Below are 52172 nucleotides of genomic sequence, written 5' to 3' on the forward strand. Positions count from 1 at the left end.
TAGATATTTATTTTCGACAGAAATATTACTATATTTAGCAGGTGCTATTACCTTCGCCTTAAAGGCTTACAGTGGGAAAGTAAAAAATGCGCCTAAGATGATATTGTCATTTTTGATATTACATTTAAGCTATGGAATAGGATTTTTAGAGGGATTAATAGTGTTTTACGTTTTGAAATCTAATAAATCTGTTGAGAAGAACACAAAATCATCAAGATGATTTTTATCAATTGAAATGAGGTGGAGAAGTGGATTTATCTAAAAAGGTTTTATTTTTAACAACCTGTGCTTACATTATGTTATTACCATTAATTCCACAAGACATTGTACTTGCAGGAATACCTTTTACTGATTTACTTTTAGCGTTGTTAATCTTTGCATATATTGTAAATTTAGTAATGTCTAAGAAAAGTAGAGAAAATTTTATTAATGCAGTAATAGATTTCTTCACAGATAAATTGAGTATATTTATGGCCATATTACTTGCCATAATGTTTGCATCTACAATTTACGCTGTAGACAAAACACTAGCATTAACTGAAAGTGCAAGATTTATATCTTATGTCTTTATGTATTTTGTTATAAAGTATGAGTTCAATAATAAGAAACAAATTAAAATTCTAATAAGATGCTATATATTTATCTCCACTGTACTTTGCAGCATAGGTATTGTGCAATATTTTACAAGGATTGGATTAGATGAAAAATATATAAAAGCATTTTTATTTGAAGGACATATAAAGATATCTTCTACACTTTCTCATCCCAACGCCTATGCTGGTTATTTGATTTTGATAATTTTCCCAATTGTTATGCTAAGTATTTATGAGAAAAATAAAAACAAAAAAATCTTTTATCTACTACTTTCTATATTAGTCTTTACAAATATACTTATGACTTATTCTAGAAATGCATTATTAGGTTTTGCATTAGGGTTAGTAGTACTTGCACTACTTTATAGCATTAAAATAATTTTTGCCCTTGGAGGTTTTGGGGTCTTAATTCTTTTAATTCCTTCTGTTTTTCAGAGGGTTCAAGATATTCATAATTCATCCCAAAATGAGGCAAGGATAAAGCTTTGGAAAACAGCACTAATGATGATAAAGGAACACCCAATACTAGGAGTTGGAAACGGAAACTATGTAACTCAATATGACACTTATATTCAAAAGTATAGATTGGATTATAACTCATATACCCATTATCCAGCTCACAATTCATATTTGAAAGTACAAAGTGAACTTGGTATAGTTGGAATAGTTTCTTTCTTAGGGATAATAGTAACGGCATTATCTAGAGTTAGAAAATTATATAACACAGCTAGTGATAAGTTTAATAGAGCGTTTTATATGGGTGTAATGGCAAGTATGGTTGCTTTTCTATTTATGAATTTTTCAGATAATTTATTTTTTGTACCTAAAACGACAACTTTTTTTTGGTTTTTGTTAGCTACTGCAGAGGCACTATTGCATAGCGAAAGTTCTAACATAAATTCATAAAAAAATACTAATATATTATTAAAGGCAAAAGGTAGGAGTAAATATGCAAAACAATACTATTGAAATTGATATACAAAAACATATACATGATAAAAAGCTTCATTTTATTATGAAACGCCTAATGGATATAATTCTATCCACAATAGGGATCATAATTTTATCACCATTATATTTAGCATTAATAATTGCAATAAAATTAGATTCAAAAGGACCTGCACTATTTAAACAAATTAGAGTTGGTAAGGATGGCAAAGATTTTACTATTTATAAATTTAGAACTATGATAGTTCAAGCTGAAAGTAAAAGAGAACTTAATATAGACCCAAATGATTTAGAAAATTTCGTATTTCAAAGTAAGTCAGACAATAGAATAACAAAACTCGGAAAATTTTTAAGGCGTAGCAGCTTAGATGAAATTCCACAACTTTTTAATGTTTTGTTTGGACAAATGAGTCTTGTAGGGCCTAGACCTGAAATACCTGAGGTAGTTAATTATTATCCAGAAAACTATCGTCAAAGATTTCTAGTTCTGCCTGGTATTACTGGACTTGCGCAAATTAGTGGAAGAGGAGAGATTGAACTAGGAAAAACTATTTCTTATGATCTGAAATATATTGTGGATTTCACTCTTGCATTAGACATAAAAATCCTCTTTTTAACAGTGGTATCTGTATTTAAAAAAGAGGGTGCTTATTAATCATTCACTAAAATTACCGGTGATTTAATCACTTATTATATATGATGCATTTTTGTGGAAAATCTACAAAATGTAGATTATTGGAGGAGTTTTATGATAACAAAAATTTTTCAATATGAAATTTTTAATGACAACATGGAATCATTGCTGAGAAGTATAAATAATTTTGAAAAAGTACACATTATTTCAGGAAATCCAGAAGTGCTAAGCAATGGACTACAAAATAATATATTGTTTGATAATTTCACTAGTAAAAATGCTATCATCATTCCAGACGGGATTAGCACTGTAATATGTTCAAAAATTGTAGGGCAACCGGTGAGCGAAAAAATTGCTGGTATAGAACTTATGGATTCTTTAGTAAAAAAATGTGAAAGTGAAAACCAGGGAATATATTTGCTAGGCGCTACAAAGGAAACAGTAGATATGTGCAATATTAATTTGCGTACTAAATATAGAAAGTTAAATATTCTAGGCAGTCATGATGGATATTTTGAAATAGACAATTGTGAAGAAATATTGCAGGAAATAGAAAAGGTGAGTCCTAAGATTTTATTTGTTGCAATGGGATGTCCAAGGCAAGAGTTATTCATAGCAAAATATATGGACAGACTTCCTTGTAGTGTATTTATGGGTGTTGGAGGAAGTTTTGACATTATAGCTGGTAATCTTAAACGTGCACCTAAATGGATGATTAGTATAGGACTGGAATGGTTATATAGGGTTGCTAAAGAGCCCTTTAGAATTAAAAGATTGTCTTCTATACCTAAATTTATTTTAATGGTTATAAAGGATAAGTATAAACGCAAATAATTTGAAGCTATAAAGAGGAGTACAAGGAGGGGATCCACATTAAAGTTTTACATATCATATCTGGTAATGATAATGGTGGGGGTGGAAACCACGTATTAAACATATGCAATAAATGTAATGAAAATTTTGAAAACGTAATTGGTTGTGTGGGAGAAGGTCCACTTTACTCAAAAGCTAAAACTATAGGTGTTAGCTTTAAACTTTTTACAAATAAGCTTAACAATATGGAACTAGTCCATTATATAAACCAGAACTCTATAAATATAGTGAATTTCCATGGTGCGAAACCATTTTTAATGCATCTAATTTTAAAAAGAAAATTAAATGTGCCTACAGTAGCTGTAATTCACAGTGATTTTAGATATGATTTTCTCAATAATAAAGTAAAATATTTTATTTTTACTCCTCTTAGTATTAGGGGATTGAAAAGCTTTAATAATTATATTTGTGTATCAAATAACTTAAAGAAATTATTAGAAGAAAAAAAGTTTGCGGGAAGCAAAGCAGTTGTAAACAATGGTATAGATATAAAAAAAATTACTGTTGTGACCTCAGCCCAAGATATGCGAAATGATTTAAAATTAAACCAAAAGGATTTTGTATATGTTATGGTTGCAAGATTGCATCCTATAAAAAACCATAGGGAAGTACTACTGGCATTTAGCAAATTAATGCTTGAATTCCAAGATGTAAAATTGCTTTTAGTTGGTGATGGGGAGCTTAGACTGGAATTAGAGAAGTTAATAGTGGAATTAAAACTAGAAAGTAAAGTTATTATGACTGGAAATGTAATAAATCCCATAGACTATATAAATTGCTCTAATGTTAGTGTTTTGGCTTCTTTAAGTGAGGGTGGAGCACCACCATTAACTGTTTTAGAATCAGGAATTGTAGGAAAGACTTTGATTTATACTGAGGTAGGAGACTTAGAGTCCATATTAGATGAAAATAGCGGATATAAAATAGAAAACCAAAGCAATGAAAATATTTACGAAGCTATGAAAATAGCGTATTTAGATGTGAATAATTTAAATGCAAAAGGTGATAATTTATATAGCATTGTTGTAAAAGAATTTACTATAGAAAAGTTTTGGGAAAATTATTTTAGAATTTATAAGAGCATACTAAAAAATAAATAGTGTGCTTTTTAATATAATTTTTTTTATTAAAATTAATAATAAAGAGTTGTGGAATGATAATCTACAAATTTATAAAAAATGGAGTGTAGGATGAAAGAGAACAAAGTTTTAAAAAGTTCAATGATTGTAATGCTGTTTGTAATAATTGGAAAGATACTAGCTATAGTACGCGATAGCTTAATGTTTTCTAAATTTGGAACTACTTATGCAACAGATATATATGTATGGTGCTTTGGTGTGGTGTTTCTATTTACTAGTTTAGGATATGGACTTAGTACCACTCTAATACCAATTCTTACGGAATATATTGAGACAAAAGATTTAAAGGAGAGAAATAGCTTTGTAAATAATGTGACTAATGTTTCCATGATATTAACTGTAATTATTACGGGGATTGGTATATTATGTTCTTATTATATAGTGTATTTTTTTGCGAATAATTTATCAAAGGACCCAATTATATTTAAGCAAACCGTAAAAATACTGAGAATAATGTTCTTATCAGTGCTATTTTTAACGCTTCAAGGCATTGTGGCAGGTGCACTTCAAGCTCACAAAGAATTTTCTATTCCTGCTGCAATGGCGGGGTCTGCAAGCTTAATATATATAATTTATTTGAGCTTATTTGTAGATAGATTTGGTCTTACAGGCTTTGCAATTACAACAGTACTTGCCTTCTTTGTACAATTCGTAATTAATGTTCCAAAGTTTAAAAAGCTAGGATATAGGTATAAAATAGAAGTGGATCTAAAAAATAAAGACCTCCAAAAGCTTTTTTTATTAATGATACCGATTATAATAAGTACTGCAACTATGCAATTTAATTTATTTATAAATAGATCTTTTGCCATGAGCTTATATGAAGGAGCTACTTCAATTCTTGAAGCTGCAAATAAAGTAACATTACTCACCTATGAAGTTTTTGCTGTAGCAGTTTCTATGATAGTCTATCCAATACTCTCTACTTTTATAGTTCAAAATAATTATGATGAGTATAAAAAATCCTTAGTTAAATCAATTAATATAATAAATTTAGTTATGATACCTGCAGCACTTGCAATAGTAATATTAAGAGAACCACTAATTAGTGTATTATTCTTAAGAGGTAAATTTACCATAAGTGATGTTAAATTAGTTTCTACGGCATTAATATTCTATTCGCCAACTATGATAGCTTATGGGGTTCGAGATATTTTAAATAGAGCCTTTTACTCTGCAAAGGACACTAAAACACCAATGATTTATAGTGTGGTTGGTGTTGTAATAAATATTATTCTTAGTGCTATTTTGTACAGGTATATGTCAGTACCAGGACTTACATTATCATCATCAATTTCATCTGTAGTTATTACTTTGATGTTACTAATTCAAATGAATAAGAAATTTAAAGGTATTGATTTTAATTCAATGATTAAAACGGTATGGAAAATATCTATAGCATCTATTATTATGGGCGTTGTAGTATATTTTATTAAAAAAATATTTATAATGCACTTGGCACCAACTTTTATAGTTAATGCAATGATTTTACTTCTATGCTCAATCCTAGGGATGATATTCTATTTTTATTTAACAAACCTTTTAAAAATCAAAGAGTCTATGTATTTATTGGATGTTTTCAAGCAAAAAATTGCAAAAAAATAGCTACATTAATTATGCAATAATTACACATACTAAAATTAAAGGAGTGTGAGTATATGCAATTTTATGATGTAGTCAAATCAAGAGAAAGTATTAAAAAATTTAAGAATACCCCCATAAATGCAGAAAAATTAGCTAGAATGATTAATGCTGCCATGATGTCACCTTCATGGAAAAATAAGACTTCTTACAAATTCATTCTAGTTGATGAAAAAAGTGAACTAGAACAAATTTCTAAAGCTATAATGAATAAGGATAGTTCAGCGGCACAGTCAATACTAGAGGCTCCAATGACAGCTGTTGTAGTTGCAAATCCAGATAATTCTGGTGAAGTAGAAAATAAAGAGTATTATTTAGTGGACAGTGCAATAGCTATGGAACATTTTGTTTTAGCCGCTACAAATGAGGGCTATGGAACTTGTTGGATTGCTGCAATTAATGAAGAGCTTATTAAAAACACATTATCAATTCCAAAAAATTATAAAGTAGTTGCCATAACTCCTATTGGAGAAATTGTTGAAAGTAAAGAGCATAATGATAAAAAAAATATGAAGGATTTTGTATTTATGAATTCTTGGGATAATCCTTATTCTGAGAAAACTGCACGTGAGTAAATCAAAATAAACGTATTTAAAGTAATAGTTAAAGACCCTATAGCTGCAAATGCAGAGCTAGGGTCTTTAATTTATTTAAGACTAACTTAGCGCTATTATTTATACATAAATGATGAAAAACTTACATAAAGGTGATACAATTTAGAAGCTATTAAATTGCTATTTATATAATTTGAACGTAAGGGAGATTACTATGAAAAAAACAAAAGGAATTTTATTTATTATTTTATCTGCTATTTCCTTTGGATTTATGCCAATCCTTGCAAAGTTATCATATAGGGGAGGTGCAAATGCATATACCACATTATTCCTTAGGTTCTTTTTCGCAGCAATTATGCTTTTGTATTATTTGAAATCTAAAAGGATATCTTTAAAAATAACTAGAAAGCAATTATTTTTAGTAATAATAATAGGGGTTTTCGGCTTTGCATTTACGTCTACAAGTCTATTTATGTCTTATAATTATATAAGTATTGGAATGGCAACTATGATTTTCTATACATACCCTGCTATAGTTACTTTATTTTCCTATGTGTTTTATAAGGAAAAAATGTATCCTAGAAAAATCATATCCTTAATTATTTCTACAATAGGTATCTATATTTTAATTGATAGAGGAAGTGCTAGCTTTAATTTAATAGGGATAATACTGGCAGGTATAGCTGCAGTAATGTATTCATTGTATGTGTTAGGTGCATCTCATAAGGAATTTAGGGTTATAAACAGTTATGTCTTAACCTTTTATATCTCCTGTGCATCTGCTGCCTTCATGTTTATGGCAGCAATCACTACTGGAAATTTTGATATGCATATTTCTTTTTATGCGCTTGTGGCAATTTTATTATTATCATTAATATCCACAGCGGTAGCACTAATGGCATTTTTAGAAGGTGTTAGAATAATAGGTCCTTCCAAGGCTTCAATTTTTAGTACTATTGAACCTATTGTTGCATTAACTCTAGGAATAATAGTGTTAGGGGAATCTATATCAGCTAGGATTATCATTGGAAGTATAATGATTGTATCATCTGTAGTGATATTAACAAGAGAATAATTAGAGTTTTAAACCCTTTGCGTTTCTATTTTGATAGATTTATATCTTAATGTGTAACAGTTTACTCTAGTAATACATTAACGAATTAACAATATTCGTAATATTCAATATGAATTTTAAAGAGGGTTATTGGAGGTACATAAAGAATATTAATACTACTAACTAAATTATAAAAGCTGGAGGGAAAATATATGACAGTGATACAAATTAATGGAAATGATCTTACTTTAGAGCAAATAGTGAAGGTTGCAAGAAAAGGATACAGGGTGGAATTAACTAAAGAGGCAGAAGAAAGGGTTATTAAATCTAGAAATATTGTAGATGAAATAGTAGATAACAATAAAGTTATTTATGGTATTACCACAGGGTTTGGTAAATTTAGTGATGTAACAATATCTGGAGAAGATTGCAAGAAATTACAAAAGAATCTAATAATTTCTCATGCTTGTGGAACTGGAAAAAGTTTTTCAAATGAAATTGTAAAAACTATAATGTTACTCAGAGCAAACGCTCTTGCAAAAGGGTATTCTGGAATAAGACTAAGTACACTAAAAACATTAATAGAAATGATTAATAAAGGAATAAATCCAGTAATTCCTGAAAAGGGATCACTTGGAGCCTCAGGAGATTTAGCACCACTGTCTCATATGGTTTTGCCAATGCTTGGAGAAGGCTCTGCAGAATTTAATGGCGAAATTTTACCTGGAAAAATAGCAATGGAAAAGGCAGGCTTAGAAATAGTAGAGCTTACAGCTAAAGAAGGTTTGGCACTTATAAATGGAACACAAGTTATGACTGCAGTGGGAGCACTAGCTGTATATGATAGTATTAATTTATTGAAAATAAGTGACATTGCAGCGGCATTAAGTTTAGAAGCACTTAGAGGTATAAGAGATGCTTTTGATCCGAGGATACATATTTTAAGACCTCACAGAGGTCAAATGCAAACTGCTAAAAACATTTTAAACCTAACAGAGGGAAGTACATTTATAACTTCTCAAGGAGAGATAAGAGTACAAGATGCTTACTCACTAAGATGTGTACCTCAGGTTCATGGTGCAAGCAAAGATGCATTAGAGTATATTAAAAGTAAGGTGGAAATTGAAATTAACTCTGTTACGGATAATCCAATAGTTACAGAAGAAGGGGATGTTATCTCTGGAGGTAATTTTCATGGACAACCTATGGCAATAAGTTTTGACTTTTTAGGAATAGCAATGGCTGAAATGGCTAGTATTTCAGAAAGAAGACTAGAGAGACTTATTAATTACCAACTAAATGATTTACCAGCTTTTTTAGTAAAAGAGGGCGGTTTAAATTCAGGATTTATGATAACTCAATATGCAGCGGCAGCCTTAGTGTCTGAAAATAAGATTTTAGCACATCCAGCATCTGTTGACTCTATTCCTTCATCAGCAAATCAAGAAGATCATGTAAGTATGGGAACTATAGCAGCTAGAAAAGGCAGAGATATTATTGAAAATGTTCAACGAGTTTTAGCAACTGAGATTTTGGCATCCTGCCAGGCTATAGACTTTAGAGAAGGCTATACTTTAGGGGTAGGTACAAAGGAAGCTTATAAAGTGGTTAGAGAAAAAGTACAGTTTATTGAAAGAGATGTGGTTATGTATATTGAACTCGACAAAGTTACTAATTTAATTGCAGATGGATCAATAGTGGAAAGCGTAGAACAAAAGGTAAAGGTAATAGTTTAAATTACAATAGCTAAATTATAATAAAAAATAAACTTTAGGGGGAAAATAAAATGGCAAGAATAGTTGAATGTATACCTAATTTTAGTGAAGGAAGAAATAAAGTAGTAATTGAAAAAATAGTTGATGCAGTTAGAAACGCGGAAGGAATAAAGCTACTGGATTATTCATCAGATAGTGATCATAATAGAACTGTTGTTACTTTCTTTGGAACACCAGAAAGAGTAGAACAAGTTATTTTAGACATGGCAGCAAAAGTTTATGAAAATATTGATATGACCCTTCAACAAGGTGCACATCCTAGAATGGGAGCACTAGACGTAGTTCCTTTTGTACCAATTAGTGAGGTAACTATGGACGAATGTGTTGCACTAGCTAAGAGAGTGGGTAATGAAATAGCTAGTAAATTTGATGTGCCAGTATATCTATATGAAAAGGCAGCATCAGCACCTCATAGAGAAAATTTAGCTGTAGTTAGAAAAGGACAATATGAAGGATTTTTCGAAAAAATCAAAGAAGATAAATGGGCACCTGATTACGGAAAAGCTGAAGTCAATGTAAAGGGTGGTTGCGTTGCAATTGGAGCAAGAGTACCACTAGTAGCTTTTAATGTAAATTTAGGTACTGATAACATTGAAATTGCTGATAAAATTGCTAAAACTGTTAGAAACCTTGGTGGAGGTTTAAGATTTGTAAAAGCTATGGGCGTAAAACTTGAGGATAGAAACGTAGCTCAAGTATCTATGAATTTAGTTAATTATGAAAAAACAGCAGTTTATAGAGCTTTTGAAATGGTTAAGATGGAAGCAAAACGTTATGGTGTTCCTGTAATCGGAAGTGAAGTTATTGGACTAGTACCAATGGAAGCACTAATTCAATGCGCAGAATACTATTTACAAATAGAAAATTTTTCAATGGATCAAATTTTAGAAAAGAGAATTTGGGAATAAAATTTGAAATTTACTACATATAAACTGTAATAGCATGGTTATTACAGTTTATATAAAATGGAGGAAAGTATATTGGATATTATAATAAAAAATATTGGATGCCTAGTTACTTGCGAAGGAAGCTATAGAAAAAAACGTGAAGAATTTAAAGATGCTAAAATTAAAAAAAATGGCTATTTAGTCATTGAAAATGACAAAATAAAAGCTGTAGGAGAAGGAGATGGATACAAAGAATATCTAACTAGTGAGTGCACAGTTATTGATGGAGAAGGGAAAACTGTTACACCTGGGCTTATAGATCCACATACCCATGTTGTATATGCTGGTTCAAGGGAAAATGAATTGCCATTAAAGCTAAATAAAGTTGGATATATTGAAATATTGAATAGTGGTGGGGGAATACTAAGTACCGTTGAAAACACTAGAAATATTAAAATAGATCAACTTGTAGAAGAAAGTAGAAAAAGGCTTGATATAATGCTTAAGCATGGTACTACTACTGTTGAAAGCAAATCAGGATATGGTCTTGATTTACAAACAGAGGTTAAAATTTTAGAGGTAAACAAAATTTTAAATGAAACTCATCCTATAGATGTAGTATCTACATTTATGGCAGCACATGCGTTGCCAAAGGAATACAAAAGCGATAGAGAAGCCTATATTGGAGAAATAATTAATAATATGATTCCATATGTAAGCGAAAATAAACTTGCAGAGTTTATTGATTGTTTTTGTGAGAAAGGCGTATTTTCAGTAGAAGAATGCAGACGGATTTTAACAGCTGGGAAAAAATTTGGGTTAAACATAAAAATCCATGCAGATGAAGTTGAAACAGTAAAAGCTGCAGAACTTGCAGGGGAACTAAAAGCTACATCAGCAGAGCATTTAGTTGCAGCTTCAGACGAAGGCATAAAAGCGTTAGCAGAAAATGATGTGGTGGCTGTACTATTACCATCGACTTCCTTCTATTTAATGTTAAATCATTTTGCTAGAGCTAGAAAAATGATAGAAGAAGGGGTGGCTGTATCCCTAGCTACAGATTGTAATCCTGGCACCTCGCCTACAGAATCATTACAGACAGTGATGACTTTTGCTTGCTTTGGAATGAAACTGTTCCCAGAAGAGATTATCAATGCAATGACAATAAATGCGGCTTGTGCCATTAATCGCGAAAGTGAAATTGGAAGCATTGAAGTAGGTAAAAAAGCTGATATCGCTATATTTAATAGTAAAAACTTAAATTATCTAATATATCATTTTGGTGCCAATGCTATCGATACAGTAATAAAAAACGGGAAAATTGTTGTAAAAAATTAAATAATATTAATCATGCATTGACAATGGGTAACTAATGATTAATAATGTAATAGGCATTATTAACACCTTGAAAAAATATCCAATTCCTATAATATACACTTTATATATTTGTGTTTTGAGAAAGGAGAATATAAAATGTTAGATGAAAAAACTGTAAGAGAATTTATTAATGAGTTAGGTTCAAATTCACCTGCGCCAGGAGGTGGAAGTGTTGCAGCCCTTGGAGCATCGCTGGCCAGTGCTTTAGGTGCTATGGTGTTTAATTTAACTGTAGGTAAGAAGGCATACAATGAATATAGCGATGAAGATAAAATGCTTGTTGACAAATACCTCGAGGAATGCCTTAAACATAAGGACAAATTTTTAGATCTAATGAACAAAGATACAGAGGTTTTTTTAATTCTCATGTCAGCTTTTAAACTTCCAAAGGAAAGTGCGGACGAAAAGAAAATAAGAAGCGCTAAAATCCAAGAAGGATATCAAAAAGCATTAGAAATCCCACTAAGTGTTGCAGAAGAATCATACAAAATATATGAGTATGTTAAAATAGCAGCCAGGTTAGGTAACAAAAATGCAATTTCAGATGCTGGCGTGTCAGCTTTAATGCTTCAAGCATCCATTGAAAGTGCAATTTTAAATGTTAAAATAAATCTTTCTAGTATAAAAGATGAAACTTATAAACAAGAGATTACTGAAAGATGCAATGAATTAGTAAAACAAGGAAGAACAAAACGTGACGAAATACTATCTGTTGTAGATGAAAGCATGTAATATTTTTAAAAAATACTATTTTTGGGAGTTTTGAATGAAATATAAGACCAAGACAAAAAAAGCAATTGGACTAGAAGGATTTTTATGTTTATTTTTATTTATATTATTTTTTATGTTAATAGGTAAAAAAATGGGAACTGCAAATATGTTTAGTACTTTAATGAATACAGCTTACGATTTACTCATTAAAGTAGTATTTTACATAATGGCAATTGCTGTTGTAGCAGGAGCTATTGCCTCAATGCTTTCAGAGTTTGGGGTAATAGCAATTATTAATAAGGTATTATCCCCATTGATGAAGCCTCTTTATGATTTGCCAGGAGCCGCAGCCCTTGGTATTATTACAACTTATTTATCTGATAATCCAGCAATTATAACTTTAGCTCAGGATAAAGGGTTTAGAAGGTATTTTAAAAAGTATCAACTTCCAGCACTAACAAATTTAGGTACATCATTTGGGATGGGCCTTATTGTTACTACATTTATGATAGGTCAAAAATCCACCATAGGTGAAAGTTTTATTGCACCTGCTATAATTGGAAATATTGCTGCGGTTATAGGAAGTATAGTTAGTGTAAGATTTATGATTGGGCATACTAAAAAGGTTTATGGGAAAGAAGAAATGTGCACGTTGGAGGGCACAGTAGATTTTGATATGTTAACTCACAGAGAGGTTAGAGAAGGTAGTGTAACCGCAAGACTTCTTGAGGCTTTACTAGAAGGTGGAAAATCAGGAGTTGAAATGGGACTAGCTATAATACCGGGCGTTTTAATAATTTGTACAACCGTTCTTATGTTAACAAATGGAACCTCTGATACAGGTTTATATACTGGAGCAGCGAATGAAGGTGTTAAAGTATTACCTTGGATAGGTGAAAAGGTCTCTTTTATACTTAAACCACTGTTTGGATTTGAACATGCAGAAGCTATTGCTTTCCCAATTACATCACTAGGTGCTGTAGGAGCTGCTATCAGCTTAGTGCCAGATTTATTAAAGCAAAAGCTTATAGGCGGAAATGAAATTGCTGTATTTACAGCTATGGGAATGTGTTGGAGTGGTTACCTAAGCACACATGTAGCAATGATGGATAGCTTAAAGTGTAGAAAGCTTACCGGGAAGGCAATCTTAAGTCATACTATAGGTGGACTTGTGGCGGGAATTTCTGCCCATTTAATGTATGTGATATTTTTATAAAATAAGAAGCATAGATAATTAATGGTAAATATAATGAACTGTGAATTCTCAGCGTAAAAAAACTGTGAGTTCACAGTTTTTTTATGACATTTCAGAAGGAAGATATTATTTACTGTTAAGCATATGAAAATAAATTAAGGGATATACAGTTCACCATAGTGTGCATTTATGATATACTTTAAAAGAATTTTAATATACTTTCAAGGCAGATAGATGGGGGATAATAAATGCTAGATTTGTTTCAACAGAAAATATGTGAACTATATAATATTATTTTAAGTCCAATAGATGATATGTTTAAAATAACTGCGTTAGAAAACTATAAAAGGGAAATAGAATTTTCACATCAGAAAAGCTTTGGCAGTGCTTATTATGAGTTTATTAAAAACAATAAAGAAAAAGGCACAGTGTACACTCCAGAACCCATATCTTCTTATATGATAGAAAACACCATAAAAGCGGGGCAGATAGTAGAGAACCCCTATATAAAGATTGTGGACCCTTCTTGTGGCACAGGAAATATATTAATTTGTTGTTTTAAACTTCTTAGAAATTTATATGTGGATAATTTAAATATAATTAATGAAAAAAACGGATTGGATTTAAAGTTAGAAAGTCTTGATGAGCATATAATAACACATAATTTATATGGGTTTGATATTGATGATATAGCTACAAAAATTCTTATTATAGATTTATATGATTTAAGTAAGGGTAGCATATGCAATCATATTTTTAATATGGATTTTTTATTATATGAAAGTGAACATAAATATGACATTTTCATAGGCAATCCACCTTATGTGGGTAAAAAATCTATAGATAAGGTATACGCAGACCATTTGAAAGTTAGATACAGTGAAGTGTATAGTGATAAAGGGGATCTATCCTATTGTTTTTTCAAAAAAGCATTAGAAGACCTTGAAAATGGAGGAAAGCTCACTTTTATTACTTCTAGGTACTTTTTAGAATCACCTAGTGGAGAGGATTTAAGGAAGGTATTAAAAGAATTATGCACAATAGACAAAATTATTGATTTTTATGGCATAAGGCCATTTAAAAATATAGGAATAGACCCTGTGATTTTATTTATAACAAATTATCAAAATGAGGATAATGAAATTCAAATCATCAAACCAATATCCGTAAAAAGTAAAAATAAAAATGAATTTTACAATAGTATATTTCTGAAAAATGGAAATAATAAATATAATAGTTTTATCCTTAATAAAAACAAATTAAATAACAAGGGCTGGATTTTAATAGATGAGACGCAGAGAAATATAATAAATAAAATAGAACAAAAGTGTTTTACACATCTAAGTAATATATGTAATAGTTATCAAGGTGTAATAACGGGTTGTGACAAAGCTTTTGTGGTAAGTAATGATACTTACCTAAATGAGAATATTGAAGTAAATTTAATAAAACCTTGGATTAAGAGCAGTTACATAGAAAAAAATTCCGTTTTAAGAAGAGATAGTTACATAATATATTCAGATTTAATTAATAATCCAGATGAGTATCCAAGGGCCATAGCTCATATTGAAAAAAATGTGGAAAAACTATTAAAAAGAAGAGAATGCGAAAGAGGTATTAGGAAATGGTACGAACTTCAATGGGGTAGAGATCAAAATATATTTGAATCAGAAAAGATAATTTTCCCTTTTAAAGCAAGTAGTAATAGATTTGCCCTTGACAAGGGAAGTTATTTTAGTGCGGATGTATATGCATTGATATTAAAAGAAAATGTACCTTTTGCTTATGATTTTTTATTATATTTATTAAATAGTAAAATCTATGAATTTTACTTTAAGACCTTTGCAAAAAAACTCGGTGATGATGCTTACGAGTACTATCCAAATAATTTAATGAAATTATGTATACCAGTTACCATAGATTTTGTAGGTAAAGACGAGAATTATTTATATGATTATTTTGGCTTTAGTGAAGAAGAGAAAAAGATTATACAACGTGGAGTATAATCTTTTTCTCTTTTATTTTATTCAATAATCATCTGCGATGCTACAACATTATTATCATATAATGTATTAAATGAATGCAAATGGGTATAATATAAAAAAAGTTTAAAAATTATAAAAAAAAGAAGGAAAATTATGTAATTGGTAGAATATATAAGAAAGGTATGATATTTATACAAAACTAAAAAAATATTCTAATTTAGAATGATTCAAGGGGGAAGAATATGCATTTAAATTTTGAAAATAATGGAGATAAATTAATTGTTTACATGTCGGGAGAATTAGACCATCATAGTGCTGAAGAAGTAAGGAATATGATAGACGATCGCTTAGACCGAAATAGCTATAACAAATTAATTATGGATTTTGAGGGAGTGTCCTTTATGGATAGTTCCGGTATCGGAGTGGTTATTGGAAGATACAAAAAGTTACATATGAGAAGTGGGAAAGTATGTGTAACAAACATTAAATCTTCAGTAAAAAGAGTGTTTGAGTTGTCCGGAATGTTTAAAATCATCATGCTATATGATGATGTTGAACAAGCTGTAAACAATATTTAGTGGGGGGATTAATATGGGTCACAATAGAATTAAAATCGAATTTTTAAGTAAATCCCAGAATGAAGGTTTTGCAAGAGTAGCAGTAGCAGCATTTGCGGCGCAATTAGATCCAACAATTGAAGAAATTAGCGATGTCAAAACTGCTGTATCTGAAGCAGTTACCAATGCTATTATCCATGGATATGATAGCGAAGAAGAAATGATTACAATAGAAGCTATTATTAATGAAAATGAATTAACAGTGATAATCAGCGACCTGGGAAAAGGAATTGACGATCTAAAGATTGCTATGCAACCATTATATACTTCCCGTCCAGACTTAGAGAGGTCAGGTATGGGTTTTACTGTAATGGAAACTTTTATGGACAGCTTAGAAGTAAAGTCTGATAAAGGTAGGGGAACAAGTATAATAATGAAAAAAATATTTAATCCTTTATGTTAGGTGGAATATTATGGATCAAAAAATAGTTAAAAAAAATAATTATAATTATGAAGACAATATGCAACTCATTCAATTAGCTAGAAGTGGAGAACCAGGTGCATTAGATAAACTAGTAGAGATGAATTTACCATTGGTTTCATCAATTAGTAAAAAATTTCTTAATAGAGGATACGAGTATGATGATATATTCCAAATTGGATGCATTGGTCTAGTAAAAGCAATTAACAATTTTGACACTAAGTATAATGTGAAATTTTCTACCTATGCAGTACCAATGATAATGGGAGAAATCAAAAGATTTCTTAGGGACGATGGAATTATAAAAGTAAGCAGAAGTGTTAAAAATACTGCAAGGAAATTACATTATGATAAAGAGACACTAACAAAAGAATTAGGTAGAGATCCTACTATTGAAGAATTGTCAGTTTTTTCTGACATAGAAAAAGAAGATATAGTATATGCACTAGAGTCTGCGAGTAACATGCAGTATTTATTTGATACAATACACCAAGATGATGGAGCGCCAGTACTGCTGATAGATAAATTAAGTGAAAAATATGAAGAAGATAATGAGGTTTTAGATAAAATTGCACTTAAAGAAGCACTTAGAAAACTGGACGCAAAATCAAGGCAAATAATTATGCTTAGGTATTTTAAAGATAATACTCAAATTCAGGTAGCTAAAATGATGGGCATCAGCCAAGTACAAGTATCAAGAATAGAAAAGAAAGTATTGAAAATAATGAAGGAAAAATTGAGTGGTTAAGATGAAATATAGATAAACAATTTCAATGTTTTATTTTGAAATTGTTTATCTATAAATGATTCTTATTTTTTTTGACTAAAAATCATATAATTGCAAATAATAACTTAGTGATAAACGATATTCTAAAAACATAATTCAGTATAATTAATAATGTCCATTTTAGAGAAGGACAAGGAGGATATTTCATGAAAGTGGAAGAAAAAACTATAAGGAAAAAATTTGAACATCTTAATTCTAATAAAATTCCTAAGCCTAATTTACTTATGCATTGCTTTAATGCTTTTTGGGTTGGAGGATTTATATGTGTAATTGGACAATTTGTTAGTGACTTTTTTTCTAGAATGGGTGTTCCCAGTGATGAACTAGGGACTTACGTTTCCATAGTTATGGTCTTTCTAGGAGCTATACTTACGGGCATAGGAATATATGATAAGCTAGGTGATTTTGCAGGAGCAGGTTCTGTTGTACCAATTACTGGGTTTGCAAATTCCATTGTTTCACCAGCAATGGAATTTAAAAAAGAGGGTTTTGTTTTTGGTGTAGCGGCTAAAATGTTTACAATTGCAGGACCTGTTTTAGTATATGGTATTGGTTCCTCTGTAATTGTGGGGATTTTATATTATTTTTTAAGGTGGTGATTAAAAATGGGTAGAAGAATTGGAGTTCAAACAGTAGAAATTCAAAGCAAACCTAGAATTATTGGTACATATAATGTAGTGGGACCTAAGGAAGGTAAAGGGCCATTAAAAGAGTATTTTGATAGAATTCTGCAAGATGATCTTAATGGAACTGAGAGTTTTGAAAAAGCTGAAACTAGTTTATTGTATACAGCTATTACAGAAAGTATAAAAAAAGCAAAACTAAAAGAAGTTGACATAAATTATCTGCTAGCAGGAGATTTACTAAATCAGTTAATCTCTTCAAGTTTTGCAGCTAGAGATTTGAATATACCTTTTCTAGGACTTTATGGGGCCTGTTCAACTATGGCAGAGTCTTTAAGTATAGGTTCAATGATAATGGAAGGAGGCATGGCTAATTATGTTGTAGCGGCTACTTCTTCACATTTCTCATCAGCTGAAAGACAATATAGATTTCCATTAGAAATGGGAAGTCAGAGAGCTCCAACGGCACAATGGACGGTTACAGGTGCTGGAGCAATGGTTTTGGGTAAAAAAGGTGATTTTCCTTATGTCACACATGTTACAACTGGAAAAGTTAAAGACTATGGGATAACAGATGTAAATAATATGGGAGTTGCCATGGCACCAGCAGCTGTGGATACTATTAAACAACACTTTTTGGACACGGGCAGAAAACCCTCGGATTATGATATTATTGCTACTGGAGACCTAGGTATGGTAGGAAGAAAGTTTACAGAGGAATTACTCTTGGAATATAAGTATAATATGAAAGGACATTATATTGACTGTGGTGAGGAAATTTTCAATGCTGAAAAACAGGGAACCAATGCAGGTGGTAGTGGTTGTGGCTGTTCGGCAGTGGTTGCGACAGGATATTTATACAAAAACATGCTAAAGGGGAAATTTAGAAGAATGCTTCTAGTGTCTACAGGCGCACTCTTAAGTCCTACTTCATCTTTGCAGGGAGAAACAATACCTGGAATAGCACATGCCGTTTGTATAGAGTTTGGAGGTGAATAAATGAATGAATAATTACATTATGACTTTTATAGTGGGTGGTGCAATTTGTGTAATAGGTCAGATACTTATGGATACTACTAAATTAACTCCAGCTAGAATATTAGTTGTATTTGTAACTGGTGGAGTAATACTAGGCGCATTAAATATATATGATGTAGTTATAAAATATGGCAAAGCAGGTGGAAGTATACCACTGCCAGGCTTTGGCTGTAGTTTAGCTAAAAGTGTAATGAAGGAAGTAGATAAGGTTGGTCTTATAGGAGCATTTACTGGAGGAATAAAAGGTACTGCGGGAGGTATTACTGCTGCAATTTTCTTTGGATATATCATGGCATTATTATTTAATCCTAAAACTAAGGGATAAAAAAACTACTATCAAATATTAAAATTTGATAGTAGTTTTTTATTTCTGTTTTAAGGTGCATTAACAGGGGGATTAACACCCGTTGGATCTGTAACGGGTGGATTTATAACTGGTGGATTCGTAACTGGTGGATCCGTAACTGGTGGATTCGTAACAGGGGGCTTTGTAACAGGCGGACTCGTAACAGGAGGTATAAATTGATTTGAAAAGGAATCAACTGATGTTGGTAATACATAAGCTGAGTCTAATAGCGTAGCATTATGATAACTCCTCTTTATAAAAATTCTTGTTTCAATATTTCCAGGTGAAGTAGACTCTGAGGCAAGAACATAGTTGCCATTAGGCCCTCTGGTAACTCTAGCCAGAACATGTATGCTATCCAGTGTTGTAGGTTGAGTTCCGTCAATAAATAGTTCAGAGTAGACTCTATTTCCTCTTGGGTCCGAATAAGTTAAATCTGTTGGTATATCACCAGAATCCTTTGATACAGAAAAGTCGGATATACCAGAAGGCCGCTCTACTTCCTTAACTGGAAGATTAGTATGGGCTTCTTTCATAACATTTCCCCACAGCAAGGCGGCAGTATTACTACCCATTCCTTCAATTTTAGCTCCATCATCTGTTCCAATCCAAATAGCTGCAGAATAATAAGGAGTTAATCCAACAAACCATAAGTTTTTTGAATCAGAAGAAGTACCAGTTTTACCTCTAACAGGCATGTTACCGAAATTAGCGTTTGGACCAGTACCATCTGCACTTACAGGTCCTTGTAGTAAATCATACATTATATAAGCACTTTGAGGTGATAAAACAGTTTTTGGGTCATATTTTGTTTGAAGTATTATTTTACCACTTCTATCAACTACTTTAGTGTATAATCTTGGAGTAGATCTCATTCCATTGTTACCAAAAACACCATATGCAGTGGCCATAGTGAGAGGATTAGTTCCCTTATAACTACCACCATCTAATTGACCTAGTGCCATAGCAGACATACTTCTCTTATCAGTTTCATCTAATTGCAATCCGAATTTTTCGCCATAAGAAATACCAGTCTTAAGACCAATCATATCCTCAATTTTCACGGCAGCCACGTTAACGGAATGCTTTAAACAATCTCTTAGAGTTAAATATCCATAATATATATCAGGAGAATTTCTAGGATTATAAGGAGGGTCACCTGGAGCACCATATTTTTTTCCTATTTCTTCAGGTACAGGTGAATCTTCAATAATTGTAGAAGCTGTAGCAATTTTTGAATCAATAGCTGGACTATATACAGTTAGTGGCTTAATGCTTGAGCCAGGAGCCTTTAAGAAGTCACTAGAAGCAGCTCTATTATAAGACATAGGACCCTCAACGCCACGGCCGCCTATAATAGTTTTAACTTCACCTGTACGATAATCCATGATAACGCAAGAAGCTTGGATATTTGCTTGTTTAAGGTTAAGGTTACCATCTCTAGGAAATATATAATCATAGCTGTTTTTTTTATTTGACGCAACAGGGTCATCAATTATAGCCTGTGACTTAATTTGCATAGATCTATCCATAGTTGTAGTGATTTTTAAACCGTCGTACATAAGCATGGAATAAGCCTCTTCTTTGTTAATATTTAATGTCTTCATTAGATCCTCAGCAACCTGAAGGATTACAGGCCTAGAAAAGGACTCAAAGTCCATCTTATTTGCGTCTTTTATTGAAAAATTAAATACTAGATTTTCAGCCATAGCTGAATCAAATTGATTTTTGCTGATTTTATTATATTTTAGCATGTTTTCAAGAACAGCTTTTGTTCTATTTGAAACAAAAGCTTCTTTAGATTTAGATGCTTTATATGATAAATTATAAGAAAGACTAGGATTTTGTGCAGCGCTAGCAATAAAAGCACATTGTTTTAAAGACAAAGCCTCAATAGATTTGCCGAAATATTGCTGGGAGGCGGCTTCTACACCGTGAGCTTTTCCGCCTAAAAAAATAGTATTAATATAAGCCTCTAAAATTTGATCTTTGGTCAAAACCTTCTCTAGTTTTAGCGAAAGAGAAATTTCTTGGACTTTTCTTTTTATAGAAGTTCTGTTTTCTATAGAATCTGCTAAAAACATTCTATATTTAACCAATTGTTGAGTTATAGTTGAAGCGCCTTGGAGACTCGCGCCACTACCATGTATTTTTATTTTTATATCATTTAATACAGCTCCACCCAATCTTTTTATGTCAATACCAGGGTGGGTATCAAATCTAGAATCCTCAATACTTATAAATGCATCCTTAAGGACTACTGGAACTTTATTAATAGATATATTAGTTCTTCTTTCTGAGGTAATATATTCATCCATATACTTTTGAGAATTGTCATATAGTGTTGAGGGTTCATCTAATTTTAAAAATTCATTAATATCTAATTCGGGAGCTGTCTTAACCATAGCTACAACTACTCCTCCAATAGCTACCATGGCTATTAATGCTATAGATAGAATTGTTAAAAAAATGCTTTTGAAAACTTTCTTACCAGTTGATTTTTTCTTCTTTGGAGTAGTTTTTTTATCTTTCATTCAATATCCTCCTCGTATTTATCTGGAGCGGATTATAATTATTAATTTCCAGGTCTTATTGTAAAACTTATACTATCTAAGTAGAATTAACTTTTAATATTATACCATATAAATATACTAATATAAAATATCCATTTTGATACACTATTTAATTCTGTAGCTTAAAAGAGTTACATATAATAACATATAACCTTAAATGGAGGTAATAAATATTAGAAATAAGTTTAACAATAAGATTAAAACTAGAGTATTATTAATTATAACCATAATTATTATAAATTTTACAATGTTCATATATATTTTTGATAAAATCATAATGCCAACTGTAATGGCTGTGGCAGATGCAGAAATGAGAGCAAAAGCTACAGAAATTGTTAATAAAGCAATTATAAACGAATATTCCAAACAGTTTAATTACGATGAAATTATAAGGGTTGATAAAGATGCGCAGGGGAATATTGTAATGCTAAAAGCAGATACTTTAAAAATGAATAAAATAGCCTGTGATGTTGCTCTAGAATCACAAAAGGAACTCTTGAAATTGGGGGATATAGGCATCAAAGTCCCTATAGGTTATATCACAAGAAATAATATTTTATCTTATTATGGTCCATGCATAAATATAAAAATGCAGCCCGTAGGCCTTGTAGAAACTAAATATTCTTCGGAGTTTGAAAGTGCAGGTATAAATCAAACGAGACATAAAATCTATGTTAAAGTAAAAACCACAGTTAGAGTGATTATTCCATTGAAAAGCAATGATATTGAAGTAGCTAATGAAATACCAATTGCTGAAACTATTATAGTGGGAAAAATACCCAATACTGCAATTGGGTTAGATTTAAATGGTACGGGTTTTAAATTGGGCAATAGTGGTGAGAAATAAGATAAATATAAAAAAGCACGTTATTAAACGTACTTTTTTTTATTTCTAATTATATTTTGTTAATAATTCGCAAGGAAGATGCTAAAAAAGCTTAAGCTTCCCAATTAAATACGTAAGGTATATTTCTATAATAGTCTCCGTAATTTAATCCATAACCCACAACAAAAAGATCTGGAATTTCAAAACAACAATAATCTGGTATTATATCAATTTTTCTTCTTTCATGTTTATCTAAAAGAACACAAGATTTAACAGAAGCAGCTCCAAGGGATCTAACCCTAGTCATAATGGAATTCATAGTTATGCCTGTATCAACAATATCATCCACTATTAGTACATCGAAGCCAGAAATATTATCTGGGATGTCATTTATAATATTAACTGTTCCACTTGACTCTTCGTCTGCACCATAACTTGAAGTTGTCATAAAGCCTATTTTTGTAGGCACAGTGATTTGACGTACAAGATCCGCAGTAAATATAAAACTACCTCGGAGTAATGAAAGAATATATAATTTTTTTCCATCATAATCTTTGGATATTTCTGCGCCAAGTTGTCCAACTCTTTCATCAATTTGTTCTTTAGATATAAGAATATTTATTTTTTTATCATCCAATGTTAATCCCGCCCTCGTTATATATTTACAATATTGCTTCAATAGTATAAAATTATAGGATAGTTGTCAAGTATAAGAATAAGAAAACTTGTTAAAATATTATTAGAATGGAGTGATTTATGATGATATATGGAAATATTGATGGGGTTAAGAATTCAATTTTAAATAAATTAGAAACTGCTTGTGATATAAGAGTTTCTAAAGATTGCATTTTATCTGAAGAATTAGTAGATATATTAGTCGAGGTAACACAAGATTTAAAAAGAGAAGTCAGTGCCGCAATTGATAGAAAAGGTAAAATAATTAGTATGGCAATTGGTGACAGTAGCACAGTGGAACTGCCTATAATTGATATAAGAGAAGGACGGTTATCAGGAGTTAAAATAGTACATACTCACCCAAATGGAAATTCTAGATTATCTGCTCTTGATATGTCAGCACTAGTAAAACTAAAGTTAGATTGTATAGTGGCAATTGGAATATCAGAAAAAGAAGACTTAAAATATAATGTAGGTTTTTGTGGAATAGAAAATAATATTCTAGTAGAAGAAGAAATAGGACCCATAAGCATAGATAAAGTAATAGAATATGATATCATAGACAAAGTTAAACATATAGAAAAATTAATGAAGACAAGTGAAATCATTGAAGATGATGTAGAAAGAGCTATCTTAGTGGGTATAGAAAGTGAAGAGGATTTAGTAGAACTTAGGGAACTAGCAAAGGCATGTAATGTAGTAACTGTAGATATAATTCTGCAAAATAGACATAAAATAGATCCAGCCTTATACATAGGTAGTGGTAAAGCAGAAGAAATTGCGGGTATTAGGCAAGCATTAAGAGCAAACGTAGTTATTTTTGATGATGAATTATCTGGCTCTCAAGTTAGAAATTTGGAAGAAGTGCTTGGTTGTAAGGTTATAGACAGGACTACATTAATATTAGAGATATTTGCACGAAGAGCAAGAACTAGGGAAGCAAAAATTCAAGTTGAACTTGCACAATTAAAATATAGGTTACCACGTTTAACAGGACTTGGAACTATGCTTTCAAGAACAGGTGCAGGAATTGGCACAAGAGGTCCTGGAGAGAAAAAATTAGAAATAGATAAAAGAAGAATACGCGAAGGTATTTTTGATTTAAATAAAGAATTAGAAAAAATAAGAACCACAAGAAATGTACAAAGGGAAAAAAGAAGTCGCGAAAGTATTTCAAAAATATCTTTAGTTGGGTACACTAATTCTGGAAAATCAACACTTAGAAATGTATTATGCGATGTAGCCTCACTAAAAAGCGCTGTTCAAAAAGATAAAGTCTTTGAAGCAGATATGCTCTTTGCAACCTTAGACGTAACAACAAGAGCACTACTATTACCTGATAATCGTGTGGCAGCAGTAACAGATACTGTAGGTTTTATAAGAAAACTTCCCCATGACCTGGTGGAAGCCTTTAAATCTACATTAGAAGAAGTTGTATATTCAGATTTATTGATGCACATAGTGGATGTATCCTCAGACACTGCAGAGCTACAAATAGAAGCTGTAGATGCCGTTTTAGCAGAACTTGCGGCAATTGATAAGCCGATGATATTGGTGCTAAATAAAATTGATAAATCTTCTCAAGAAAACATCCTAAAGATTAAAGAAAAATATAAAAATTTGAAATGCATAGAAATATCAGCTAAGTATGGTACAAATTTGGAAGGGTTACTAAAAGAAGCTTGTGAAGATCTTCCATATACACTTAAAAAATTTAATGTGCTTATTCCATATACTGATCAGTCCATGGTGGCATATTTGCATAGAGGTTCTAAAGTGGAATCAGAAGAATACAACGAAGAGGGAACACTTATGACAGTACAAGGGGACAATGAAGTTTACAATAAGTGTGAAAAATATATTTTAGTTTAGATTAAACTGAAATATATTTTGTAATGGATAAAGTTGTGTTATTAAAAAAATTAAATAAGTGTAATAAAATTTGTGGCTAGATTATATAATTAAGTGTTAGGTCTATAGCATTTATCATAGGATTTAGGAGTAGATATGGGAGAGGATAAATTAAATTCAGATAATGAAAATAGGAAAAGCAAAAAATCAACTTGGCAAGATGACAACCAATATCAAAAAAAAATTATAGATGATATTACTCAGCAATATAAGAATATTTATGAATATGCATCTATGCAACAACCAGTATCTGATACTAGTGACACAACAAACTGTTTTGATATTAAATCCTTGGCAGATAAGGCTGTAAACATAAATATTTTAAGATATGAAGTAGATAGATTACAACTAGATTTTAAAGCAAAGGCATATTTTGAAAATGATGTAAAACCACTAATAGACACTCTGTACTCTTTAGCTACTGCATCTATTAGTTATTCAAGTGCTGCAGGTAGTTTGGCAAATACAAATTTTGGCCGTAGTTCAAAAATTAAAGATGCCCTAAATTTAGTTGAAGGCGTTAATGAAATTTCTGAAGATTTAATTAAAGTGTTGAAATGTAAAATTGATAATATGTTGAAACTCGCAAAGTATGATTGCAAATGATTTTTTATAATGTTAAAGAGAATCAAGGTTAATTTGACCCTGATTCTTTTTATTTTAGGTACTAGAAAATTAAGGATTATTATTATGAAAACTGCTAAAAATAAATATAATATTGAATTTGGAGGTAATATCATGGAAAAAGTGTGTCCGGTTTGCAATAATTTAGAAAGAAAAGTTTGCAAGTGTGAAAAGTGTAGTGATATAATGACAGATAAAGGAATAATACAAGAATATTTTGATGATTATAGTGCCAATATGGAGATTAATGACCATGATAAGTTCTGTGTTCATATATATCAGTGCAGTAATTGTAATTTTTATAGAAGAATTACAATTAACAAAATATTGATTTAGGAAAAATACTTTTAAGGATACTAAAGCACATTAAAAATTGGGGGTAACGTGAATGAAAAAAACTATTTTACAATATCAAAAGGCCTTTAATAGTGTAGTAGATAGAATAAAAATTGATGAATCTGTTTTATCAGTAATGGTTTTTGGAAGTATGGTGACAGGAGATTTGTGGGAAGAATCAGATATTGATCTTTTTGTAATTGTCAAAGAGAATTTCGAGAAAATTCGAGACATACATACAGAAGAAAAGGATGTTCCTGTTCATATTAAACTCATGGGTAAAGAAAAATTTATACAAATTTATTCTGACAATCTAAAGGGCGGATATATACATAGAATTTTTTCATCTTCAAGATTAGTATTCTCAAAAGATATGGATATAACAGTAAGGTTTGACGGTGGTAGATTTTTCCCTGATATTGATAGAGAGCGTTGGGGTATGTTTTTTTTAGGAAAACTTTTAAAAGATATGGGAGTATGTAAAAAGTATTTATGGAGCAATGGTATCTATACCTCCTACACTACTGCCATAAGATGTATAGAAAAGTATTCAAGGCTATTTGTTAATTCATCAGGGTATATGATTAGTAAAGATGTTCTGGCTATGGCCATGAATCTAAATGAAGATTTTAAACAATGCGTTGATAAATTATTTTTTGAAAAAACAAACTTGGCAGAAACAATTCAAGAAACTATGACCTTTTTAGAGGAAAGCATAAATTCAAGTATTAAGAGCAATTGTAACTTACTTTTAAACTATATGAGAGAACAAGATAAGTTTTTAAGTGCTGAGGAAATTATGGCAGAGGATTTGTTTGTGGATTTTGATATAGACATGGAAGAATTACTTAATAAACTTTGGGAAAGAGACATTATCAAAAAAGAAAGTAGAGATTTCAAGATAGAGAAGGATAAAACCTTATTTAAACAAAATGTTTATTTTGTCTAATAATTTTGAAATAGATAGGTGTAGATATGGAGAAGTATGAAATTGAATTTAACCAAGACATTCCGAAATACATAGAAATATCAAAGTATATAAAAAAAATGATTGATAAAAATAATATTTTTGATGGTGAAAAATTACCATCTATAAGGAAATTAGCAAAAACACTTATGGTTAATGAGGTTACCATAGTTAGTGCATATAAAAAGCTGGAGGCGGAGGGCTATGCTTATCAAAAGATGGGTAGCGGAACTTATGCTAAAAGAAGAGATACAAACATAAAATTTAAAAAAGAATATTCAAATACCTTAAAAAAAATCTCTGGAAAAGACCTTAAAATATATGTAGATTTTACAGGAGAAATCACAAGTAGTGAGTTTTTCCCAGTAACAGTATTTAAAGATGTATTAAATGAAGTATTAGATAGAGATGGTGCAGAAGCTTTTGCCTATAAGGAATCTTTGGGGTATGAAGGTCTTAGAAATAGTATAAGCAGTTTTTTTTGGGACAATAAGGTAAGTACTGAAGATATATTGATTCTTTCTGGTGCACAACAGGGTATTGATATAGTGTCAAAATCTATAATAAATGTTCACGATAATGTGGTTGTAGAAAAGCCAACCTATGGTGGTGCACTAACGGTTTTTAAATGGAGAAGGGCTAATATATTTGAAGTTGATATACTAGAAGATGGCATAGATTTAAGTCAATTTGAACAAATACTAAAAAAGAATAGAATCAAATGTTTTTATGCCATGAGTTATTTTCAAAATCCTACAGGAGCCACCTATAGTTTGGAGAAAAAGCTAAAAATATTAGAGCTTGCAGAGTGCTATGATTTCTACATTGTTGAAGATGATTATTTATCTGAGCTAATATATGACCAAAAGCAATATAAGAGTTTTAAGAGCTTAGACAAAAATGACAGAGTTATTTATATTAAGAGTTTTTCAAAGATATTTCTGCCAGGAATAAGACTAGGATATATGATATCACCAGAGAAATACAAGGAGCACATACAAAATTCAAAAATTAACACAGATATATCAACTTCAAGTCTTATGCAACGTGCTCTGGATTTATATATAAATAAAGATCTTTGGAAGCAGCATATAAACTATCTCAATATGGCGTATAAAGATAAATATGACTTTATGATAAATTGTATAGATAAATATTTAGGCAAAAAAGTTAGTTATTTTACTCCTGGAGGTGGAATTAATTTTTATTTTAAAATAGATGAAAATTTGAAAATTAATTCTATGGATTTATTTTACAGTTGCAAGAATAAAAAAGTTCTAATTACACCCGGAGTTTTATTTTATAAAAATGCAGAGCAAGGCAATAATTATTTTAGATTGAGTTTTTCAGAATTAAAAAAGCCTGAAATAGAAGAAGGAATTAAAGTTATCTCAAAGATACTTGAAAAAATACCCAAAAGATAAGGAGAGAAGATTTTGAAAAAGGGATTAGTTGACATTGACTGGCAATGCATTAGCACATATTCAGAGGAAGAAATATCCTATTTCTTATTTTTAGAGGGCAAAACAATGGAAGCCATATGTAAAATAAGAAACTTGGATAATGCCATTGTACAAAAACATATTATAGATGGTAAAATAAAATATAGATTTTTAGTGAAAAGCAATGACCCTTCTGAACTTTTTAAGAGCATTGCGGTGGCAGGAAAAGAAGATAAAATTCATTTTTTAAATTCAATGGGCGAGGATAATAAAAATAAATTAACCCAATTAATAAAAATTACTTATGGGGAGATGTATCCTAAGGACAAAGAGGCAGCAGTTTGGATTTTGGGAGAATTAAAGGAAGTATCTTGTTTAGATATTTTAGTAAAAGCTTCTGTTAATAAATCCATAAATATACGCAGAATGGCGGTTTCTGCAATGGGGAAACTTGGAGATGAAAGAGCAGAAGTGGCATTACTTAGATCCCTGACCGATGAAAATCCACAAGTGATAAGTTATGCAATAAAATCTCTAGGTAAAATAAAAAGTGAAAAAGCTATTGCAAAGATAAAATACTTACAGGATAACACAGACAAAAAATACATAATAGATGCTGCACAAAGCTTCTTAATACTTATGGAGCAAATATAGAAGAAAACTAGAGGCTAACCTTGAATTTACTCTAGAAGATTTATGCAATGACGGGAGAACTTATATGAGCTATTTTACGATAAAAAATGAATCAAAAGCTGAATTTAAAGAGAAAAAATCTATTTTCATTGGCCATGGCAAAAGAGTTGAAACCGAAGAGGAAGCTAAGGAATTTATCCAAAATGTTAAAAGTCAGCACAAAGAAGCTAGGCACAATGTTTATGCCTATATAATCGGTGAAAATAGAATGATACAAAGATATAGTGATGATGGGGAACCTCATGGCACAGGAGGAATTCCTATGCTAGAAGTTTTAAAAAAGAGCGATATTACAGATGTAGTTGTAGTAGTTACAAGGTATTTTGGAGGGATTCTTCTTGGCACTGGAGGGCTTGCAAGAGCATATTCTAAAGGTGCATCCCTAGCTATTAAAGAAGCAGGAGTAGTGGAGAAGGTTAAAGGTATTCCCTTAGAAATAGTAATTGAATATGATTTACTTGGGAAGTTGCAGCATGTATGTGCGGAAGGGAACACCCATATAGAGGATATAGAGTATACTGACAAAGTAAAAATTAAAATACTCTGTGAGTTTAGTAATCTAGAAAAATTACAGTCACAAATAACTGAAGTTACTTCTGGAAAAGCACTGTTTGAAGAAGAAGAGCCCAAAATGTACTTTAAATTAGAAAACAGATTATATGAATAATATGTGGGTATACCACATCCTTTAGTGAATTGTAAGAAAAGTGTAAATACTTTTCTTTTTTTATTTGAAAAGTACTTTATTCGATGATATAATGGGAAAGTAATGTGTTTATAACTAATTCATAGGATTATTACTATTTATTAGGAGTGATTGGAAAAATTTCATACATAAAATAGTTAGGTGGGAGGAATTTCAAATGTCGGGACATTCAAAATGGCATAACATTCAACAGAAAAAAGGTAAGGTAGATGTTATAAGAGGTAAGGTATTTACAAAATTAGGTAAAGAAATAATAATGGCAGCTAAAAATGGTGGATCTAATTTAGAAATTAATGCTCATCTTAGAGATGTAGTTGCAAAAGCTAAATCTAATAACATGCCTGCTGATACAATAACTAGAGCAATAAAAAAAGGTTCTGGTGAGCTTAATGACATAAACTACGAAGAAATAGTTTATGAAGGTTATGGAGCAGAAGGTGTTGCTGTAGTAATTAACACACTAACAGATAAAAAAAATAGAAGTGTAGCAACTGTAAGGCATGCTTTTGATAGATGCGGTGGAAACATGGGAGCTACTGGTTGCGTAAATTGGATGTTTGCTAAAAAGGGACAAATTATAATAGAAAGAAAAGCAGATATGGATGAAGATGAAATCATGATGCTAGCTCTAGAAGCAGGTGCAGAGGATTTTAATGCAGAAGTAGAAATGTTTGAAATTATCACAGCTGTAGAAAACTTTGGAGCAGTAAGAGAAGTGCTGGAAGCGGCAGGTTTTGAATTTGCTTCTGCAGAGATTACAATGATACCAGATAATATGACACCTGTTAGCTTAGAAGGCGCAGCTAAGGTACAAAGGCTTATAGATATGCTTGAAGACGATGATGATGTGCAGGATGTCTATCATAATGCAGAGTTCCCTGAGGAGTTTGTGGGATAGAGGCTTTAGAGGCAATGGCATGATGGTATACATGTGAGAAAATCGTTAGATGATGGTATACGAGTAAGCTGATGTAGTTCAGTTATGGATGTACCATTTGAACACCTTATTATATTGATAATTAATCAATATGAGAGGGTGTTTTTTTTATGTTAATAAATGAAGTATTAAAAGAATTTATATTTGATTGTGAGATAAGAAAAATTAGTCCAAGGACTTTAAAAAGTTATAGAAATAATAATCAGAGGTTTTTTAACTACGTTGAAAAGGAATTTAATATTACTGAACTAGAAGAATTTTCTCATTTGCATATTAAACAATATTTTCGATTTTTAATAGATAAGGGACTTACAGAAACTTATGCAAATGGAATTTTGAAGTGTATGAGGGCATTTTTTGTATATTGCATTAATGAGGAGTATGTGATTAAAAATCCATGTTTGAAAGTGTCATGGCAAAGACAACCTAAGACTTTAATAAGTACATTTACTGATTTGGAAGTAATAAATATGGTAAATGCATTTAACTATTTAACTTATTTAAATGCAAGAAATAAAACTATTACAGCCTTTCTTGTAGATACAGGAGCTAGGAATGCTGAGACTTGTGGCATATTAAATAATAACATAAAAGACAATTATGTTTTAATTCAAGGAAAAGGTAATAAAGAAAGGCAAGTTGGATTAAGTCCAGAATTAAAAAAAATTATGATGAAATACAATAGGATTAAAGATTTCTATTTTAAGGATAAGAATGTCAAGTATGATAACTATTTCCTATCAAATACAGGATTACCACTAACCATTGAAACTATTGAAAGAGTGGTAAAAATTGCAGGTAACATTGCAGGTGTAAGAAAAGAAATAAGATGTTCTCCCCACACGATAAGACATTATTTTGCTCAAAAACAGTTACGCAATAAATTAGATATTTATAGTTTATCTAGACTATTAGGACATGAGAATGTAATGATTACAAAGATATATTTACAATCAATAAAGGACGAGGAAATAGTTGCTATGTCTATAAAAACTTCACCATTAACATCATTGAGGGGAGGGAAATAACTATGAATATTAATCCAGTATTTGAACTGTTAAGAAATGATGGAAGTATAATTATTAATAAAGCTTTAATGCACCGTTTAGGTGTTAATGAAGCAATACTATATTCAGAAATAGTTTCCCGATATTCTTATTTTGCTAAAGGAAATATGCTCACGGAAGATTACTTTTATAACACAGTTGATGATTTACATTTAGCAACTGCATTAGGTGAAAAGGCACAAAACAAAGCAATTAAAAATCTAATAACTTTAGGGTTAATTGATAAAAAATTAAAGGGGACACCTGCACGTAGACATTTTAAAATTACTGATAATATGAATTTAATTTTAAGTTATATTGAGGAAGGCAAAACTATTATTAAGGAATTAGACCAAAAACAGAAGGTAAGAATGCAAGAGAAAATACAGTATTCAAAATTCAGTTCCTCCGAAAAGGCGGAACTAGAAGACAACGATAATAGTACAAGCAATTCAAGTTCCTCCCAAAAGACGGAACTAAGCAAAATCAACAGTTCCTCCATTAAGACGGAAGTTGTTGAGAAGACACCAGTTCCTCCAATAGGGAGTGTACAGTTCCTCCCAAAGGAAGTTTCTAGTTCCTCCAATAAGACGGAAGTAGTTCCTGCGATTGGGAGGATAAATAATACTAATAATAATACTAAAAATAATACTAAGAATAATAGAGAAGAGGATTGCCTTCTTTCCATTTGGAATAACATTACAATAATCTTGAAAAAGGAAATGACAGAAGTAAGCTTTAAAACTTGGATAATGTGTTTATCTCCTTCACGAATAGAAAATGATATATTGATTCTTAGAGCAACTAATGATTTTACAAAAAGCATTGTAGAATCTAAATACAGAGATATATTGATTAAGGCTATAAGTACATTTAAAAATAGTTCGATAACTAATTTTATTGTGGAAGCGGAATAGAAAATAAAGGAATATAATAGCATTTTGTAGAATTAGATAAAATGATTAGAATTTATATTGATAAAAATGGAGGTTATTAAAATATGGAAGTTTTATTTATGTCGCTGTCTATAATATTTTTTGTGCTATTTTTTGCATGTGGAGTAGCTATAATTGCAGGATGTATTAAACCACAATTAGTAATAAGGTGGGGCAATGCAGAAAAAAGAAATAAAAAAAACGTAATGAAATACTATGGAATATCATTGATAGTATGCTTTATTTTACTTTTGACGACCTATACAAGCTTTGAAAATGTTAAAGCAGTTAAAGTAGCAAAAGCCGAAGTAGAATTAGCAAGAATAACAGCAAATAAAATAGCAACAGACAAAGCAATAGAAGATAAAAAAATAGCTGATAAAATAATATCAGATAAGGTAGCAGCGGATAAAATAATAAAAGCTAGGGCAGTTGCAGATAAAGTCATAAAGGATAAAGCAATAAAAGATAAAATAGCATTAGACAAAGAAATAGCATCAGACAAAGAAATAGCAGATAAGGAAGATGATGATAAAAGAATAGTCAATGAACAGAAAGAAATAACACCGATAACCAAGCAATCAACAAGCACAACAAAAGATTATACTGCTGAGATTAAATCTATTCAGACTCAAATTGAAGCACAAAAGTATGAGTTAACTAAACTATCACAAAATTCACAAGAATATCGGAATGTATTAACAACTATAGGTAAACTTTTGCAGAGAGATATAGATTTGACTAATAAACAAATTATTATAGATACTCAAAAATTAAGATGAAATATTTGAGAATGATTAAGCCAGGAAAAATAGAAATTATTAAAGTTTATATCTTACATATTAAGATGATGATAATGAATATGTATATGTAGAAAATGGAATTGTAACAACCATACAACATTAAAATATAAAAATAAATTTATGTAAGGGGAGATTAGTAATGACTAAATTAGAGCGTTATGAGTCGTATGGTGGAAATTTAATTGATGGATTAAAAGGTGTGGGGTGGATTAATCTTGTTTGCAGTATAGTTTGTGCAATTTTCATTTGGTTTAAGTTTGGTAAAATGGACATTGGTAGTTATAGCGATGAGATAAATCCTATAGCAGTTGTATCGGGTATAGCATTAATAGTAAGTGGCATAATTGTTTTAATAATAATGTTATCTATAGCACATATACTAGAAAATAGCATAGTTACAAGAAATAAAGTTGAGGAAACAGAAGAAATAAAACCTGTAAATACATTTAAAGCTGAAAGTACTGTTAAATCTGTAAAAGAAACTCAAGATATTAAAAATAATATTAAAGCAGAGTGTCAAAAAGAACCTAAAATAAAAGAAGTAATAAAGGTAGAACATATTAAAGAAAAACCAATTACTTATGCTGAGGACTTAGGCTATAGTTGGAAATGTACTTGTGGTAATATAAACGATATATCAGATGAAAGTTGTAGTAAGTGTAAATCTAATAAAAATTATATATTAAGCAATTTTTCGGAATATTAAGCTAAAGCACAGGGTTATGATTGTAAATTAGTTGCCAATATATTAAAATCTTCCCAAATACCTGCGTGGGTTTCAGTATTTAATTTATTCAGTGCTTCTATATAGCTATATTTCATTACTCTAGCAATTTTCTTAAGTCTATAATAAGGTTCTAAAATGTAAAATCTCTGTAACACAGGGTCAAAGATAAAAGTATCATTTATCTCTAACCAAGCATGGTAATTGCCTTCTTCAAATTGTCCATGAACTAAAGTAATATTGTTATTACCATATCTTCTAATATACTCAAAACTTAAAGGAAAACATAAAAACCAAATACAAATATTGGAATCGATATCTTCTTTAAATTCTTTACAAATAGGTACTATTTCTTTTGATATTTCAATAGAAACAAGTTTTTGTATTTGAGAATTATAAAGGTCTTCGATATAGGAATTAATAGCTTCTAAAGGGATATTCTTATTTTCTAATAATAAGAATTGTTTGAGTTTTGCACTAGTGAAAAAAGAAAGTGAATATTTGTCACAATCATACTGGGGGCAATAAGCAATGAATTCATCTCTTAAATAGTTGAGGCATTTCACATTATCAATAATCATTAAATCCACCTCTTATAATGATATTTTGTCAAATTCAATTGTATTGTACCATAATATGATTAGCCAATACTACTAAAAACTTATTCATAATAGAAACGATTCTGAGGGGTTTAAATTGATTAATTATATTGTTTTAAACAGATAAATTAATCGCATTTAACACTAAATTAGTTATAGTTAGATTAACAAATCCTATTGACTACTTTTAGTTAGTTAAATAGGATTTTTGTACGTTAATATAGTTATTATTTTATAAAGAAGTAAGTAGATTAGCGGATTAAAATATATAAATAAATTTAGATTAATAAAAGGGAGCTGAGTAACTAACAAAACATAGTCGAATGTAAATTATTGACTGGTGCAGAACTCAATTAGTTACGGCAAAAAAATAAAATAGCTACTCTACTAAAGCAACTATTCTATAAAATAACCTCTAACCACAGTGTTATTTTAAGATTCAAACATTAAATTCTAACTAATCGGAAGATACTCTCCCCATTTGTTATATTATAACACATAAGTTAAATAATATTCAACAAAAATAATATTCAACAAAAATAATTTTATCATTACATTACCCAAGCATTATCATTACATTACCCAACCTAAGACCTTTAAACACCTACTTTAGCATTGGTTTACCCAACTATAATAATTAATCTCCTATAATTAGCGTTAGTTTACTCAACCCACTTTAATGAATAATTACGATTAGTTTACCCAACCTAAAGCTTAGATTAAGATTAGATTACCCAACCTAAATTTTCTCATATTTAATCATTTATATCTTGGTTTGGCACTGGAATAGCCATTCTAATACTTTTTATTCTTAATTAATCTGTATTTTTAGCGTTGATTTACCCAACCTAAGGCTTAGATTATCATTAGATTACCCAAGTATTATCATTAGATTACCCAGTAGATTTATTTAAGTTGATAGATTACGATTAGATTACTCAACCCTAAATTTTTATCGAATTTAATCAGTTTGACCTTGTTTTGGCATGGGAATACCCAATCTAAGCCCTTTTATTCTTAATTAAGTTCCTATTTTACGATTAGATTACTCACCTTAACTCCTATTTTAGCATTAGATTACCCACCTTATTCATTTAAGTTGATATTTTAGCATTGGATTACCTAACCTAAGCAATTTTTTATTCTAATCATTAAAATTATTTAGATAATATTTGTTTTAAAAGAACTGATTAAACATAATTATAAAATAACGAGAAAATGGAAGCTAATCAAAGCTAATTTGACATAACCACAATTCTATTTTATACTACATTTAGATACGTAAAGATGGAGGGTTAATATCAGAAGATTCAACATATTAAAGGGAGGAACAAAAAATGTTTAAAATATTTTTAGATGTTATAGAAATTATAATTCCTATTACCTTAATAGTTTTTCTAAAATACATTGATAAACATAACATTGATTGGTCATTTAAAAAATGGTTTATTAATATTAAAATTAAAGTAATACATGAGTAAAAAAATTAGAGGTGAATTTATGCCTCTTTTTTTTGATGAAAGTGGACTTTTTTAGAGTTTTGGTGGTACAGAATTATTTTGACATCATTCAAACCATTGAATAGCAAGGATTTAAAAATAGTTCATCTATACGGTATATAGAGATACATAACATATTATATTAAATCTATTTTCTTATTAATTTCATCAACTTTATTGTCAATTTTAGTAATACGATTTTCAATATTAGTTAAATGATTTTCAATTTTAGTAATTGTTCCATTAATCCCACATATACTATTCATCATCTCATTCTGACCATTTTCTAGTCTTGCAAAGCCCTCTTGCATTAACTTACATACCTCATTTATATCCACATTAACACCCCCTCAGTATAGCTATTTTACCACATACATGTAATTAGTACACTATATATTTGCATAGCTTAAAAGCTTGATTTAGAGCATTGGAAAACTATTATATCCTTGGAAATTCAACACTTTATAAACTGGGTCACTCTCTGTGATTAAGTTTTTTAAGTCCATTATATGAACTCCCGTCTCAAATTGTTCAATATTTCTATTAATAGCTAAAAGAAGAAAATGTACAATACTAAAATAGCTTAGAATCCTAGTGTTACTTTAACGAAAATGACGATAAATCATTCTAAAGCGACTTGTGAGGGATTAGTAATAAATAATGAAATAAGACAATTGTAGAGCCATTTAATATTTTTAACAAATATTAATATCAAAAACAATAAAAGGACACGATTATTTCGCATCCTCGTCTTTTTTATATTCAATTATATCTTCGATTTTACAATTGAAATAGCTACATAAAATATCTAAATGCTCCCTAGAAATCATTTTAAAAGAATCTACACAGTAAGCTGATATGGTTGGAAGTCTAATACCAGTAATTTCGCTGATTTGTTTTTGTGTTAACCTATTTTCCGCTAATTTAACATGCAATTTCATCTTAATCATTTATTTCGCACCTCCATCTTATTTACTATTATAATATATATAACACTATTCGTAAATACATGAAACGAAAATAATTTTATATAGTTACGATTAACGTGTTGACAAGTTACGAAATTCGTAGTATATTATAAATATAGAAAACAATTGATGGGGAGGTACAAGAAATGGATAAACAACAAATACACATAGATTTAACATTTGAGCAATTCAAGGAAAGATGCTTGGAAATAGTTAGAAGTGATAATTATATGGATTTAGTTAAAAGTTGGGAAGAAAATATAGTGTACACAAGTTTCACTAAAAACCTAGACAAAAGTTATTGGAAATCAGATATATATTATGTTTCAGAATATAAAATTGATAAATACTATATTAAACATTATGAATTTAGTTATATCACAGATTATAATACATTTTTTGTTGAAGATTATCAATATATTGACAGGAAGGTTATTAAGGCTCTTGCAAAGCTTGAATCTTTAGTAGCTAAAAGCAAGGATATGTATATGAGTGACACTTTAAGTAATCTGCAATTAGGAGGGAAAATATGAGTATTAAAATATTGCAACAATTTATATTTTTTGCTAAGGAATTTGATTTAGAAATCACAGTAGTCAATTTGAAAAAGTTTAAAAAATGTACAAGTAAATAACAAATTAAGAAAAGGGGATAAAATACAAATGAATAATAATTTAAATGTAGCAATGGTAGAGAATTTTCTAGGAATGTGTGTAAAAGGGATTGTTATTAATAAAGGAGAAGAAGAACCTATTATATTGGAAAACTTCCAGTATTATAATGAAGGCACACAATTTATAATAAAAAATACGGATACAGAAGAAAGAATCCCTATAACTAACATTAAAGAATATTTAGTTAGAGGATATGAAGATTATATACATATGAAAAATAATAACACTGATATATTTATAGAAGATTTAGCAATATAGCTATTTAAACAAAACAATAAATAATACTGTAACTTAAATAAAACCTAGCAAATCAATGCTACGCTTAGTTATTTTAGCTATATGGTATTATTTATACAATTATGGACTTTTATATAAAATTATAATTGTGCTATAATTTTATTCGACGGCATTTTTTTTGGGATAAAATTATGGCAATCCAACCTGTCAATACTCTATATTAGTAGTATATATGCAATAGCAATAAAAAGCAAGTTAATATAAAAAATAATTATAAAACAACAGATAAATGCTTATGAGGAGGAGTCTTAAAATTATGACAAATATAATAGAACAAAATTTTGAAAATGTAGATTTAGAACTTATAACAGAGGAAATATTACAGTTAAAGAATCAAACTGCTTCAAATATGATTGAAATAGGTAAAAAGTTAATCCAAGTGAAGGGAAATCTACCTCATGGACAATTCGGCAAATATTTAGAGGAAAAAGTTTCATTTAAAAAAAGCACTGCAAATAATTTTATGAAGGTTGCTATAGAGTTTTCAAATTTCCAATCGCTTGGAGATTTAGAACCAACAAAATTAATCTTACTATTAGATATTCCCAAAGAAGAAAGAGCAGAATTTATTGAAACAAATAATGTTGAGGATATGTCCACAAGGGAACTTACTAAGAAAATCAAAGAAATTAAGGATAATAAGAAAGCAATCAAAAAGGCTGAAAAAGAATCAAAGGTAATTATAAAAGACGTAATTATTATAGAAGACGTAGAAATAATAGAAAATGTCGCTCCAATAGCACCAGTGGCAGTAACCAACTCAGTTAATACAGAAAAAATCCTGAACAAAGTTGATACATTAATTAAAGTAATTACAATTTGCACAGGATATTTTGAAAACTTTACAGATTATATAAACTGTGACAGTAGAGGGGGCATAATAGCCCAGTTGTATGTTACAGGTGTTATTAGTAAGGAAGAGTTAATAGCGACTGTAATAGCCTATAACATAGGTTTAGAGATTAACTTTAAAGAATTAAATGATGGAACTGCCAAAGAAAACTATACAAATAATATATGCAACAGTTATTATCATTACAAATCCACTAAAGATGAAAGTTACTTCTCTATTTTAAACAAAGAAATGTGCTATGAAAATGTTATGGAGTTTACTTGGGAAAAAAATAAAAAAGAGAGATTAGAGTACATAGAGCAAAATCAAAAAAAAGTATTTAAAAGGGACAATATAACGATTGCTAGAGGGTTTAATGAAGATAATGCAATGTTATGTGTATATAAAAAAAGAGAGAATCTCGGACATTATAATATAGATACAGAGCACAATTTGGAAGACGTGACCAAGCTATTTAAATTATATAAAATTGATAAAAGTTACCTAGACTTAGTAGAAAGTTTCATTAAAATGATTAAGGAAGAGCAACTAGGGCAGAAGAATAAAATATACGATGATGCTAAGAAGAAAGCTAAATTTATAAGTTACCAAACCAACCTTGAATTAGATTACACCTTCATATTAAAGGACAAGCCATATGAAAACGCAGGAGACAGAATATACATATTTGATGGAATAGACCTATTAGGAAAAGTTACATTAATAGACGTTCTTGGTGGAGATAATTTTGATATAGATTTAGATAACAATGAAACTTTAATAAAACTAGTCAAAAAAGTAGATGCAGGATGTTGGAGAAATTTTAAAGAAATATTATGGAAAGAAAATATAAGATTATTTGATATTAGGGTGAAAAAAGAGAGAGCAAATAAAAAGGAATGGGAAGAAGAAGCATATAAGAGCTATAAGAAATCTAGTAGTAATAGTTTTGAAGATTTATTCGGTGATGCAACAGTAAAAGCAGAAGATAAACCAATATATAAGAAACTTTATAAGACACTTGCAATGGCTTATCATCCCGATAAAGGTGGCACAAATGAGGAAATGGCTATGGTTAATCATCTAAAAGAAGTTTGGGGTATAAATTAGAAGGGGATACCTAGTGTCCCTTAAGCAGTACATAATAAATAATTATATAACATAAGGAGATTGATATATATGGATAACAATATTAAATTTTTAGAGGTTAGAAGCAAATATTTTGCACAAGGACTTTCATTTTTAGGATTTAGATATATGAAATTTGGGTTCGGAGTAGATACAATTTATGGATTTGAGGACACACAAATATTAAGAACTGCTATGACGAAAATGATTTCGCTTAAAAACAGTTTAAATTTAGATTAAGGAGGTCATATGACATTATGGAAATAGAAGAAATAAGCCAACTGGTAACAACAAGTAAATATATAGCAGATGAAATAAAAGAGGATTATAAGCAATGGAAAAAGGGAGATTTAATATTTATAAAAGCAGGGACAGGGACAGGAAAAAGTTATTTTATAAAGAATGACCTTGTCAAATATTGTAAAGACAATGATAAAAAGATATTATATCTAACAAATAGAAACACATTAAAAAAGCAAATTATTAATGATATTGGTCAAAATAGTACTATAACAGTTATGAATTATCAAAAAGTTGAAGTTAGCATTTTAAATAATGTAAGATTTGATAATTATGATTATGTGGTAATGGATGAAGCACATTATTTCTTTACAGATGCAAGTTTTTCAAAAAAGACTGATATATTTTTCAAGAAAATGATAGCAGACAATAGTATTTGTAAGATATTAATGACTGCTACACCATTAACCCTCAGCTATTTTTTTAACAAGAAATGTTTGAAAATTGATTATACATATGAATTGCTTACAGATTATAGTTACATAGATAAAATAGTAGCTTTTAATGATTACAACTCTATAGATAAAATTATACAAGGTATTCCACAAGATGAACAAATAATATTCTTTAGTACTGCTAAAAGAGCATATAAAGTAGCAAAAAAATATGATGGTACATTTATCTGTTCAGAACATAATAAAGATGATATGTGGAACAAGTATGTTAAAGGTACAGAAAACGAAGTAGAACTAAATAATATTATTGAAAATGGATGTTTTAATAATCATATATTATGTACTACAACTGTATTAGATAACGGAATTAACATAAAAGAAGGTACTAAGGCAAGAAACATAATAATTGATATTTTAGACATAGACACATTTATACAAGTTTTGGGGAGAAAGAGAGTATTTGAAGGAGAAAAAATAAACTTATATTTCTATGCATGGAAAGATGGTAGAAGAATTAATGGGTTTAGAACTAAAATGAATAATACATTAGAAATGGCAGATTATCTAATTAAAAATGGTGAAATTGAGTATACAAAAAAGAAATTTAAGACTGATATTTCCGATAGTCGAATTATAGATAGTGTAGTAATAGATAATGGAATACATATGGTCATTAATGAATGTGTTTATACTAAGTGTAAAGTAGATTTATCCCTGTATGATGCTATATTAGATAAAAAACATCCAGTAAAATATAAAAAAATAATAGGTAGTGCATTGGGATTTGAAGATGATAGTATTATTGAGATGGAGGCAGAAGCAATGGAAGATGAATTAGTAGTTTATTTAAATAGCATAACTAATAAAAGTTTATCTAAAGAAGAAAAGGCTGAATTAATTAAAGTTATAGGATTAAAAGATGGTAGAGGTAGATTACAAAAGAGTATTACTCAATTAAATGCTTATTTGAATAGTAATAAAATACCATTTATGATTATTTCCAAAAGAATTAAAAAAGATAATAAATTAAATACAATTTGGGTTATAGAGAAATTAATAATATAAAGTTGAAAGTATCACTTTTGTGGATACTCCTATAATATAGGATACTCCATATAATTGATACCCTAAATAATGGTAAATATAAAAATCGTAAAATATCTTAGTTATATAGGATACGACAGTAGACTATATTCCTAGGGGACAAGTCTTTTCATTGTCTCATAGGACATTAACCTTCAAATTATAATATTGCTGTAATGTGTTTGCATGGATTAAAAAGAAATCCATTTAACAGAGCCAACCATTTAACAATGGTCGTCTCAAAGTAAACAATTCTATACATATTTTTATATTGAAACGGTAGTGAAAATCTCCATGTTGTATATATGAAGTTAATTATTGAATCCCCCCCCTGGGGATATGAAAGTTAATATTAAAATTCCCAGTACGGGGAACTTGAAAATTAATATTAAACACAACCTTCTAATGTAATTGAAACAAATATTCTTCACTAACGCTCGAATAATTATTCCAATTGTCTCTATCAAAAATAATTATAAAACAGTTTCACAAAATAGTCTTCACGGACTTAAAATAGGAGGAAATTTATATGAATAACAATAATAATGTATACATAATGTCACTTGAGGGTGCAGATATCTACAACCACATGTTTAGAGGTAGAGAAATTAAGAAAGAATACATAGGTATGTTAGCATATAGCTTAGAATTAATTAAACTTAGAGCAGAGGGCTTATTAGTTAAAACAATTAAAAGAACTAATAATGTTAAGGAACAATCCGATGACATAATAAATATTAAATTTAAATATAAAGTTCAAAATGGTGCTTCGGTAATTATAAAAAAAGAAGCCACATTAGTAAAATTAAATGAGAAATTACTTACATTGGATTTAACAATTGCAAAAGATTTAGAAAAACATGATAAAACAATATTAGCTATCGCAGGGGTTAAAAAATCTATTATAGACATAAAAAATGAAATGGATACTGAAAAATGGGCAGAGGTAAAGAATGATATATTAAGAACTAAATTATATGAAGAAGGATTTACCATTACTACAGTGGATGCTAAGACAAGCAAAGTTACAGAGGATAAATACGTAGTGTATAAAAGAAGTGGAAGTAAGAGCCGTACAGGTCAGTGCTTATTTATCAAAGAACATCTATTAAAACCTATGATTACTTGGAGCAGAATGGGGTTAGATTTCATTTCAAATGATTGGGATTCAGACTATGCAGGATTACTTGCTTACGAATCTTTGGTTGGCTCTCATTTGGAAGATACAATGAAAATAAGCGTAGATAATATACTAATTGTTGAGGATGTAAATTCTAAATTTTATAAAAAGTGTAATGTAGTTAAAACAGATGATACTACAGGATTGCTAGGCAGTTTTGAAGACGATTATGAGATTAGCAATTGTTTATTTGATGGTGAGTGTCTATTAGAAGGTAAATATTTTAAAGATGGAGAATCTATGAATCTGCTTAGACAACATATGTTTAAGAGTGCAAGTTTTTCAACTAATATATCCTCGTTTTTAATAAAAAATTGTCCTGTTGGTCAGAATTTCTTTACTTGGGAAATTGAAAATATGTTTGGTGAGAAAATACTTGCTAAAGATGTACATATGATTTGCACACCTACAAGTGTTAAGGCTTTAAAATTTGCAAAAGGATTAGGGATGACTAAGCAAGAAATGTGGAATTATTGGAAAGATATTGTTCGTGCAGAAGGTAGTATATTTGGTATCTGTAAGCATGAAAAACCATCTCTAAGAGGAGTTAATGACAATGGCACATTAGTACAACAAACCTCATATCAGATGCTTAACAGTACAGGTATGAGTTTTGATGATATGGATAACTTAGCAACATTTGAAAAAGAATATGTAATGAAATTAAGGAATGATGATGAAGCATTTATTAAGTATGCTAGAAAAAATGCTAGTGATTTGAACAGTTTTTTAATGATGGCAGAGTTAGCAGAGCATAATACAGACTTCATAAGTAGCCTAGTATTTAGAGATTTTAGAAAGCATAAAATTGGTAGGTATGTAAAACATGCTAAGAGAGGCAAAATAAGATTAGATGGAGATTATTGTATATTAATTGGTAATGGATTAGAACTTTTATATCATGCTATAGGTCAATTAGATGTTGAAAATCCTCAATCTGTGTCATTAAAAGATAATGAAATCTATACAAAATTGAATGAGGATGGCTTAGATTTAGTTTGCTTTAGAAACCCACATACTAGTCCTAGTAATATTTTAATTGGTAAGAATACATGGAACACAGAGATAGATAAATATTTCAATTTTAGTAAAAATATAGTTTATGTAAATGCTATTGGATTTCCGATTATGGATATTCTTAGTGGGTCTGATTATGATTCTGATAACATGGTAATTTTTAATAATGATAAGATGCTTGAAGTAGCTAAGAATTGTAGTGGATTTAATGTTTGTATCAATAAAGTAAAATCTGAATCTAAGAAATATATAGTTAATGCTAAGAATATGGCAGTTATTGATAATCAACTTAGTACAAGCCAATCAAATATCGGAACAGTAGTAAATATGGGACAATTATTAATGAGTACATATTGGAATATGCCCAAGGAAGATATTAATAAAGAAAAGTTAGCAGAATTAATGAAAAAGGTTGATATTGCGACGATTCTTAGTGGAATTTGCATCGATTTAGCCAAGAAGTTCTATTCAATTGACTTGATTAAAGAAATTAATAACTTATCAAAATCTAAATTAGGTAAAAGTTTACTTGAAAAAGAGAAACCTACATTTTTCGTATCAATTAGCCAATCAAAAACAATGAAAAACAGGGTTAAAAATTATGATTGCCCAATGGATTACTTACAAACAATACTTAAAGATATAGATAAAGCAGACTATAAAACAGATTTTAAGTTTGAAGATTTATTGGTTAAGCAAGACATAGTAAAAGCAAATAAAAGACAAAAACGAGAAATATTAGAATATGTAGATGAAATGTGTACTAAGATTGCTTCTATTAAATCAAAAGAAGCCGAAACGAAATCAGATATAAAAGAAAGAGACGAAAGGCTTGACAGTATTATTAAGTATTATAACTTTTATATGAGCAAGAAAACTGTAAAAGCCGATACTATGTATACAATGTTAAGACAAATAGATAAATCCAAAAATAAAACAAAACTATTAAATGTACTATATATAACTCAAAAAGAAACATTTTTAAATGCTTTCAAAAACAAAAGTGTACACCAAAATGAGAAAATATCTGCATAAATTACAATTTTCATCGGCTAGAATTCTAGTTCAATTAGAGAACTAAGAGATTGATATTTTGACAATTATAAACATAATTTGGTCGCTTTATGGAGGGGAGTTACGGTGCAAAGGTATACCAATTATTGCCGTCAGAAAAGCTATAGGCTCAGTATGACTAACTTCCCTTTTTACATATTTTTAATATCTATGATAAACGAAAAATTAAAGATAAATGAAATATAAATTTTTGGAATTTATTTAACGGAATAATAATTTAAGAGGGAGGAGTCAAAAATGACTAATAAATTAGTAAGAGAAGAATTAATAGTATTAATGGCAAAACTGGGTATTAAACAATGTTTTATTGCAAGAAAATTTTCATTGTCCAATACAACAATATCTTATTTTTTACGTAATATGCGAGATTTACCAACTGATAAATTAAACAGAATACATAACTTTTGTATTGATAATAATTAATCTGAATAGCAATACATTGGTATTAAATTAGTATTGTAATGGTAATATATTGTTATTAAATTGGTACTGTATTGTTATTGTATGGGTATTTATATGGTAACAAAATGGTATTGAAATGTTTGAAATTAGCAATATGAAAATCTATTATACCTTTAAGTATAGATTTGTTCTCCGTACTTGGGGAAACGTGGGTTTTCATATTGGTGCTTTTAAGCATACATTATAGTTTAACGGTACTTTAACCGTAGGAGAACATATGAAAAAATTAGCAACTAAACAATTACAGGTGAATTTACAGGAAATAGAAAATGTAATTAATAAGCATGAAATTTGGGAAGAAGAGTTTTGGATTTATAACTTAGAAATGAAAGATAATAATTTGAATATTAATATTTTTGATGACGAATGGTTACAAGAAACATTTATAATAGAAATAGTGGAAGATAATATTGATATTAAATCCATCTGTAAATCTATTATAGATTATCTGTATGAAAATGAAATTAATTCAAGACAAAATTACATAAATAAAAACAAGTCATTTAATTCCAGAAAAATCCAAAGTATGGCAAAGTGGATGGGTAAAGGCAATATTGATAAGGTTACTAAAATAAATATGGAACTAATAGAAAGATACAATATAAATATTAAAATGAAAAGTGAATTATCTACTTATAAAAGTTATGCGTGTGATTTTTATGAGGTATTAAATACATTATATCCAACATACATAGAAGTAGTTTAATAAAGAGATATATGAAAAGGTAGCTTAGAGATAGGCTATCTTTTTATTATGTTATTTTGTATTTACATTTTAGTAAGCAGTCTTTAATTTGTTATAAGTTAAGAATGCTTATATAGTGTAAATTCCACTTATTAAATAGGTGGCATTTGTCTAATAATAATAGTAAGTTCGTTTAAGCTTTAGCTTGTAGCAAGTGCAAATCTTGCCCCCTCCATAATGGTAAGCAAAAAGTTAGACTCGGGGACATTTGTTCCTTTTGACACGTTGTAATCGTTAAGGGTCGTATTTGCACAATTGGTAGCACTCGCAAGGGTGAAAGGTAATGGGAAGCTTTCCTGTATAGTTTTAAACTATATCCTACCATATAAGTCTTGGGATTAGACAATAACTAATCCTTTTTTTAATTAATTTACTTATTCGAGGTTCTATTAGCGGAGAATTGGAATTTGGAATAAGTTAATTAAAAATTATAATATTTATATAAATAAAGGAGCGTGTTTTAAAAAATGGGATTTGATAAAAAAATAATGATGGAATATAAGGAATTAGAGGAGGCTTACAATTTGAGCTTGGAAGATGTGTTTAATATGGGTGTAACATGCTATCGAAAAGTATTAGAGGAAAAGGAAAAAGAATGCGAGCTAATTGATTCAAATGAATTATTAAAGCACTTAGAAGAGTTAGAAATATGCAGGCAAAGTATAATTTTAAATTTGATAAATGAGGAAATTACTAATCAAGATAAGCTTAGAACTGTACTGAAGTTAAGAGATGTAGTTGAGTTTGTAGAAAATAGCTTAAATGAAAGTGAGGGAAAATAATGATGGAAAGAATTAATTTGTCAGACTTTAGGGCGGTATCAAAATTTTCAATAACTGGAGGTGTCTTCAAAAAGGTTGAAAGAAAGCTTGAGAATAAAGAGTTAGAATTTTTCGGCATCAACCAGGACAATTTAAAGGTCTTAACAGAGAAAAAAATGAGTGATGACAATATGGAATTTTTATTTGCGCTAATTCCTATCATTTCAAATGTTGATTGTGATATTGACTTTAAACAATTTGAGGGACTATGTAAAACCCCAAGCCCACAATTTGCGGACTATATTACTTTATTGATGCAACATTTTAAAGAATTATACACAACAGCATCTAAACTAAATAATTTAGAAACTGAGGTTACAAATACTATGAAGGAAATAGGCGTTGAGTTACCAGTACCAAAAGCAATAAAATCTAAGGAAGAACAGGTAGAAGAATTGTATTCTGAGTTAGAAAATTGCAAGGAAGACAAGGCTAAGAGAAGAGAAATAATAAAGCAAATTTCCGAACTAGAAAATGAGTAGTGAAGGTGATGAGTTTGAGAAATTTCTTATCCTTGAAGCGCAAAATGAAATTAAAGTAATAACCAGGGATGCCGAAAAATTGCTGAAGAAAAATGTCCAGAGCGAATTATATAGTCAGTATATACCAAAGGCTTATACACGTACCAATGAACTCAAGAATTCTATAGTTAGTAGAATTGATTCAACTGGTGGTGCTGTGTACTTTGATAATACTTTAATGAACCATACAGATGCATCAGGGAATGATGTTGGGATGTTTGTACCTAAGTGGACTGATATGGGGCATAAGGATAACACGGGAATAGACAACCTCTATCATAGCTACGAAGGTAGAAATTACGTTGATAAGACAATACTAGAACTGGAAGCAAAATATGGAGAAGGTTGTGTTGAAAAGATTGATAATTAATTATATTGTCAATCTTTTTTGTTTTAAAATAGACAATTTGTATGTTTATTTTTGTGCTTTCAAAACATACCAAAACTTAAATAAAAGCATAAAAATAAATATATAAGGAGTGAAAATCATGGCATATGGGGTTAGAACACAATTAAATATGGCAGATATAGCTAAATCAAGGCAACAATTTGAAAAGCATCTAAAAGATATGCAGGAGTTAGCAAATAAAAATGTTGTGCAAATAAGAATGAATAATGTTAACAATCAATTAAATGAAACTAGAAGAAGTTTTGAGGGTATTAATACACAAACTCAGAGTTTGGGACAGAATATGGGTAATGTTGTAAAGAAAATCGCACAATATACGATTGGTGCATCTTTAATTTTAGGAACGATAAGAGAAATTAAAGGAGCCATTCAAGAGATTGCGAGTATAAATAAATCGAATGTGGATATTGCAATGATAACAGGAGATACAGTTGCTAATGTACAGAGAATGAACCCAGCATTTTTACAAATGGCTAATAATTTGAAGGTTGTTAATTCAGAAGTCCATGCTTCAGAGGCTGAGTGGTTGAGGTCGGGCGTGTCAATTGATGAAGCAAATAAGAATACTGAAACAAATATTAAGCTTGCAAGAGTGTCTGGTTTATCTAATAAAGAGGTAGCTGAATCTTTGATAGTTTTAAAAAATGCCTATGATTTAACAACAGATGGAGTAGAAAAAACATCAAATAAAATTGCTTTATTGGACACACAATCTGCAACTAGTTCAGCCAAGATTATGACGGCTATGGCATATACCGCACAGACGGCAAAAGAAGCAGGGTTAAGCGAAGATTTTTTATTAGGTAATATAACAACTATTTTGGAGAGAAGTAAACAGGGTGCTGAGGCAACTGGTAGAGCAGTAAAGTCAATACTATTAAATTTTAAGAAGCTCCAGGATGGGGAAGACATAGAAGGATTGAGTAAATTAGAGGATATCTTGGGAAAACAAGGAATTGCTTTAAGAACCTCAGAAAAAGACTGGCGAAATGTTGAATTAGTAATGAAGGATTTACAAAAGGTTTACGGTGGCTTAGATGATATCACCCAAACACAAATCCAAACATTATTGGGTGGGAAAAATCAAGCTGAACAGTTTAATATTATGATGAAAGAATCTGCTAGAGTGGGAGAATTTGAAAATAAAGTAAAAAAAGATAGCAACGCTCTTAATGAAGCACATGCAAAAACTTTAGATTCTATCCAAGCAAAACAGGCAGTTTTAAGTAACGCATCCACAGAATTTTGGGGTAAGGTTATAAGTTCTAGTGCAATTAAATCGGGAATAGATTCATTAACCGAGGTAGTAAGATTAGTACAATTTTTAACCGTAGAAAATAAAGCATTAGGAGCAACTATTGCTGTAACTGCAATCTCAATTTTATTAGTAAGTAAACATATGTCTACTTTAAAATATGCTATTGGTGAATGTGGAGCTATGTTTTCATTATTACGGACAGAGGGAATAGGAGCATTAGCAGCTTTAAATTTTAATCCAGTTATTTTAGCTATAAGTGCAGTTGTTTTAGCTGTTGGTGCGATTACATATAGTCAATATGAGCATAGAAAAGAAGTTAGAAAATTAACGGAAGAATATGATGTATTATCCAAGTCTATGAATGAATTAGATGGTCGAGGTATAAAAGAAAATACAGAGAAATTAAAAGAACAAAAGGAAGAATTAGAAAAATTAGTTAAAATAGCAAAAGAATCACCCGACATGGATATGGGCATGGGATATAAGTCAAATGCAGGTCAAGAAAATTTAGAAAAATATATAAAGACTCTTGAAGAAGCAGGATTCCACGTTGACGAAAACACTCATAAGATAATTGAATTGAGTATTGCCGAAGAAAATATTGCAACGACAGATTCTATACAAGCCATTCAAGATAAGACAAATACAATAATCTCAGAAAGTTCTGAAACACAAAGTCTCATAAGCCAGTACATGAATTTAAGTCAACAAGAAAATTTATCAGCTGAAAAGAAAAAGATGTTAACTAATCTTACAAATCAATTAACTGGTAGAATTGGTGGATTGACGACATCTGTCGATATACACGGAAACAGCGTAATTACAAATACTGGGTATTTAACTAAGAACATAGATATCTTAGAACTTCTAAAACAACAATCAATTATGACAGGTAATGCAGAAATTGAAATGGCAATAAATTCCAGTTCAGCCATACATGATGGAACTGTTCAAACTTTAGATGATCTAAAAGCTAAGCTACAAGGATATCAAGCACTTAGTTCAGCACTTTCTAATACTTCAGCAGGTAAGGGTGGGTTTTTCAAGACACAGCTAGTTGGTTTGGACATGGGCATAAAAAAATTAGAAGGTAGTATAGGTAAAATAGAAAGTCTCAAACGTAAATTTAATATGAAAGCACCCATGCTAACAGGAATTACTAGTTCAAATCCAACAGGATATAAACCTAGTGCTGAAATTGATAAAGTAAAAGAATCTACAAAAGGCTTAACAGAAGCAGAGAAACTATTAACTGCTGAAACAAAACGAGCAACCAATGCAAATAAAGATTATGAGACAGCAATGAAGTCATTAAGTATTCAACTTAAAGCCCAAGATATATCATTAGGTAAACTTAATGAAAATTCAAGCAAGTATAGGTCGGGCTTGGAGAAAAAAGCACAACTCCTTAAGGCAGATATAAAATTAACTGAACAATCTATTATTACAAACACTAAGAATGCAAAGGCACTTGTGAATATTGAAGGGAAACCTAACACAAGCAATACAATTTCTTCTAAAAATGTTGCTAGTTCAGCAGGCCAAGCTGTAGTCGATGAAGCTAAAAAGTATCTTGGAACTCCTTATGTATGGGGTGGGACTAATCAAGAAGGCTTTGATTGTAGTGGTCTCGTTCAGTTTGTTTATAAGAAGTTAGGCAAGGATATATCTAGGACTACGACAACCCAAATAAATGAAGGTAGTAAGATTGCTAAAAAAGATTTACAAGTAGGAGATACAGTATTTTTTGGCAATCCCTCAGAGCCACATCATGAAGGGATTTATGTTGGCAATGGTCAATACTTACATGCCCCAAGAACAGGGGATGTAGTTAAAATATCTGATTTAAATTCAAGAAGTGATTTTGCAGGGGCAAGAAGAATGGTAAGTGGAGGAACTTCAATCCCTTCCGAAATTCAAGGATTTATGGGAGACTCTACAACAGATGGTAGCTCAGATAAAATATTAACTGAGATTGAAAATCAGAGGTCTCACTTGGTAGATGTAAGAGAAGAACTTGATAAACTGAAAATTGAGGTATTGAAGTCTAAAGTAGGAGTGTTTGATGAACAAGTTGCGATATATGATAAATATATTAATCTAAATAAAGCTAAGTCGGAAAGATTTGAAGTAGGTAGTAAAGGTCATACTAAGGCTATGAATGATGAATTACAAGCCATGACTAATAAATATATTAATCTTACTAAAAAGACACAATTATTAAATGAAGAGATAAAGTCTGGTGGCTATGATGAAAAAACGGTATCTGATTTAAAAAACCAATTATTAGATACTGATTCCGCTTATCTTGATATTTATAATAATATAAGAACTTTAACTAAGGAAATATATGCGAATGCTTTTGCTGAAAATGATAAGCTATTAGCTGTTTCTGGTATACTAAAATCAATGCAGACCGGCCTTTAAAAAACCAAGCATAAAATGGAAAAATCCATTGCCAGCACCCTCAAAATATACTATCCTTTTTAGTGACGAAACTGAAAAGGAGAACGA

The 52172-nt window shown here is 30.0% G+C and carries 51 protein-coding genes (1 of these 51 only partly in view); 46 read left to right on the top strand and 5 right to left on the bottom strand.

What is annotated here, in order from left to right; genetic code table 11:
• The 20 genes from Ctaglu_RS15025 to spoVAE form a co-directional block, all read left to right on the top strand.
• Positions 1–220, top strand: the 3' end of a protein-coding gene (locus Ctaglu_RS15025; RefSeq protein WP_125003117.1) for a glycosyltransferase family 2 protein. The gene continues 812 nt to the left of window position 1, outside the view; 220 of the gene's 1032 nt are visible here — the last part of the coding sequence; the start codon falls outside the window, past its left edge; it ends in the stop codon at positions 218–220.
• Between the two features lie 28 nt (positions 221–248).
• Entirely contained in the window at positions 249–1499 is a 1251-nt protein-coding gene (locus tag Ctaglu_RS15030; protein ID WP_125003119.1) for an O-antigen ligase family protein, read from the top strand.
• 43 nt (positions 1500–1542) lie between these two features.
• A complete protein-coding gene (locus tag Ctaglu_RS15035) occupies positions 1543–2196 on the top strand; it encodes a sugar transferase (protein ID WP_125003121.1) in 654 nt (217 codons plus the stop codon).
• Between the two features lie 93 nt (positions 2197–2289).
• On the top strand, positions 2290–3009 hold the full coding sequence (locus Ctaglu_RS15040) for a WecB/TagA/CpsF family glycosyltransferase (protein ID WP_125003123.1): 720 nt from the start codon (positions 2290–2292) through the stop codon (positions 3007–3009).
• 56 nt (positions 3010–3065) lie between these two features.
• Positions 3066–4148: a glycosyltransferase gene (locus Ctaglu_RS15045; protein ID WP_267901285.1), complete on the top strand. Its 1083-nt coding sequence runs from the start codon at positions 3066–3068 to the stop codon at positions 4146–4148.
• Positions 4149–4238: 90 nt separating this feature from the next.
• A complete protein-coding gene (murJ, locus tag Ctaglu_RS15050) occupies positions 4239–5792 on the top strand; it encodes a murein biosynthesis integral membrane protein MurJ (protein ID WP_125003128.1) in 1554 nt (517 codons plus the stop codon).
• 53 nt (positions 5793–5845) lie between these two features.
• Positions 5846–6403 carry a nitroreductase family protein gene (locus tag Ctaglu_RS15055; RefSeq protein WP_125003130.1) on the top strand — a complete coding sequence of 186 codons (558 nt, stop codon included), beginning with the start codon at positions 5846–5848 and terminating at the stop codon, positions 6401–6403.
• Positions 6404–6596: 193 nt separating this feature from the next.
• Positions 6597–7457 carry a DMT family transporter gene (locus tag Ctaglu_RS15060; protein WP_125003132.1) on the top strand — a complete coding sequence of 287 codons (861 nt, stop codon included), beginning with the start codon at positions 6597–6599 and terminating at the stop codon, positions 7455–7457.
• A 191-nt stretch (positions 7458–7648) separates the two neighbouring features.
• Positions 7649–9172: a histidine ammonia-lyase gene (hutH, locus tag Ctaglu_RS15065; protein ID WP_125003134.1), complete on the top strand. Its 1524-nt coding sequence runs from the start codon at positions 7649–7651 to the stop codon at positions 9170–9172.
• 50 nt (positions 9173–9222) lie between these two features.
• On the top strand, positions 9223–10119 hold the full coding sequence (gene ftcD / locus Ctaglu_RS15070) for a glutamate formimidoyltransferase (RefSeq protein WP_125003136.1): 897 nt from the start codon (positions 9223–9225) through the stop codon (positions 10117–10119).
• 78 nt (positions 10120–10197) lie between these two features.
• Positions 10198–11436 (top strand): imidazolonepropionase, encoded by a 1239-nt coding sequence (gene hutI / locus Ctaglu_RS15075; protein WP_125003210.1) that lies wholly within the window; start codon positions 10198–10200, stop codon positions 11434–11436.
• A 135-nt stretch (positions 11437–11571) separates the two neighbouring features.
• A complete protein-coding gene (locus Ctaglu_RS15080) occupies positions 11572–12207 on the top strand; it encodes a cyclodeaminase/cyclohydrolase family protein (protein WP_125003138.1) in 636 nt (211 codons plus the stop codon).
• 34 nt (positions 12208–12241) lie between these two features.
• Positions 12242–13402, top strand: a complete 1161-nt coding sequence (locus tag Ctaglu_RS15085) for a CD0519/CD1768 family membrane protein (protein WP_125003140.1) — start codon at positions 12242–12244, stop codon at positions 13400–13402.
• 227 nt (positions 13403–13629) lie between these two features.
• Positions 13630–15387 carry an Eco57I restriction-modification methylase domain-containing protein gene (locus Ctaglu_RS15090; RefSeq protein ID WP_125003142.1) on the top strand — a complete coding sequence of 586 codons (1758 nt, stop codon included), beginning with the start codon at positions 13630–13632 and terminating at the stop codon, positions 15385–15387.
• Positions 15388–15608: 221 nt separating this feature from the next.
• Positions 15609–15944 carry an anti-sigma F factor antagonist gene (gene spoIIAA / locus Ctaglu_RS15095; protein WP_125003144.1) on the top strand — a complete coding sequence of 112 codons (336 nt, stop codon included), beginning with the start codon at positions 15609–15611 and terminating at the stop codon, positions 15942–15944.
• Positions 15945–15957: 13 nt separating this feature from the next.
• Entirely contained in the window at positions 15958–16386 is a 429-nt protein-coding gene (gene spoIIAB / locus Ctaglu_RS15100; RefSeq protein WP_125003146.1) for an anti-sigma F factor, read from the top strand.
• 10 nt (positions 16387–16396) lie between these two features.
• Positions 16397–17152: an RNA polymerase sporulation sigma factor SigF gene (sigF, locus tag Ctaglu_RS15105; RefSeq protein WP_125003148.1), complete on the top strand. Its 756-nt coding sequence runs from the start codon at positions 16397–16399 to the stop codon at positions 17150–17152.
• Between the two features lie 185 nt (positions 17153–17337).
• Positions 17338–17790 carry a stage V sporulation protein AC gene (gene spoVAC, locus Ctaglu_RS15110; protein WP_125003150.1) on the top strand — a complete coding sequence of 151 codons (453 nt, stop codon included), beginning with the start codon at positions 17338–17340 and terminating at the stop codon, positions 17788–17790.
• Positions 17791–17796: 6 nt separating this feature from the next.
• A complete protein-coding gene (spoVAD, locus tag Ctaglu_RS15115; RefSeq protein ID WP_125003151.1) occupies positions 17797–18813 on the top strand; it encodes a stage V sporulation protein AD in 1017 nt (338 codons plus the stop codon).
• 4 nt (positions 18814–18817) lie between these two features.
• Positions 18818–19177 carry a stage V sporulation protein AE gene (gene spoVAE / locus Ctaglu_RS15120; RefSeq protein WP_125003153.1) on the top strand — a complete coding sequence of 120 codons (360 nt, stop codon included), beginning with the start codon at positions 18818–18820 and terminating at the stop codon, positions 19175–19177.
• Between the two features lie 50 nt (positions 19178–19227).
• On the opposite strand, the gene Ctaglu_RS15125 is transcribed toward spoVAE, so the two are convergent.
• A complete protein-coding gene (locus Ctaglu_RS15125; protein WP_125003155.1) occupies positions 19228–21732 on the bottom strand; it encodes a transglycosylase domain-containing protein in 2505 nt (834 codons plus the stop codon).
• Positions 21733–21928: 196 nt separating this feature from the next.
• On the opposite strand from Ctaglu_RS15125, the gene yunB reads away from it, so the two are divergent.
• Entirely contained in the window at positions 21929–22618 is a 690-nt protein-coding gene (gene yunB / locus Ctaglu_RS15130) for a sporulation protein YunB (protein WP_125003157.1), read from the top strand.
• Positions 22619–22709: 91 nt separating this feature from the next.
• On the opposite strand, the gene hpt is transcribed toward yunB, so the two are convergent.
• Complete coding sequence (hpt, locus tag Ctaglu_RS15135) at positions 22710–23234, bottom strand: hypoxanthine phosphoribosyltransferase (protein ID WP_125003160.1); 525 nt, start codon at positions 23232–23234, stop codon at positions 22710–22712.
• A 122-nt stretch (positions 23235–23356) separates the two neighbouring features.
• Between hpt and hflX the strand changes: the two genes are divergently transcribed.
• The 12 genes from hflX (at position 23357) to Ctaglu_RS15195 (ending at position 34378) form a co-directional block, all read left to right on the top strand.
• A complete protein-coding gene (hflX, locus tag Ctaglu_RS15140) occupies positions 23357–25144 on the top strand; it encodes a GTPase HflX (protein WP_125003213.1) in 1788 nt (595 codons plus the stop codon).
• 135 nt (positions 25145–25279) lie between these two features.
• On the top strand, positions 25280–25789 hold the full coding sequence (locus Ctaglu_RS15145) for a hypothetical protein (protein ID WP_125003161.1): 510 nt from the start codon (positions 25280–25282) through the stop codon (positions 25787–25789).
• 132 nt (positions 25790–25921) lie between these two features.
• The gene (locus Ctaglu_RS15150; RefSeq protein ID WP_125003163.1) at positions 25922–26143 is read left to right on the top strand and encodes a hypothetical protein; all 222 of its coding nucleotides are present in this window, start codon (positions 25922–25924) and stop codon (positions 26141–26143) included.
• Positions 26144–26195: 52 nt separating this feature from the next.
• On the top strand, positions 26196–27092 hold the full coding sequence (locus Ctaglu_RS15155; protein WP_125003165.1) for a nucleotidyltransferase domain-containing protein: 897 nt from the start codon (positions 26196–26198) through the stop codon (positions 27090–27092).
• A gap of 26 nt (positions 27093–27118) precedes the next feature.
• On the top strand, positions 27119–28534 hold the full coding sequence (gene pdxR, locus Ctaglu_RS15160) for a MocR-like pyridoxine biosynthesis transcription factor PdxR (protein ID WP_125003167.1): 1416 nt from the start codon (positions 27119–27121) through the stop codon (positions 28532–28534).
• A gap of 12 nt (positions 28535–28546) precedes the next feature.
• Positions 28547–29206 carry a HEAT repeat domain-containing protein gene (locus Ctaglu_RS15165; protein ID WP_125003169.1) on the top strand — a complete coding sequence of 220 codons (660 nt, stop codon included), beginning with the start codon at positions 28547–28549 and terminating at the stop codon, positions 29204–29206.
• 64 nt (positions 29207–29270) lie between these two features.
• A complete protein-coding gene (locus Ctaglu_RS15170) occupies positions 29271–29912 on the top strand; it encodes a YigZ family protein (protein ID WP_125003171.1) in 642 nt (213 codons plus the stop codon).
• 196 nt (positions 29913–30108) lie between these two features.
• Positions 30109–30849, top strand: a complete 741-nt coding sequence (locus Ctaglu_RS15175; RefSeq protein ID WP_125003173.1) for a YebC/PmpR family DNA-binding transcriptional regulator — start codon at positions 30109–30111, stop codon at positions 30847–30849.
• Between the two features lie 149 nt (positions 30850–30998).
• Positions 30999–31916 (top strand): tyrosine-type recombinase/integrase, encoded by a 918-nt coding sequence (locus Ctaglu_RS15180; protein ID WP_125003175.1) that lies wholly within the window; start codon positions 30999–31001, stop codon positions 31914–31916.
• A gap of 2 nt (positions 31917–31918) precedes the next feature.
• On the top strand, positions 31919–32851 hold the full coding sequence (locus tag Ctaglu_RS15185; protein ID WP_125003177.1) for a DnaA N-terminal domain-containing protein: 933 nt from the start codon (positions 31919–31921) through the stop codon (positions 32849–32851).
• Positions 32852–32934: 83 nt separating this feature from the next.
• Positions 32935–33651: a hypothetical protein gene (locus tag Ctaglu_RS15190; RefSeq protein WP_125003180.1), complete on the top strand. Its 717-nt coding sequence runs from the start codon at positions 32935–32937 to the stop codon at positions 33649–33651.
• Positions 33652–33811: 160 nt separating this feature from the next.
• The gene (locus Ctaglu_RS15195; protein WP_125003182.1) at positions 33812–34378 is read left to right on the top strand and encodes a hypothetical protein; all 567 of its coding nucleotides are present in this window, start codon (positions 33812–33814) and stop codon (positions 34376–34378) included.
• 14 nt (positions 34379–34392) lie between these two features.
• Here Ctaglu_RS15195 and Ctaglu_RS15200 read toward each other — a convergent pair whose 3' ends face one another.
• On the bottom strand, positions 34393–34977 hold the full coding sequence (locus Ctaglu_RS15200) for a hypothetical protein (RefSeq protein ID WP_125003184.1): 585 nt from the start codon (positions 34975–34977) through the stop codon (positions 34393–34395).
• A gap of 1355 nt (positions 34978–36332) precedes the next feature.
• Here Ctaglu_RS15200 and Ctaglu_RS25245 point away from each other — a divergent pair.
• The gene (locus Ctaglu_RS25245; protein ID WP_185732726.1) at positions 36333–36476 is read left to right on the top strand and encodes a hypothetical protein; all 144 of its coding nucleotides are present in this window, start codon (positions 36333–36335) and stop codon (positions 36474–36476) included.
• Between the two features lie 155 nt (positions 36477–36631).
• Here Ctaglu_RS25245 and Ctaglu_RS15205 read toward each other — a convergent pair whose 3' ends face one another.
• Both Ctaglu_RS15205 and Ctaglu_RS15210 read right to left on the bottom strand, forming a co-directional pair.
• Positions 36632–36832: a hypothetical protein gene (locus tag Ctaglu_RS15205; protein ID WP_125003186.1), complete on the bottom strand. Its 201-nt coding sequence runs from the start codon at positions 36830–36832 to the stop codon at positions 36632–36634.
• 396 nt (positions 36833–37228) lie between these two features.
• Positions 37229–37444, bottom strand: a complete 216-nt coding sequence (locus Ctaglu_RS15210; RefSeq protein WP_125003188.1) for a helix-turn-helix domain-containing protein — start codon at positions 37442–37444, stop codon at positions 37229–37231.
• Between the two features lie 164 nt (positions 37445–37608).
• On the opposite strand from Ctaglu_RS15210, the gene Ctaglu_RS15215 reads away from it, so the two are divergent.
• The 12 genes from Ctaglu_RS15215 (at position 37609) to Ctaglu_RS15270 (ending at position 52085) form a co-directional block, all read left to right on the top strand.
• Positions 37609–37995: a hypothetical protein gene (locus Ctaglu_RS15215; RefSeq protein WP_125003190.1), complete on the top strand. Its 387-nt coding sequence runs from the start codon at positions 37609–37611 to the stop codon at positions 37993–37995.
• 129 nt (positions 37996–38124) lie between these two features.
• The gene (locus Ctaglu_RS15220; protein WP_125003191.1) at positions 38125–38394 is read left to right on the top strand and encodes a hypothetical protein; all 270 of its coding nucleotides are present in this window, start codon (positions 38125–38127) and stop codon (positions 38392–38394) included.
• A gap of 295 nt (positions 38395–38689) precedes the next feature.
• Positions 38690–40375 (top strand): DUF3102 domain-containing protein, encoded by a 1686-nt coding sequence (locus Ctaglu_RS15225; protein ID WP_185732727.1) that lies wholly within the window; start codon positions 38690–38692, stop codon positions 40373–40375.
• 69 nt (positions 40376–40444) lie between these two features.
• Entirely contained in the window at positions 40445–40633 is a 189-nt protein-coding gene (locus Ctaglu_RS15230) for a hypothetical protein (protein ID WP_125003194.1), read from the top strand.
• 17 nt (positions 40634–40650) lie between these two features.
• On the top strand, positions 40651–42153 hold the full coding sequence (locus Ctaglu_RS15235) for a DEAD/DEAH box helicase family protein (protein WP_125003196.1): 1503 nt from the start codon (positions 40651–40653) through the stop codon (positions 42151–42153).
• 547 nt (positions 42154–42700) lie between these two features.
• On the top strand, positions 42701–45403 hold the full coding sequence (locus tag Ctaglu_RS15240; RefSeq protein ID WP_125003197.1) for a hypothetical protein: 2703 nt from the start codon (positions 42701–42703) through the stop codon (positions 45401–45403).
• Between the two features lie 276 nt (positions 45404–45679).
• Positions 45680–45865: a hypothetical protein gene (locus Ctaglu_RS15245; protein ID WP_125003199.1), complete on the top strand. Its 186-nt coding sequence runs from the start codon at positions 45680–45682 to the stop codon at positions 45863–45865.
• A gap of 256 nt (positions 45866–46121) precedes the next feature.
• Entirely contained in the window at positions 46122–46610 is a 489-nt protein-coding gene (locus tag Ctaglu_RS15250; protein ID WP_125003201.1) for a hypothetical protein, read from the top strand.
• A gap of 506 nt (positions 46611–47116) precedes the next feature.
• Positions 47117–47431, top strand: coding sequence for a hypothetical protein (locus tag Ctaglu_RS15255; protein ID WP_125003203.1), 315 nt, complete (start codon positions 47117–47119; stop codon positions 47429–47431).
• Positions 47431–47952 (top strand): hypothetical protein, encoded by a 522-nt coding sequence (locus Ctaglu_RS15260; protein WP_125003205.1) that lies wholly within the window; start codon positions 47431–47433, stop codon positions 47950–47952. Before Ctaglu_RS15255 ends, Ctaglu_RS15260 begins: the two co-directional genes overlap by 1 nt.
• Positions 47945–48361, top strand: coding sequence for a YomN family phage-derived protein (locus Ctaglu_RS15265; RefSeq protein ID WP_125003206.1), 417 nt, complete (start codon positions 47945–47947; stop codon positions 48359–48361). The genes Ctaglu_RS15260 and Ctaglu_RS15265 overlap by 8 nt, the downstream gene beginning before the upstream one ends.
• A 118-nt stretch (positions 48362–48479) precedes the next feature.
• On the top strand, positions 48480–52085 hold the full coding sequence (locus Ctaglu_RS15270) for a phage tail tape measure protein (RefSeq protein ID WP_125003208.1): 3606 nt from the start codon (positions 48480–48482) through the stop codon (positions 52083–52085).
• The last annotated feature ends 87 nt before the right edge of the window (positions 52086–52172 follow it).

It is taken from the genome of Clostridium tagluense (assembly GCF_003865095.1).
GTDB lineage: Bacteria > Bacillota > Clostridia > Clostridiales > Clostridiaceae > Clostridium_AD > Clostridium_AD tagluense.

What these genes read in the sequence shown, in the direction of transcription:
- Ctaglu_RS15035 (WP_125003121.1), top strand. Translation starts at nt 1,543, where the DNA reads ATGCAAAACAATACTATTGAAATTGATATACAAAAACATATACATGAT.
- Ctaglu_RS15040 (WP_125003123.1), top strand. Translation starts at nt 2,290, where the DNA reads ATGATAACAAAAATTTTTCAATATGAAATTTTTAATGACAACATGGAA.
- murJ (WP_125003128.1), top strand. Translation starts at nt 4,239, where the DNA reads ATGAAAGAGAACAAAGTTTTAAAAAGTTCAATGATTGTAATGCTGTTT.
- Ctaglu_RS15055 (WP_125003130.1), top strand. Translation starts at nt 5,846, where the DNA reads ATGCAATTTTATGATGTAGTCAAATCAAGAGAAAGTATTAAAAAATTT.
- Ctaglu_RS15060 (WP_125003132.1), top strand. Translation starts at nt 6,597, where the DNA reads ATGAAAAAAACAAAAGGAATTTTATTTATTATTTTATCTGCTATTTCC.
- hutH (WP_125003134.1), top strand. Translation starts at nt 7,649, where the DNA reads ATGACAGTGATACAAATTAATGGAAATGATCTTACTTTAGAGCAAATA.
- ftcD (WP_125003136.1), top strand. Translation starts at nt 9,223, where the DNA reads ATGGCAAGAATAGTTGAATGTATACCTAATTTTAGTGAAGGAAGAAAT.
- Ctaglu_RS15080 (WP_125003138.1), top strand. Translation starts at nt 11,572, where the DNA reads ATGTTAGATGAAAAAACTGTAAGAGAATTTATTAATGAGTTAGGTTCA.
- Ctaglu_RS15085 (WP_125003140.1), top strand. Translation starts at nt 12,242, where the DNA reads ATGAAATATAAGACCAAGACAAAAAAAGCAATTGGACTAGAAGGATTT.
- Ctaglu_RS15090 (WP_125003142.1), top strand. Translation starts at nt 13,630, where the DNA reads ATGCTAGATTTGTTTCAACAGAAAATATGTGAACTATATAATATTATT.
- spoIIAA (WP_125003144.1), top strand. Translation starts at nt 15,609, where the DNA reads ATGCATTTAAATTTTGAAAATAATGGAGATAAATTAATTGTTTACATG.
- spoIIAB (WP_125003146.1), top strand. Translation starts at nt 15,958, where the DNA reads ATGGGTCACAATAGAATTAAAATCGAATTTTTAAGTAAATCCCAGAAT.
- sigF (WP_125003148.1), top strand. Translation starts at nt 16,397, where the DNA reads ATGGATCAAAAAATAGTTAAAAAAAATAATTATAATTATGAAGACAAT.
- spoVAC (WP_125003150.1), top strand. Translation starts at nt 17,338, where the DNA reads ATGAAAGTGGAAGAAAAAACTATAAGGAAAAAATTTGAACATCTTAAT.
- spoVAD (WP_125003151.1), top strand. Translation starts at nt 17,797, where the DNA reads ATGGGTAGAAGAATTGGAGTTCAAACAGTAGAAATTCAAAGCAAACCT.
- spoVAE (WP_125003153.1), top strand. Translation starts at nt 18,818, where the DNA reads ATGAATAATTACATTATGACTTTTATAGTGGGTGGTGCAATTTGTGTA.
- Ctaglu_RS15125 (WP_125003155.1), bottom strand. Translation starts at nt 21,732, where the DNA reads ATGAAAGATAAAAAAACTACTCCAAAGAAGAAAAAATCAACTGGTAAG.
- yunB (WP_125003157.1), top strand. Translation starts at nt 21,929, where the DNA reads ATGGAGGTAATAAATATTAGAAATAAGTTTAACAATAAGATTAAAACT.
- hflX (WP_125003213.1), top strand. Translation starts at nt 23,357, where the DNA reads ATGATATATGGAAATATTGATGGGGTTAAGAATTCAATTTTAAATAAA.
- Ctaglu_RS15145 (WP_125003161.1), top strand. Translation starts at nt 25,280, where the DNA reads ATGGGAGAGGATAAATTAAATTCAGATAATGAAAATAGGAAAAGCAAA.
- Ctaglu_RS15150 (WP_125003163.1), top strand. Translation starts at nt 25,922, where the DNA reads ATGGAAAAAGTGTGTCCGGTTTGCAATAATTTAGAAAGAAAAGTTTGC.
- Ctaglu_RS15155 (WP_125003165.1), top strand. Translation starts at nt 26,196, where the DNA reads ATGAAAAAAACTATTTTACAATATCAAAAGGCCTTTAATAGTGTAGTA.
- pdxR (WP_125003167.1), top strand. Translation starts at nt 27,119, where the DNA reads ATGGAGAAGTATGAAATTGAATTTAACCAAGACATTCCGAAATACATA.
- Ctaglu_RS15170 (WP_125003171.1), top strand. Translation starts at nt 29,271, where the DNA reads ATGAGCTATTTTACGATAAAAAATGAATCAAAAGCTGAATTTAAAGAG.
- Ctaglu_RS15175 (WP_125003173.1), top strand. Translation starts at nt 30,109, where the DNA reads ATGTCGGGACATTCAAAATGGCATAACATTCAACAGAAAAAAGGTAAG.
- Ctaglu_RS15180 (WP_125003175.1), top strand. Translation starts at nt 30,999, where the DNA reads ATGTTAATAAATGAAGTATTAAAAGAATTTATATTTGATTGTGAGATA.
- Ctaglu_RS15185 (WP_125003177.1), top strand. Translation starts at nt 31,919, where the DNA reads ATGAATATTAATCCAGTATTTGAACTGTTAAGAAATGATGGAAGTATA.
- Ctaglu_RS15190 (WP_125003180.1), top strand. Translation starts at nt 32,935, where the DNA reads ATGGAAGTTTTATTTATGTCGCTGTCTATAATATTTTTTGTGCTATTT.
- Ctaglu_RS15195 (WP_125003182.1), top strand. Translation starts at nt 33,812, where the DNA reads ATGACTAAATTAGAGCGTTATGAGTCGTATGGTGGAAATTTAATTGAT.
- Ctaglu_RS15200 (WP_125003184.1), bottom strand. Translation starts at nt 34,977, where the DNA reads ATGATTATTGATAATGTGAAATGCCTCAACTATTTAAGAGATGAATTC.
- Ctaglu_RS25245 (WP_185732726.1), top strand. Translation starts at nt 36,333, where the DNA reads ATGTTTAAAATATTTTTAGATGTTATAGAAATTATAATTCCTATTACC.
- Ctaglu_RS15210 (WP_125003188.1), bottom strand. Translation starts at nt 37,444, where the DNA reads ATGATTAAGATGAAATTGCATGTTAAATTAGCGGAAAATAGGTTAACA.
- Ctaglu_RS15215 (WP_125003190.1), top strand. Translation starts at nt 37,609, where the DNA reads ATGGATAAACAACAAATACACATAGATTTAACATTTGAGCAATTCAAG.
- Ctaglu_RS15220 (WP_125003191.1), top strand. Translation starts at nt 38,125, where the DNA reads ATGAATAATAATTTAAATGTAGCAATGGTAGAGAATTTTCTAGGAATG.
- Ctaglu_RS15225 (WP_185732727.1), top strand. Translation starts at nt 38,690, where the DNA reads ATGACAAATATAATAGAACAAAATTTTGAAAATGTAGATTTAGAACTT.
- Ctaglu_RS15230 (WP_125003194.1), top strand. Translation starts at nt 40,445, where the DNA reads ATGGATAACAATATTAAATTTTTAGAGGTTAGAAGCAAATATTTTGCA.
- Ctaglu_RS15235 (WP_125003196.1), top strand. Translation starts at nt 40,651, where the DNA reads ATGGAAATAGAAGAAATAAGCCAACTGGTAACAACAAGTAAATATATA.
- Ctaglu_RS15240 (WP_125003197.1), top strand. Translation starts at nt 42,701, where the DNA reads ATGAATAACAATAATAATGTATACATAATGTCACTTGAGGGTGCAGAT.
- Ctaglu_RS15245 (WP_125003199.1), top strand. Translation starts at nt 45,680, where the DNA reads ATGACTAATAAATTAGTAAGAGAAGAATTAATAGTATTAATGGCAAAA.
- Ctaglu_RS15250 (WP_125003201.1), top strand. Translation starts at nt 46,122, where the DNA reads ATGAAAAAATTAGCAACTAAACAATTACAGGTGAATTTACAGGAAATA.
- Ctaglu_RS15255 (WP_125003203.1), top strand. Translation starts at nt 47,117, where the DNA reads ATGGGATTTGATAAAAAAATAATGATGGAATATAAGGAATTAGAGGAG.
- Ctaglu_RS15260 (WP_125003205.1), top strand. Translation starts at nt 47,431, where the DNA reads ATGATGGAAAGAATTAATTTGTCAGACTTTAGGGCGGTATCAAAATTT.
- Ctaglu_RS15265 (WP_125003206.1), top strand. Translation starts at nt 47,945, where the DNA reads ATGAGTAGTGAAGGTGATGAGTTTGAGAAATTTCTTATCCTTGAAGCG.
- Ctaglu_RS15270 (WP_125003208.1), top strand. Translation starts at nt 48,480, where the DNA reads ATGGCATATGGGGTTAGAACACAATTAAATATGGCAGATATAGCTAAA.